At 66.6% G+C, this 55,012-nt stretch carries 62 protein-coding genes, 1 tRNA gene and 3 pseudogenes (2 of these 66 cut by a window edge); 30 read left to right on the top strand and 36 right to left on the bottom strand.

The window, feature by feature from the left end; all coding sequences use genetic code 11:
• Together G8760_RS05115 and G8760_RS05110 are read right to left on the bottom strand one after the other, a co-directional pair.
• A protein-coding gene (locus G8760_RS05115) for a hypothetical protein (protein WP_166347445.1) crosses the window boundary here: on the bottom strand, window positions 1–167 show its 5' portion. 100 nt of this gene lie to the left of the window's left edge; only the first 167 of its 267 coding nucleotides appear in the window; its start codon is at window positions 165–167; the stop codon falls past the left edge of the window.
• Window positions 161–919: a nucleoside phosphorylase gene (locus G8760_RS05110; protein WP_166347443.1), complete on the bottom strand. Its 759-nt coding sequence runs from the start codon at window positions 917–919 to the stop codon at window positions 161–163. Before G8760_RS05110 ends, G8760_RS05115 begins: the two co-directional genes overlap by 7 nt.
• Before the next feature lie 107 nt (window positions 920–1,026).
• Between G8760_RS05110 and G8760_RS05105 the strand changes: the two genes are divergently transcribed.
• Genes G8760_RS05105 through G8760_RS05085 form a run of 5 tightly spaced genes read left to right on the top strand, consistent with a single transcriptional unit; the run spans window position 1,027 to window position 6,531 of the window.
• On the top strand, window positions 1,027–1,797 hold the full coding sequence (locus G8760_RS05105; protein ID WP_166347440.1) for a FadR/GntR family transcriptional regulator: 771 nt from the start codon (window positions 1,027–1,029) through the stop codon (window positions 1,795–1,797).
• A 48-nt stretch (window positions 1,798–1,845) separates the two neighbouring features.
• Window positions 1,846–2,883, top strand: a complete 1,038-nt coding sequence (locus G8760_RS05100; protein WP_166347437.1) for an ABC transporter substrate-binding protein — start codon at window positions 1,846–1,848, stop codon at window positions 2,881–2,883.
• Window positions 2,880–3,677 (top strand): ABC transporter ATP-binding protein, encoded by a 798-nt coding sequence (locus tag G8760_RS05095; RefSeq protein ID WP_166347434.1) that lies wholly within the window; start codon window positions 2,880–2,882, stop codon window positions 3,675–3,677. The genes G8760_RS05100 and G8760_RS05095 overlap by 4 nt, the downstream gene beginning before the upstream one ends.
• Window positions 3,678–3,701: 24 nt before the next feature.
• Window positions 3,702–5,279, top strand: coding sequence for an ABC transporter permease (locus G8760_RS05090; RefSeq protein ID WP_166347431.1), 1,578 nt, complete (start codon window positions 3,702–3,704; stop codon window positions 5,277–5,279).
• Between the two features lie 46 nt (window positions 5,280–5,325).
• A complete protein-coding gene (locus G8760_RS05085) occupies window positions 5,326–6,531 on the top strand; it encodes an amidohydrolase (protein ID WP_166347428.1) in 1,206 nt (401 codons plus the stop codon).
• Window positions 6,532–6,643: 112 nt separating this feature from the next.
• Here the strand turns inward: G8760_RS05085 and G8760_RS05080 are convergent, their stop codons facing one another.
• Complete coding sequence (locus G8760_RS05080) at window positions 6,644–8,062, bottom strand: aminotransferase-like domain-containing protein (RefSeq protein WP_166347425.1); 1,419 nt, start codon at window positions 8,060–8,062, stop codon at window positions 6,644–6,646.
• Here G8760_RS05080 and G8760_RS05075 point away from each other — a divergent pair.
• The gene (locus G8760_RS05075; protein WP_166347422.1) at window positions 8,061–9,017 is read left to right on the top strand and encodes a DMT family transporter; all 957 of its coding nucleotides are present in this window, start codon (window positions 8,061–8,063) and stop codon (window positions 9,015–9,017) included. The genes G8760_RS05080 and G8760_RS05075 overlap by 2 nt on opposite strands.
• A gap of 44 nt (window positions 9,018–9,061) precedes the next feature.
• Here G8760_RS05075 and G8760_RS05070 read toward each other — a convergent pair whose 3' ends face one another.
• Complete coding sequence (locus tag G8760_RS05070; protein ID WP_207782027.1) at window positions 9,062–9,982, bottom strand: zinc-binding dehydrogenase; 921 nt, start codon at window positions 9,980–9,982, stop codon at window positions 9,062–9,064.
• Between the two features lie 136 nt (window positions 9,983–10,118).
• Here G8760_RS05070 and G8760_RS05065 point away from each other — a divergent pair, with 136 nt between their 5' ends.
• The 5 genes and pseudogenes from G8760_RS05065 (at window position 10,119) to G8760_RS05050 (ending at window position 16,667) form a co-directional block, all read left to right on the top strand.
• On the top strand, window positions 10,119–11,546 hold the full coding sequence (locus G8760_RS05065; RefSeq protein WP_166347419.1) for a DUF3375 domain-containing protein: 1,428 nt from the start codon (window positions 10,119–10,121) through the stop codon (window positions 11,544–11,546).
• Window positions 11,543–11,773 (top strand): annotated as a pseudogene (locus tag G8760_RS30760) (DUF4194 domain-containing protein); the annotation flags it as partial. The gene G8760_RS05065 and the pseudogene G8760_RS30760, both read left to right, overlap by 4 nt.
• Window positions 11,774–11,873: 100 nt before the next feature.
• Complete coding sequence (locus G8760_RS30180; RefSeq protein WP_246222437.1) at window positions 11,874–12,134, top strand: DUF4194 domain-containing protein; 261 nt, start codon at window positions 11,874–11,876, stop codon at window positions 12,132–12,134.
• On the top strand, window positions 12,127–15,522 hold the full coding sequence (locus G8760_RS05055; RefSeq protein ID WP_166347416.1) for an ATP-binding protein: 3,396 nt from the start codon (window positions 12,127–12,129) through the stop codon (window positions 15,520–15,522). The genes G8760_RS30180 and G8760_RS05055 overlap by 8 nt, the downstream gene beginning before the upstream one ends.
• Window positions 15,519–16,667, top strand: a complete 1,149-nt coding sequence (locus tag G8760_RS05050) for a Wadjet anti-phage system protein JetD domain-containing protein (protein ID WP_166347413.1) — start codon at window positions 15,519–15,521, stop codon at window positions 16,665–16,667. Before G8760_RS05055 ends, G8760_RS05050 begins: the two co-directional genes overlap by 4 nt.
• A 178-nt stretch (window positions 16,668–16,845) precedes the next feature.
• On the opposite strand, the gene G8760_RS05045 is transcribed toward G8760_RS05050, so the two are convergent.
• Together G8760_RS05045 and G8760_RS05040 are read right to left on the bottom strand one after the other, a co-directional pair.
• Entirely contained in the window at window positions 16,846–17,349 is a 504-nt protein-coding gene (locus G8760_RS05045) for a VanZ family protein (RefSeq protein ID WP_166347411.1), read from the bottom strand.
• Between the two features lie 140 nt (window positions 17,350–17,489).
• Window positions 17,490–18,068 carry a dihydrofolate reductase family protein gene (locus G8760_RS05040; protein ID WP_166347408.1) on the bottom strand — a complete coding sequence of 193 codons (579 nt, stop codon included), beginning with the start codon at window positions 18,066–18,068 and terminating at the stop codon, window positions 17,490–17,492.
• Window positions 18,069–18,198: 130 nt separating this feature from the next.
• Between G8760_RS05040 and G8760_RS05035 the strand changes: the two genes are divergently transcribed.
• Entirely contained in the window at window positions 18,199–18,777 is a 579-nt protein-coding gene (locus tag G8760_RS05035) for a hypothetical protein (RefSeq protein WP_166347405.1), read from the top strand.
• 2 nt (window positions 18,778–18,779) lie between these two features.
• On the opposite strand, the gene G8760_RS05030 is transcribed toward G8760_RS05035, so the two are convergent.
• From G8760_RS05030 to G8760_RS05015, 4 genes are all read right to left on the bottom strand, one after another.
• The gene (locus G8760_RS05030; RefSeq protein WP_166347402.1) at window positions 18,780–19,802 is read right to left on the bottom strand and encodes a MerR family transcriptional regulator; all 1,023 of its coding nucleotides are present in this window, start codon (window positions 19,800–19,802) and stop codon (window positions 18,780–18,782) included.
• On the bottom strand, window positions 19,789–20,457 hold the full coding sequence (locus G8760_RS05025) for a HEAT repeat domain-containing protein (protein ID WP_166347399.1): 669 nt from the start codon (window positions 20,455–20,457) through the stop codon (window positions 19,789–19,791). Before G8760_RS05025 ends, G8760_RS05030 begins: the two co-directional genes overlap by 14 nt.
• A gap of 162 nt (window positions 20,458–20,619) precedes the next feature.
• Entirely contained in the window at window positions 20,620–21,555 is a 936-nt protein-coding gene (locus G8760_RS05020) for a serine hydrolase (RefSeq protein ID WP_166348154.1), read from the bottom strand.
• A 44-nt stretch (window positions 21,556–21,599) separates the two neighbouring features.
• Window positions 21,600–21,836, bottom strand: a complete 237-nt coding sequence (locus tag G8760_RS05015; protein ID WP_166347396.1) for a hypothetical protein — start codon at window positions 21,834–21,836, stop codon at window positions 21,600–21,602.
• A gap of 133 nt (window positions 21,837–21,969) precedes the next feature.
• Here G8760_RS05015 and G8760_RS05010 point away from each other — a divergent pair, with 133 nt between their 5' ends.
• Window positions 21,970–22,467, top strand: a complete 498-nt coding sequence (locus G8760_RS05010; protein WP_166347393.1) for a hypothetical protein — start codon at window positions 21,970–21,972, stop codon at window positions 22,465–22,467.
• A gap of 72 nt (window positions 22,468–22,539) precedes the next feature.
• On the opposite strand, the gene G8760_RS05005 is transcribed toward G8760_RS05010, so the two are convergent.
• The 3 genes from G8760_RS05005 to G8760_RS04995 form a co-directional block, all read right to left on the bottom strand.
• Window positions 22,540–22,980, bottom strand: a complete 441-nt coding sequence (locus tag G8760_RS05005) for a hypothetical protein (RefSeq protein WP_166347390.1) — start codon at window positions 22,978–22,980, stop codon at window positions 22,540–22,542.
• Between the two features lie 17 nt (window positions 22,981–22,997).
• Window positions 22,998–23,873 (bottom strand): AraC family transcriptional regulator, encoded by an 876-nt coding sequence (locus tag G8760_RS05000; protein ID WP_166347387.1) that lies wholly within the window; start codon window positions 23,871–23,873, stop codon window positions 22,998–23,000.
• A gap of 120 nt (window positions 23,874–23,993) precedes the next feature.
• Window positions 23,994–25,115 carry a TRM11 family SAM-dependent methyltransferase gene (locus G8760_RS04995; protein ID WP_207782024.1) on the bottom strand — a complete coding sequence of 374 codons (1,122 nt, stop codon included), beginning with the start codon at window positions 25,113–25,115 and terminating at the stop codon, window positions 23,994–23,996.
• A 160-nt stretch (window positions 25,116–25,275) separates the two neighbouring features.
• On the opposite strand from G8760_RS04995, the gene G8760_RS04990 reads away from it, so the two are divergent.
• Window positions 25,276–25,986 (top strand): helix-turn-helix domain-containing protein, encoded by a 711-nt coding sequence (locus G8760_RS04990; RefSeq protein ID WP_166347384.1) that lies wholly within the window; start codon window positions 25,276–25,278, stop codon window positions 25,984–25,986.
• 144 nt (window positions 25,987–26,130) lie between these two features.
• Here G8760_RS04990 and G8760_RS04985 read toward each other — a convergent pair whose 3' ends face one another.
• The gene (locus G8760_RS04985; protein ID WP_166347381.1) at window positions 26,131–26,289 is read right to left on the bottom strand and encodes a hypothetical protein; all 159 of its coding nucleotides are present in this window, start codon (window positions 26,287–26,289) and stop codon (window positions 26,131–26,133) included.
• A gap of 300 nt (window positions 26,290–26,589) precedes the next feature.
• On the opposite strand from G8760_RS04985, the gene G8760_RS04980 reads away from it, so the two are divergent.
• Both G8760_RS04980 and G8760_RS04975 read left to right on the top strand, forming a co-directional pair.
• Window positions 26,590–27,231: a DUF5994 family protein gene (locus G8760_RS04980; protein ID WP_166347378.1), complete on the top strand. Its 642-nt coding sequence runs from the start codon at window positions 26,590–26,592 to the stop codon at window positions 27,229–27,231.
• 19 nt (window positions 27,232–27,250) lie between these two features.
• Entirely contained in the window at window positions 27,251–28,339 is a 1,089-nt protein-coding gene (locus G8760_RS04975) for a fatty acid desaturase family protein (protein WP_166347375.1), read from the top strand.
• A 106-nt stretch (window positions 28,340–28,445) separates the two neighbouring features.
• Here the strand turns inward: G8760_RS04975 and G8760_RS04970 are convergent, their stop codons facing one another.
• From G8760_RS04970 to G8760_RS04960, 3 genes are all read right to left on the bottom strand, one after another.
• On the bottom strand, window positions 28,446–28,757 hold the full coding sequence (locus G8760_RS04970) for a helix-turn-helix transcriptional regulator (protein ID WP_166347372.1): 312 nt from the start codon (window positions 28,755–28,757) through the stop codon (window positions 28,446–28,448).
• 124 nt (window positions 28,758–28,881) lie between these two features.
• Window positions 28,882–29,487: a DUF2867 domain-containing protein gene (locus G8760_RS04965; RefSeq protein ID WP_166347369.1), complete on the bottom strand. Its 606-nt coding sequence runs from the start codon at window positions 29,485–29,487 to the stop codon at window positions 28,882–28,884.
• 13 nt (window positions 29,488–29,500) lie between these two features.
• Window positions 29,501–29,788, bottom strand: coding sequence for an antibiotic biosynthesis monooxygenase (locus tag G8760_RS04960; RefSeq protein WP_166347366.1), 288 nt, complete (start codon window positions 29,786–29,788; stop codon window positions 29,501–29,503).
• Window positions 29,789–29,888: 100 nt separating this feature from the next.
• On the opposite strand from G8760_RS04960, the gene G8760_RS04955 reads away from it, so the two are divergent.
• Window positions 29,889–30,494: a TetR/AcrR family transcriptional regulator gene (locus tag G8760_RS04955; protein ID WP_166347363.1), complete on the top strand. Its 606-nt coding sequence runs from the start codon at window positions 29,889–29,891 to the stop codon at window positions 30,492–30,494.
• On the opposite strand, the gene G8760_RS04950 is transcribed toward G8760_RS04955, so the two are convergent.
• On the bottom strand, window positions 30,423–31,403 hold the full coding sequence (locus G8760_RS04950) for a class I SAM-dependent methyltransferase (protein ID WP_166347360.1): 981 nt from the start codon (window positions 31,401–31,403) through the stop codon (window positions 30,423–30,425). The two genes, G8760_RS04955 and G8760_RS04950, sit on opposite strands and share 72 nt — an antisense overlap.
• A 222-nt stretch (window positions 31,404–31,625) precedes the next feature.
• Between G8760_RS04950 and G8760_RS04945 the strand changes: the two genes are divergently transcribed.
• Together G8760_RS04945 and G8760_RS04940 are read left to right on the top strand one after the other, a co-directional pair.
• Window positions 31,626–31,763 (top strand): hypothetical protein, encoded by a 138-nt coding sequence (locus G8760_RS04945; RefSeq protein WP_166347357.1) that lies wholly within the window; start codon window positions 31,626–31,628, stop codon window positions 31,761–31,763.
• A gap of 90 nt (window positions 31,764–31,853) precedes the next feature.
• Window positions 31,854–32,624: a GNAT family N-acetyltransferase gene (locus G8760_RS04940; RefSeq protein WP_166347354.1), complete on the top strand. Its 771-nt coding sequence runs from the start codon at window positions 31,854–31,856 to the stop codon at window positions 32,622–32,624.
• 85 nt (window positions 32,625–32,709) lie between these two features.
• Here G8760_RS04940 and G8760_RS04935 read toward each other — a convergent pair whose 3' ends face one another.
• The 5 genes and pseudogenes from G8760_RS04935 to G8760_RS30755 form a co-directional block, all read right to left on the bottom strand.
• Entirely contained in the window at window positions 32,710–34,116 is a 1,407-nt protein-coding gene (locus tag G8760_RS04935; protein WP_166347351.1) for a type II toxin-antitoxin system HipA family toxin, read from the bottom strand.
• On the bottom strand, window positions 34,100–34,456 hold the full coding sequence (locus tag G8760_RS04930; protein ID WP_166347347.1) for a helix-turn-helix transcriptional regulator: 357 nt from the start codon (window positions 34,454–34,456) through the stop codon (window positions 34,100–34,102). The genes G8760_RS04935 and G8760_RS04930 overlap by 17 nt, the downstream gene beginning before the upstream one ends.
• Window positions 34,457–34,505: 49 nt before the next feature.
• Window positions 34,506–35,399: a class I SAM-dependent methyltransferase gene (locus G8760_RS04925; protein WP_207782022.1), complete on the bottom strand. Its 894-nt coding sequence runs from the start codon at window positions 35,397–35,399 to the stop codon at window positions 34,506–34,508.
• Window positions 35,396–35,905 carry an FAD-dependent oxidoreductase gene (locus tag G8760_RS29755; RefSeq protein ID WP_246222435.1) on the bottom strand — a complete coding sequence of 170 codons (510 nt, stop codon included), beginning with the start codon at window positions 35,903–35,905 and terminating at the stop codon, window positions 35,396–35,398. The genes G8760_RS04925 and G8760_RS29755 overlap by 4 nt, the downstream gene beginning before the upstream one ends.
• Before the next feature lie 134 nt (window positions 35,906–36,039).
• Window positions 36,040–36,405: pseudogene (locus tag G8760_RS30755) on the bottom strand (FAD-dependent oxidoreductase); the annotation flags it as partial.
• Between the two features lie 86 nt (window positions 36,406–36,491).
• On the opposite strand from G8760_RS30755, the gene G8760_RS04915 reads away from it, so the two are divergent.
• Entirely contained in the window at window positions 36,492–37,085 is a 594-nt protein-coding gene (locus G8760_RS04915) for a helix-turn-helix domain-containing protein (protein WP_166347344.1), read from the top strand.
• Window positions 37,086–37,293: 208 nt separating this feature from the next.
• Window positions 37,294–37,740 (top strand): YdeI/OmpD-associated family protein, encoded by a 447-nt coding sequence (locus G8760_RS04910; protein WP_166347341.1) that lies wholly within the window; start codon window positions 37,294–37,296, stop codon window positions 37,738–37,740.
• 318 nt (window positions 37,741–38,058) lie between these two features.
• On the opposite strand, the pseudogene G8760_RS30750 reads toward G8760_RS04910, so the two are convergent.
• A pseudogene (locus tag G8760_RS30750) lies at window positions 38,059–38,196 on the bottom strand (helix-turn-helix transcriptional regulator); the annotation flags it as partial.
• Window positions 38,197–38,428: 232 nt separating this feature from the next.
• Between G8760_RS30750 and G8760_RS04900 the strand changes: the two are divergent.
• Both G8760_RS04900 and G8760_RS04895 read left to right on the top strand, forming a co-directional pair.
• Entirely contained in the window at window positions 38,429–39,232 is an 804-nt protein-coding gene (locus G8760_RS04900; RefSeq protein WP_166347338.1) for a type IV toxin-antitoxin system AbiEi family antitoxin domain-containing protein, read from the top strand.
• Window positions 39,229–40,176 (top strand): nucleotidyl transferase AbiEii/AbiGii toxin family protein, encoded by a 948-nt coding sequence (locus G8760_RS04895; RefSeq protein ID WP_166347335.1) that lies wholly within the window; start codon window positions 39,229–39,231, stop codon window positions 40,174–40,176. The genes G8760_RS04900 and G8760_RS04895 overlap by 4 nt, the downstream gene beginning before the upstream one ends.
• 299 nt (window positions 40,177–40,475) lie before the next feature.
• On the opposite strand, the gene G8760_RS04890 is transcribed toward G8760_RS04895, so the two are convergent.
• Window positions 40,476–40,844, bottom strand: a complete 369-nt coding sequence (locus G8760_RS04890) for a DUF4209 domain-containing protein (protein ID WP_166347331.1) — start codon at window positions 40,842–40,844, stop codon at window positions 40,476–40,478.
• A 195-nt stretch (window positions 40,845–41,039) separates the two neighbouring features.
• Between G8760_RS04890 and G8760_RS04885 the strand changes: the two genes are divergently transcribed.
• Window positions 41,040–42,185, top strand: a complete 1,146-nt coding sequence (locus G8760_RS04885) for a tyrosine-type recombinase/integrase (RefSeq protein WP_166347328.1) — start codon at window positions 41,040–41,042, stop codon at window positions 42,183–42,185.
• A gap of 73 nt (window positions 42,186–42,258) precedes the next feature.
• Here G8760_RS04885 and G8760_RS04880 read toward each other — a convergent pair.
• The 8 genes from G8760_RS04880 to galU form a co-directional block, all read right to left on the bottom strand.
• Window positions 42,259–42,331, bottom strand: a tRNA-Ala gene (locus tag G8760_RS04880).
• A gap of 103 nt (window positions 42,332–42,434) precedes the next feature.
• Complete coding sequence (gene sepX / locus G8760_RS04875; RefSeq protein WP_166347325.1) at window positions 42,435–43,364, bottom strand: divisome protein SepX/GlpR; 930 nt, start codon at window positions 43,362–43,364, stop codon at window positions 42,435–42,437.
• A 128-nt stretch (window positions 43,365–43,492) separates the two neighbouring features.
• A complete protein-coding gene (locus tag G8760_RS04870; protein ID WP_166347321.1) occupies window positions 43,493–44,110 on the bottom strand; it encodes a GNAT family N-acetyltransferase in 618 nt (205 codons plus the stop codon).
• Window positions 44,107–44,235 carry a hypothetical protein gene (locus G8760_RS30510; RefSeq protein WP_281355129.1) on the bottom strand — a complete coding sequence of 43 codons (129 nt, stop codon included), beginning with the start codon at window positions 44,233–44,235 and terminating at the stop codon, window positions 44,107–44,109. Before G8760_RS30510 ends, G8760_RS04870 begins: the two co-directional genes overlap by 4 nt.
• Window positions 44,232–44,717 (bottom strand): MogA/MoaB family molybdenum cofactor biosynthesis protein, encoded by a 486-nt coding sequence (locus G8760_RS04865; protein WP_166347318.1) that lies wholly within the window; start codon window positions 44,715–44,717, stop codon window positions 44,232–44,234. Before G8760_RS04865 ends, G8760_RS30510 begins: the two co-directional genes overlap by 4 nt.
• A complete protein-coding gene (gene moaC / locus G8760_RS04860; RefSeq protein ID WP_207782057.1) occupies window positions 44,717–45,166 on the bottom strand; it encodes a cyclic pyranopterin monophosphate synthase MoaC in 450 nt (149 codons plus the stop codon). Before moaC ends, G8760_RS04865 begins: the two co-directional genes overlap by 1 nt.
• A 50-nt stretch (window positions 45,167–45,216) precedes the next feature.
• A complete protein-coding gene (gene glp / locus G8760_RS04855) occupies window positions 45,217–46,443 on the bottom strand; it encodes a molybdotransferase-like divisome protein Glp (RefSeq protein WP_166344814.1) in 1,227 nt (408 codons plus the stop codon).
• Window positions 46,444–46,513: 70 nt separating this feature from the next.
• Window positions 46,514–47,449: a UTP--glucose-1-phosphate uridylyltransferase GalU gene (galU, locus tag G8760_RS04850; RefSeq protein WP_211198938.1), complete on the bottom strand. Its 936-nt coding sequence runs from the start codon at window positions 47,447–47,449 to the stop codon at window positions 46,514–46,516.
• Between the two features lie 73 nt (window positions 47,450–47,522).
• On the opposite strand from galU, the gene G8760_RS04845 reads away from it, so the two are divergent.
• On the top strand, window positions 47,523–48,113 hold the full coding sequence (locus G8760_RS04845; protein ID WP_211198937.1) for a 5-formyltetrahydrofolate cyclo-ligase: 591 nt from the start codon (window positions 47,523–47,525) through the stop codon (window positions 48,111–48,113).
• Window positions 48,114–48,155: 42 nt separating this feature from the next.
• Here G8760_RS04845 and G8760_RS04840 read toward each other — a convergent pair whose 3' ends face one another.
• Entirely contained in the window at window positions 48,156–50,783 is a 2,628-nt protein-coding gene (locus G8760_RS04840; RefSeq protein WP_207782019.1) for a penicillin acylase family protein, read from the bottom strand.
• Window positions 50,784–50,979: 196 nt separating this feature from the next.
• On the opposite strand from G8760_RS04840, the gene G8760_RS04835 reads away from it, so the two are divergent.
• The 5 genes from G8760_RS04835 to mscL all read left to right on the top strand — a co-directional run bounded on the left by G8760_RS04835 (window position 50,980) and on the right by mscL (window position 54,030).
• Entirely contained in the window at window positions 50,980–51,600 is a 621-nt protein-coding gene (locus G8760_RS04835) for a hypothetical protein (protein ID WP_207782018.1), read from the top strand.
• Window positions 51,597–52,214, top strand: a complete 618-nt coding sequence (locus G8760_RS29750; protein ID WP_207782017.1) for a hypothetical protein — start codon at window positions 51,597–51,599, stop codon at window positions 52,212–52,214. Before G8760_RS04835 ends, G8760_RS29750 begins: the two co-directional genes overlap by 4 nt.
• Before the next feature lie 132 nt (window positions 52,215–52,346).
• Complete coding sequence (locus tag G8760_RS30745) at window positions 52,347–52,721, top strand: FmdB family zinc ribbon protein (protein ID WP_166347312.1); 375 nt, start codon at window positions 52,347–52,349, stop codon at window positions 52,719–52,721.
• Window positions 52,722–52,805: 84 nt separating this feature from the next.
• On the top strand, window positions 52,806–53,432 hold the full coding sequence (locus tag G8760_RS04820; RefSeq protein ID WP_166347309.1) for an SAF domain-containing protein: 627 nt from the start codon (window positions 52,806–52,808) through the stop codon (window positions 53,430–53,432).
• 211 nt (window positions 53,433–53,643) lie between these two features.
• Window positions 53,644–54,030: a large conductance mechanosensitive channel protein MscL gene (gene mscL, locus G8760_RS04815; protein WP_166347305.1), complete on the top strand. Its 387-nt coding sequence runs from the start codon at window positions 53,644–53,646 to the stop codon at window positions 54,028–54,030.
• A gap of 93 nt (window positions 54,031–54,123) precedes the next feature.
• Here the strand turns inward: mscL and G8760_RS04810 are convergent, their stop codons facing one another.
• Both G8760_RS04810 and G8760_RS04805 read right to left on the bottom strand, forming a co-directional pair.
• Window positions 54,124–54,261 carry a hypothetical protein gene (locus G8760_RS04810; protein ID WP_166347302.1) on the bottom strand — a complete coding sequence of 46 codons (138 nt, stop codon included), beginning with the start codon at window positions 54,259–54,261 and terminating at the stop codon, window positions 54,124–54,126.
• 106 nt (window positions 54,262–54,367) lie between these two features.
• Window positions 54,368–55,012 carry the 3' portion of an epoxide hydrolase family protein gene (locus G8760_RS04805; protein WP_207782016.1) on the bottom strand. It continues 510 nt past the right edge of the window, so only the last 645 of its 1,155 coding nucleotides appear in the window; the start codon falls outside the window, past its right edge; the stop codon is at window positions 54,368–54,370.

Below are 55,012 nucleotides of genomic sequence, written 5' to 3'. Positions count from 1 at the left end.
AGCGCGGCGTTGAGCAGCGCCATAGGCCACACGGCGCGGGTCACCGTGTAAGCCAGCAGGAGCGCCGCAGCGCCCAGATTGGACACCCGAAAGCGCAATGGGCGCACCTGCATGATGGATATCAGGAGCAGGATCGACCCGGCCCACCCGACGGCTTCAGTCAGCATGAGGCGAGCCGCGCGGCGTGCTCGATGAGCAGCTCGACAGCTCCGACGCCGGTACGGTGAAGGGTCGACAACGAGGGTGGCCGGGCCGGGTCCACGTCCTCACCCCACATCATGACGACACCACCCGCGTTGGCACCCAGCGCCCGGGCGACGGTGAGTACGGCCGCCATCTCCATCTCCGAGCACAGGACACCAGCCGTGGCCCACATCTCCAGCCGCGACCGGAGCTCGGCTGCCATGGGCATACGGTCGGGCTCCACCTCGCCGTAATAGGAGTCCTTGGTGTGGACGACGCCGACGTGGTGTGTTGCCCCCAGGGCCGCGGCAGCGGATCGCAACGCATCGGTGACGTCAGGTGCGGCAACCGCCGGATACTCGACAGGCAGATACTGCCTGGTGGTGCCCTCGTCACGGATAGCACCGACGGCGAGCGCCAGGTCTCCGGTCCGGACGAACGGCTGGAGCGTCAGCGAGACGCCCAACCGTACGAATGTGTCCACTCCTACGGCTCGGAGTTCCTCCACGGCCAGGGCGGTCGACGGGCCGCCAACACCGGTCGAGGTGACCAACACTGGTTCTCCAGCTAAGTACCCCCGCCACGACTCGAACTCGCGGTTTTGAGCTACCAATTCGGCGTTCTTGAGGTGGGCGGCGATCATCTGGCTGTGCGCCGGATCGCTAGGCAGCAACGCATAGCGCGCCGCGTGTTCCTGAGCAAGGTGGATGTGATGCTGTCTGCCCGTTGCGGCCACTCGATCTCCTCTTGTCAGTCACAAATGACGTTCGTCTGTCACTATTGACAGATACCGTAGACGACTCGTACCTTCATGGCAACGGTCACGTCCCCGAGGTGGAATCAATGCGTGAAAGCGAATCTCTGATCAACGTCGTGCTTGGCGAGATGGCCAAACACCATGGTCCGGTCGGCGCGCGTACGATCTGGCGTGACCTGAGCAACAAAGGGTTCGCGCTCAGTGAGTCGACCGTCAGCCGGGCCCTCAGCGACCTGGACTCCCGGGAGCTCAGCCGGGTCGTCGGGAAGAAGGGCCGCGAGCTCACCACATCCGGGCGCCGACTGGCAGACTCGCTACGAGCAGACGCTCAGCGCAATGCCCAACTCCACAAGGCGCTCGACATCAACGGCCCGAGCGAGTTGCTCGATCTTCTCGCGGCACGCCGCGGACTGGAGCGGGAGACAGTGCGTGCCGCCGCGGAACGGGCTACCCCAGCGGAGCTGGCCCACCTGCGCACCTTAGGCGCCTCAGAGCCAGATTTGCGCACACCGGAGCTGTGGCATGAACGCATCGAATTCCACTCCTACATCGGCAGCATCACTCACAACCAACAGCTGCTGGCCTTGACCGAAGTCGCGTTCGACTCCCGTCACGAGCGCCTCGAACACCTACTTTTCCTCGTCGGGACCCACGCCGGCACGCTCGGAGCCTCCGATGTGGAGCACCACGCGATCGCCGACGCCATCAACGCCCGCGACGCATCCACCGCGGAGCGGCTCATGATCCGGCACATCGATCGGATGATGGCCGAAATCGCCGACTTCGCCGCGAACACCAGCACCGCCGTCATCAAAAAGCTCTTCCAGGACAACATCACCGCTCCCTCCGGCCGGTAGACACTGGCCCGCGCTGGGCCAAGGGGCACATCGAGAGATTGGAAGGACATGAGTGCTGAGACATTGACACGTCCCGTGTCACGCAGGCTGTTCCTTCGCCAGACGTCCGCCGCGGGCGTCCTGGCTGCTAGTGCCGCCACCGGCATCCCTCTTCTCTCGGCATGCGGATCGGGGGCAGAAGAAGGCGGCGATGAACGGCTGGACATCAAGCTGGCATGGATCCCGAACGTCGAGTACGCCGGGTTCTTCGTGGCGGCCGACCATGGCCTCTATACCGAATCCGGCGTAGAGCCCAACTTTCTCCCCGGCGGTCCTAACTCGTCCGTCATTCCGCTGATCTCGTCGAATCAAGCACTAATCGGTATCGAGGCGATCCCCGAGAACGTCGCCAACGCGATCGGCTCGGGCAGCAACCTCAAGATCGTCGGAGCGATGTTCCAGCGGAGTCCGGAATGCTGGGTCTCACTGGCATCCGACCCCATCCTGGAACCCACGGACATCGAGGGCAAGCGGCTCGGGATCACGTTGGCCGGCAAGAACACCGCCCTCGTCTTCATGCGTGAGAACGGCGTCGACCCCGCCAAGGTCGAGCTGGTCCCTATCCAGTTCGACCCCGCACCCCTCGTCGCCGGGGAGATCGACGCGCTGTGGGGCCTGGCCTCCAACCAGCCTGTCTCGCTCCAGCTGCGCGGCCACGAGACCGCCGTCATGCCCCTGGCCGACTTCGGGTTCAACCGAATGCAAAACGTGCTCTTCGTGACGGAGGAGACCCTCGCGGACGAGGCCAAGAGCGGCACCGTCAGGTCCTTCCTCAAGGCGTCCCAGGAGGGCTGGCAAGCCGCGCTCCGGGATCCCGCCGGCGCCGCCCGGATCACCGTCGAGGAATACGGGGCGGATCTCGGCTTGGACGTGGACGAACAGACCATGTCCCTCGAAGCGGTGCGGCCGTTCATCGAGCGCGACGCTGGTGACGACCACCCGCAATTCTGGATGAGCGACGAGCTGATTCAGGAGACCATCACCAGTCTCGATTTCATCGGGGTGCGGGCTGACGAGTCTATGTTCAGCAACGAGGTACTCGGATGAGCACGGCCGCCGCCCCGCTCACGGGTATCGACGGCGTCCGCCTGGAGTCGATCAGCAAGGCCTTCGTCACCGAGGGGCGACGCACGGTCGACGCCGTCTCCGACTTCTCACACGTCTCCAAGCGCGGCGAGTTCATGAGCATCGTCGGCCCATCCGGGTGTGGCAAGTCGACGGTCCTGCGCATTCTCGCCGATCTGGAGATCCCAACGAGCGGTAGCGCCGTGGTGCATGGCGCGTCCCCACGAGAACTGCGCCGCCGGCACGGCACCGGCGTGGCTTTCCAGGACTCGGCCTTGCTGCCGTGGCGCACAGTGGAAGGCAACGTCAGGCTGCCGCTGGAAGTCGCCGGCCACACTGACCGGAGCAAAGTCAGCCAGCTGATCGACCTCGTGGGCCTGGCCGGATTCGAACGTTCCCGCCCGGGGCAGCTCTCCGGCGGGATGAAGCAGCGGGCCGCCCTGGCACGCGCGCTGGTCGTCGAGCCGGAGTTACTTCTCCTCGACGAGCCCTTCGGCGCGCTGGACGATCTCACCCGGCACCGGCTCAACTTCGAGCTGCAGCGGATCTGGTCCGAGCGCGGGACCACGACCATCCTCGTCACTCACAGCATCCCGGAGGCCGTGCTGCTGTCCGACACGATCGTCGCCATGACCCCGCGGCCCGGACGCGTGCAGGACGTCATCACCGTCGACCTGCCCCGCCCCCGCACCCCAGCGGTGTTAAAGGACCCTCACTTCCATGCCCTGTGCGATCGGCTGAGTGAGGTGCTCTTCACCGGCAGTACGGAAGGCTGAGCCTTGAGACGGCGAAGTGGACTCATGAACAGGATCGTCCTACCCCTGGCATCGTTCGCGTTCCTGCTCAGCGCCTGGTGGTTCCTCTCGACCCTCGACCAATTCTCCGCCGTGCTGCCCTCACCGGTCACCGTGGCGACCACGATGCGTGATGACCTCGACCTCTACCCCAGCAATGCGGCCATAACCGTGTCCACCGCCGCACAAGGCTTTGTGTGGGGCAACGCCATCGCGATCGGACTCGTCGTCATGACGATGCCGTTCCGACGGCTGCAGGCACTCGTCGAACGCGTTGCCGTCGGGGCGGTGGCACTGCCCCTGATCGCGGTGGCGCCGGTCCTGGCGATCGCCTTCCAAGGCAACACACCTGGGGTGATTCTGGCCGCTCAGGCCGTCATCTTTCCCACCACCGTCGCCGCGATCCTGGGTCTTCGGTCGGTCGATCGAGCGTCTGTAGAGATCGCCCTTGCCGCCGGCGGTTCGCAGTGGACGGCGATCCGCAAGGTCCGTATCCCGGCGGCGATTCCACAACTCGTCGCCGGCCTTCAGATCGCCGCGCCCAGCGCCATCCTGGGTGCGATCATCGGCGAGTACATGGGCGGCACCCAGGGATTAGGCGTGGCGATGATCCAAGCTCAGGGAACCTTCGACGTTCCTCGTGTCTGGGGGCTGGCCATCGTCACGACCGTCATCGCCGCCGCCGCCTACGCCGGGATCCCGCTGCTGGCTCGGCTGCTGCTGCCGTGGTCGCGAGTGCCGCTCACCGTGCTGGGAGCACGTGCCGATCACACTGCGAACCGTGGCTGGCACCTGGTGCCGGTCCGGCTCGGCGCCGCCCTCGTCACTACCGCGGTTGGAGTGCTCGTCATGTGGTGGGTAGCGGTACAACTCATACCCGGTGGCGAGTACGTCGCCCGCGGGCCCGGCGACGTACTGCCGTACCTCACCTCCGAATCCACCCAGCTCATCACAGCCGCCGACGCCACCGAGGGCAGCGCCCTCGACCACCTGCTGTCGAACCTGGGCCGGACCATCTTCGACGCCAGTATCGGATTCGGAATCGGGCTGGTCGCGGCAGTGTTGGCCGCCGTTCTCGCGTTTCAGTGGGTCTTCATCGAACGGATCCTCATGCCGGTATCGATCGCGTTGCGCTCCGTGCCGATCGTCGCCGCCATGCCCCTGCTGGCGATCGTCTTCGGCCGTGGACTGCTGGCCATCACCGTTCTCGTCACCATCATGACGTTCTTCCCCACGCTGGTGAACCTGCTGCTCGCGATGCGGTCAGTACCCCAGAGCGCCACCGACGTATTCGCCGCCGCGGGTGCCGGACGGCTGATGAGACTGCGCAAGCTGTACCTGCCGTACAGCCTTCCAGCGCTGCTCGCCTCAGTGAAGATCGCCTTGCCGTTGTCGATCGGTGCCGCCATGGTGGCCGAATGGCTTGCCACCGGGCAGGGCCTGGGCGCTGCCATGACTGTTGCCGCCACAGTTTCGGACTACAACTTCGTCTGGGCTGGCGTCGTCGTCGTTCTCTTCACCTCGTTGATCGCCTACCACATAGCGGCCCAACTCGAACAGCAAGCCCTCAAACGATTGTCCTGACCCCGGGCCGGGCGCCTGTTTCGCCACCCAGCCAGATTGGACCACCATGACGAACGTCACCTTGCTCAACTGCCGGCCGAACGGCAGCGAAAGTCGCCACGACCTCCACATCGCCGACGGTCGCATCCACGCCGTGGTCGACAGCGACAACAACGCCCACCCCGGCGTCGACAACGGCCAGACGATCGACGTCGGCGGCCAGATCGTGCTACCCAGCTTCATCGACGGGCACTGCCACGCCGACAAGAGCCTGTGGGGAGAGCCGTGGTCTCGTCGTGACTCGGTCGAGGTATCGATGAATCAGATGTTCGAGGACACGCTCCGGCAATGGGAGGAGATCACCACGCCCGTGGCCATCAGAGCAGGTGCCTTCATGCGCCAATGTGTGGCGAACGGCTCGACCTTCATCCGCACCTTTGCCGACGTCGACCCCGCGATCGGACTGGACGGCCTGCACGGCACTATGGCAGCCAGGGAAGAACTCGCGGATGCCGCCGACATCCAGATCGTCGCCTTTCCTCAGCTTGGGTTACTACGCCGCCCCGGCAACGAAGATCTGCTCGAACAGGCTCTTCAGGCCGGAGCCGACGGCATCGGTGGGCTGGACCCGGCCGGCGTCGACGGTGACGCTGGCCGAGTACTGGACATCGTCTTCGGTCTCGCCGGCAAATACCAGGCCACGGTCGACTTCCACATGCACGAAGACGGCGAACTCGGGCTGTGGCTGATGAAACAGATCGCTCAGCGCACCATCGCATTCGGCATGCAGGGCCGGGTCACCCTGTGCGACGTCTTCAGCCTCGCCTACCTCGACGCCGACGCCACCCGGCGGGCCGGTGAAGTGCTCGCAGAGGCCGGGGTCGCGGTGGCTGTCGGCGTACACGGCCTCCTGCCCGTCCCGGACGTCCTGACGCTGCATGCCACTGGTGTCCGGATGTGTCTCGGCTCGGACTCTTCTCGCAGCCAGTGGTCGCCATGGGGCGACGGCGACATGCTTTCCCGCGCGACGTTTCTCGCCTACAAGTCCTATTTCCGGCGGGACGCAGACCTCGAGTTCACCCTCGATATGATCCACACGCTGGGACGGGAGACCTTCGGCCGCCCGGAGAACCGGCTACGTGTCGGCGACCCCGCCGACCTCGTCGTACTTCCCGGCGACGCCCTCGGCGAGATCGTTGTCTGTCCGCCTCGGGACCGTCTCGTCCTCAAGGCAGGGAACGTTGTTGCGCGGGAGGGTCGCGTCGTGGTCTGAGCCGCTACGGACCGTCGGCTGTTCCGGCACGATGAAGAGCGGGCCTACCCGGGCATATCCGTGACGACCTCGGTGGTCGAACGGCCCGGCTTCCACTGCCGCCGACTTGCCGTCACGGTTCCAGCCCCTGCCGTGAAAGCATCTGGCCAATGATCTGGACCCCCTCGGGAAAGGCGCCCGGGTTCGGGCCGGAGTAGTTCAGCCGCAGGTACGGGCCAGTAGGTTCGGCCGGGAACCACTCGTCGCCGGCCGCGATCACCACTCCGGCGGCTTCACAATCCCGGACCAGCGATGGCAGATCGGTCGTGTCCGGCAGCCGCACCCACAGATTCAGCCCACCTCGGGGTACGGCTTCTATGTGTGCGCTGGGAACGTGTTCCCGAACGGCGTCGGCCAGAAGGTCCCGACGGGCGGCGAGCTGTTGCCGGAGCTGCCGCAGGTGGGTCCGCCAGGCCGGTTGTGAGACCACCTCGAAGGCGGTGACCTGCAGCATCCCGCTCACGTACAACGATTGGGTCTGTGCGTCGGTGAGGATACGTTCGTGGGCCGGCCCACGGGCGACGATCCCCGCGACCCGGACCGCGGGAGACACACTCTTGGTCAACGACCGCACGTACACGACATGTCCGCCGTCGTCGCGGGCGGCCACCGGTACCGGCTCGGTGGTGATGCCGAAGTCATGCGCCCAGTCGTCCTCGATCAAGAACGATCCGTGTGTTCGTACGAGGTCGAGCACCCGGTCGACCACGTCGGGTGGCCACTGAGCACCGGTGGGATTGGCGAAGTTCGGTTGTGCGTAGAACGCTCGTGCTCCGGTCTGCTCGAAGGCGCGGGCCAGTTCGTCCGGATCGGGGCCGTGAGTATCGCTGGGGACCGGGACCACCTGGACACCCGCCTGGGCCGCCGCGAGAATCGCACCCCAGTAGCTCGGAGACTCCATCAACAATGGCTGGCCAGCACCAACAAGCGCGCGGAACGCGGTGCTCAGGCCACTCTGGCTGCCCGGAAGGACGATCGCATCGCTGGCGGCGGGCGGTGCGACACCAACCGGCGCGTACGCACCGAGCTCAGCCGCGAACCATGCCCGCAACTCGGGCAGACCCGCCGCCGGCGGCACGTTGACCGGCGCGTCGCTGCGGGCGGCGCGGCTGAATGCGGAGCGGACTAGCCGCTGGGGAAGCAAGTCCCGGTCCGGGTAACCCGAGTGCAGCGCGATGGCATCGGGTGGGGTGGTGCGCAACGCGCCGGACAGATGGGGAACGCGGCGGTGCGGAGAACCCAGCGCAGCCGTCTGCCATGCGTAGTTGTTCGGGCGGGCCACCCGGATCGCCCGGGTGAATGTTCCCACCCCGGGGCGGCTCTCCACGATGCCCTGCGAGACCAGGGTCCGCAGCGCCTTCTGCACGGTGACCGGGCTGGCCCGGTAGTGCGCGACCATGGCCCGGGTGGACGGCAGCCTCGCGCCGGGAGGTGCCGCGGCGATCCACTCACGTAGACCGGCGACGATCCTTGAACTGCTATCCTCGTTCATGAGAATAGAGAGTAGCGCTACTCGTACTGAGCCGCCGGTGCTATCCGCGTCTCGGGCGGGTCTATCGTGGGGTCTGCTCGGCGTGGCGGCGTTCTCCTTTACCGTGCCGTTCACCCGCTTCGCCGTCGACGACGGCGGGATGTCGGCACTGTTCGTCGCCTCCGGTCGAGCGGTCATCGCGGCGGTACTCGCGGGTGCGGCGCTGGCCATCACCCGGCAGCACCGCCCCAACCGGACGCAGTGGATCAGGCTGGCCGCTGTCACCGGTGGTGTGGTGATCGGCTTTCCCATGCTGACGTCGTTCGCGCTGACCACCGCCCCGGCCAGCCACGGCGCCGTCGTCATCGCCGTCCTGCCGGCGGCGACCGCCGTCATGGCCGTACTTCGCGGACACGAGCGGCCCCCGATCTCGTTCTGGATCATGGCGGGTGGCGGCGCGGCCTGTGCTGTCGTCTTCGCCGCGGCTCAGAACGGCGGACTCAGCGGCCTGCACTGGTCCGACCTGTTGCTGTTCGGCGCTGTCGTCGCGGCCGCGATCGGCTACGCCGAAGGTGGGCTGCTCGCCCGTGAGCTGGGTGCCTGGCAGACCGTGTCCTGGGCGCTCGTGCTCGGCGCGCCGTTGATGATCACCCTCACGGCCATCTCCATGACCCACCAACCCCCTACTGGAACCGTCACCGAATGGGCGGCGTTCGCGTATCTCGGCATGGTGAGTATGTTCCTCGGCTTCTTCGCCTGGTACCGCGGCCTCGCGATCGGTCCGATGGCGCAGGTCAGCCAGGTCCAGCTGACTCAACCGGTGATGAGTATCTGCTGGGCGGCGCTGTTCCTGCACGAACAGCTCACCTGGGCCACGGTTCTCGGCGGATTCGCGGTGATCGCCTGCGCCGGCATCGCCGTCCGGACGAGACTCGGGTCGCTACCCACCGCGGCGCGGGTAGACCAGCGCCGTTGAACACAACACCACCCACGCCGGCCCGCCGTGTGTGCGGCAGGACGTCAGGGGGTGGGCTGGTTGTCCACCACGTCGAGAACGGCCTTGCCGTTGACTCGCCGACCACGCAGCGCCTCGGCCGCATCGGCGAACCGTTTCAGCGACCCTCGCCAGCCGAGTTCCACCGGGAGCGCGCCAGATTCGACGAGGCGCACGAGGTCGGCCAGCTCGTCGCCGAAGAGGCCGTCGTTGATGAATGACGTCAGCGACTTCGGTGGACCGATCGTGGAGTACGGCGGGAACACGGCCGGCTCGCCCGATGTCCATCCGATGCTCTGAAGGCTGCCCCCTGGCGCCAGCAGCTGCCATGCCGCGACCAGCTGTGCGCCGCCCACACTGTCGAGCACCACGTCGACGGGTGCGTCGATATCGTCGAGGCCGACCACAACCTCGTCAGCCCCTAGCTCGGTCAACCCGGCACCACGCTCAGGCCGCCCGACCGAGGCGATCACGTACGCTCCGGCAATCGAGGCGAGACGTACGGCGAACCGACCGACACCACCCGACGCGCCGGTGATCAAGACCCGCCTGCCCAACACGGCGCCGCCTGCTCGCAGCGCCCGCAGCGCCGCGACACCGGCTACCGGCAGCGCCGCGGCCTGCGCAAGGTCAACCGAGGCCGGAACCTCGGCCAGCGAGCCCACGTCGACCACCACCTGCTCGGCGAACGCTCCCCTCGCCAACGCCACGACCTTGGTGCCCGGCGCTGGCCCGGACGGCCCGGACCGCAACACCACCCCGGCGAGGTCCGAACCAAGCACCGCGCCTGGCGGCACCCGCCCGGACCGGGCGTCGTTGAGGTCACCGTAGTTCAACGCGGCATGCCATACCTCGACCAACACGTCGTCGCCGTCCGCAACTGGCTCAGGGATCTCCGTGAGCCGGACGGATCCTGGCGCAGCCGGATCTACTACTAGAGCATGCATATCAGCTTTCCCCTTCTTCGATTGTTGATCACCAACAGCAGCGTTCAGCGAGCCATTCCCTGATCCGTCCCTACGGCTTGCGTGGCTGTCAGACGTGCTCGTTAGGCTGGCTTAACCGCGGACGGAGAAGGGCACCATGGACTACGAGGCAATCAACGTCCTACGCGAACGGCATCCGGCGTGGCGGCTGCTGCGCCGCGACCACGCACCGCTCGTGTTGGCCTTCCTGGGCCGGTACTTCGTGGACGAAAACAACGGTGCTACCTCCGCTAGTGCGTTGACCACGGCGCTCGAGGACGAACTGTTCACGCTCAACGCCACCGAGCCGGACACACCCCGATTCCCGAAACCGGCGGGCGACTATCTAGAGGATTGGGCAGCGGCGGGGGCGGGCTGGCTCCGCCGGTTCTACCCGCTGGGCTCGGATGAGATCCATTACGACGCCACACCCGCCTTCGAGAAGGCCTATTCCTGGGTGTTGGGCCTCCAGATCCGGCCATTCGTCGGCACCGAGTCCCGCCTGCAAACAATCGTCGAGTTGCTCCGCCAGATGGTGCATGGCACCGAAACCGATCCGGAAGCCAGGCTGGCCGAGCTTCGTCGGCGCCGGGACGAGATCGACCGCGAGATCGCACAGGTGGAGGCCGGCCAGATCGACGTCCTCGACGCCACCGCGCTTCGAGATCGCTACCAGCAGTTCGCGAGCACGGCGCGTGAGCTGCTGTCCGACTTCCGTGAGGTCGAGGAGAACTTCCGGTCGCTCGATCGCGCCGCCCGGGAACATATCGCCGCCTGGGAGGGTGGCAAGGGCGACCTACTCGCGGCGCTCGTGGGGAGCCGCTCGGACATCGACGGATCGGACCAGGGACGCAGCTTCCAGGCCTTCTACGACCTGCTGCTCTCGGAGGCACGGCAAGACGAGTTGTCCGAGCTCCTGCGGCGCATCGGGTCCCTCGACGAAGTCGAGGCGGATCGGCGGTTACGCACCATCCACCATGACTGGGCCGAGGCTGCGGAGCGAACCCAGCAAACGGTCCGGCAGATCTCGGAGCAATTGCGCCGGTTCCTCGACGACCAGGTCTGGCTGGAGAACCGCCGGGTCCTCGACCTGGTGCGAGCGGTCGAAGCCAACGCGTTGGCCGTGCGCAATTCTCCGCCGTCAGTTGGGCTCGAGGTCGATGAGCCGGGTGTGGCCATCGCGTTGCCCTTCGAGCGTCCGCTCTACGACGCCCGGCCTGCCACCCACGTCCAGAGCCTCCTCGATCCTGACGCCGAACAAGAGGTGGATACTTCGGCGCTGCTGGCTCAGTCGTTCATCGATCAGGGCAGGTTGGCCGACCAGATCCGCGCGACGATCCCTCGGCGGGGTTCGGCCTTGTTGAGCGACATCGTCGAGATGCACCCCATCGAGCAGGGCGCGGCCGAAATCGTTGGCTACCTCGCGCTCACCGATGACGACATCGACGTCGCCCTCGACGAGGATGACGAGACCGTCCTCGACTACACCGAGGGCGACAACCTCCGACGAGCACGCCTACCGAAGGTGACGGTCACCCGCCAATGAGGACACCCGAGGAGCACGCTGTCGCCACGGCGATCATCCGCCTCATGCGCGGAGTCGTCTACCGCGAGACCGACGAAGACACTTGGAGTTCGCTCGAGCGCCAAGGTGCTGCCATCCGCGACCACTTCTCCACCATCGGGGTCGATGTCGTCGTCAATGACACCGAGGGATTCGCCTACCTCCAGTCCCATGAAGAGGCCGACGGGGAGGAGCCCCTACCGCGGCTGGTACGGCGCCGCAGCCTGACCTACAACGTCAGCCTCCTCCTCGTGTTGCTGCGCAAAACGTCTGGTCGAGTTCGAGTCGGCAGGGGGAGAGACCAAACTTGTGGTCACCCGCGACCAGATCGTCGACATGCTTCGGCTCTTTCTCGCCGACACCACGAACGAGGCGCGGGTCATCGACCAAGTCGACACCACGATCCGCAAAGCCGTCGAACTCGACTTCCTCCGTCAGCTACGAGGCCAGACCGACCATTGGGAAGTACGCCGCATCCTCAAGGCCTACGTCGACGCGCAAACCCTGTCCGACTTCGCCGGCAAACTCGAGGAGTACGCCGGATCCATGGTCGGAGACGGCCATGGCTGACGGACTGTTCTCGTCGCTCGACCTCAAGAGCCCCGGTCGCGCCGGATATCGGCTGAGCCACCTGGAGGTCTTCAACTGGGGCACCTTCGACAAACGAGTCTGGCGGCTCACCCCGGGGGGCGACACAGCCCTGCTGACTGGCGACATCGGCAGCGGCAAGTCCACCCTGGTCGACGCCGTGACCACTCTGCTGCTGCCGTCTCACCGGATCGCCTACAACAAAGCGGCCGGCGCCGACGCCCGCGAGCGGACTCTCCGGAGTTATGTCGAGGGCCATTACAAGTCCGAGCGGATGGAGGTGACCGGGGCGTCACGGGCCGTCGGGCTACGTGACCATCGGGCATACTCGGTGATCCTCGGAACGTTCGTCAACGAAGGTTTCGACGAAACCGTCACCCTCGCACAGGTGTTCCACCAGAAGGAGAAGGTCGGTCAGCCGCACCGATTCTTCGTCACCTCAACCAAGGCCCTTTCGATCGAAGACGACTTCACCGACTTCGGGGCAGACCTCAACGATCTACGTCGCCGTCTCCGAGCCTCGGGAGCCGAGGTTCACAAAGACTTTCCTGCTTATGGGCGGACGGTCCGCCGCCTTCTCGGCATCAGGTCGGAGCAGGCGATGGAGTTGCTCCACCAGACGGTCTCCATGAAGTCCGTGGGCAATCTCAACGAGTTCGTCCGCAACCACATGCTCGAACCCGCGGACTCCGCCGACCGGATCAAAGCGATCGTCACGCACTTCGAGGATCTCACCAAGGCGCACGCCGCCGTGAAACGCGCTCGCGAGCAACTCGAAGCACTGAGCCCATTGGTCGCGACCAGCAAGAAGTACGACGAGACGCTGGCTCGCCGGACCGACACGGAGCACCAGCGAGACGCGGTACGGCTGTACTTCGCCGAACTCCGGATCCGGTTGCTGCGCGGGGAGATCGAGGCCACCGATACAGAGCTCAGCCGGCAAAGCCATGAGCTCCGACGCCTCGAGCAACAGCGCCGGACCTTGACGTCAGATCGCGAAGCCTTGATCGAAGCCCGAGCCCAGGCTGGCGGCGATCGAGTCGCCGAGCTGGAGCGCACCGCAGCGGCGGCGCGGGAACAGGCCGCCGAGCGCCGCGGACGCCGCGGCACTTTCGACACCCGGGTCGCAGCCGCCGGATTGGACCCCGTCACCGATGCCGAAGGGTTCGCCTCGCTGACCGCTCAGGTGCGGGAACGGCAGTCGCGGCTCGAAGCCGAGCATGACACCGTAGAAGCCCAACGGGCGACGCTGCTCGGGGACCGTGGCGATCTCCGGCGCCGGGGCGAGGAAACCCGTGCCGAGTTGACGAGCCTGGCATCTCGGAAGAGCAATCTCCCGAGCAGCCTGCTCACGATCAGGGAGAAGCTCTGCGACGAGCTCCAGCTCGACGAGTCTCAGCTTCCGTTCGCCGGAGAACTCCTTGACGTCACCGAAGAATTCTCGGAATGGCGCGGCGCGGCAGAACGGGTGCTCCGCGGATTCGCGATGTCCCTTCTCGTGCCCCAGCGCTACTACGCCGACGTCGCCCAATGGGTGAACCAGAACCGCCTGACCCATCGCCGTAGCGACGGCAGCATCGCAGGTAGCCGGCTGGTCTATGAGCGCGTCCCAGACCGCAGCGTCCCCCTGCAATCGGCGCCTGGTGACGCGCTGCGGCTCGCCGACACCATCGACGTTGCGGACGGTCCGTTCCATGACTACCTACGTAGTCAGCTCGTGCATCGGGCCGACTACCGTTGCGTCGACACCATTGAGGAGTTCCGACACGAGCGCCGGGCGGTCACCCGGGAAGGCCAGATCAGGTCCGGCGACCGACACGAGAAGGACGATCGCCGCCGTCTCGACGACGCCCGCGCCTGGGTACTCGGCTGGGCCAACGAGCGCAAGGTCGAGGCGCTGACCAGCCAACTCGTAGAACAGCAACAGGCACTGCTGCACCTTGACGACAAGCTGGAGCGGCTCAAGCAGGAGGGCCGAGCAGCTACCGACACCCTGGCGGCGCTGAGCGGGCTGAACGCATACAGCTCGTGGACGGAACTGGACTGGGCCGAAGCCGAACATCGCGCCAACGCCGCTGACAAAGAACGACAACGACTCGTCGCTGGTTCGTCCGCACTAGCCGAGATCGAGCGGCAACTCACGGACAACACCCACAGTGCGTCCGACGTCGACGACAAACTCCGATCCGTCAACCGCGAGATCGCGAAGCTGGAAGACCAGATCCAGCGTGACACCACGGCCGTGGAGGCCGAGGAGACGTTCGTTGCCGCCACGCCGCCGGAACAGGTCGAGGCCGCCCGGGCTTCATACGACCAGTTGAACGACCGGCTCGGCAGTGATGTCCCGGGCCGGGCCGTTGACTGTCAACCGGTCGCCAACCGGGTCACCGACGAGTTGGACGCATCGATCAAACGGATCAACGCCGAACTCAGCGGAGCGTCCCAACGTCTGCTCCAATACATGGGTGAGGTCCGGCGCCGTTGGCCCCAAGAGACCACGGAGTTCGACGTCAGCGTCGAATCGAGGACCGAGTTCGCGGCCTTCCATGACCGCGTGGCCAATGACGACCTGCCGCGCTTCGAGACGGAGTTCAAGCGTCAGCTCAACACCAACACCATCCGCGAGCTCGCGGGCTTCAACAGTTGGCTGCGCCGCCAGTCGGACGAGATCCACACCAGGGTCGACGTCATCAACGAGGCGCTGGGCGCGATCGACTACAACCCTGGGCGCTACGTCACGCTGGAAGCCGAACGCACCGTCAACCAGGAGGTGCAGCAGTTCCGGGCCGACCTCCGGGCAGCCACCGACGACGCGGTATCGCCGGATGACGACCACTACTCCGAGCAACGCTTCCTCGACGTCCAGCGCATCATCGAACGGTTCCAGGGCCGCGACGGGCACACCGATGCGGACAAGGCGTGGACCCGGCGGGTGACCGACGTCCGCAACTGGTTCACGTTCTCGGCGTCCGAACGAGACCGAGAAACCGACGAGGAATGGGAGCACTACCGGGATTCCGACGGGAAGTCTGGCGGCCAGAAGGAGAAGCTCGCCTACACCATCTTGGCCGCGTCGCTTGCCTACCAGTTCGGACTGGAGTGGGGCGCCGAACGCTCCCGTGACTTCCGGTTCGCCGTCATCGATGAGGCCTTCGGACGGGGATCGGACGTATCCACCCGGTACGCGCTGGACCTGTTCGCGAAACTCGGCCTACAGCTCCTGATCGTGACACCACTGCAGAAGGTGCACGTGATCGCCCCATACGTCCACGCGATCGGGTTCGTCGACAATCCGGAGGGAAACTACTCCCGGCTGCAGACCTTAACGATCGAGGAGTACCACAACCTTCAGGCAGGACGTTTGGCGTGAATCGCCCCTGGACCACACCTGCGGACATCCGCACCCGCGTTCAGCGGCGCTGGTCTGACGGCAGCGTCTTGCGGGCTTACGCCGCGGGTGAGGAGTTCCCGCGCATCGAGGTGCCGCTGCGCGGGCCGAAGCCGTCCGAGATCGGCGACGCCCTTGGCGCGGTTCAGGCATGGGTGGCCGATCTCGAGGCCGGGCGTCGCAACAACAGGTTCTCGCTCAACTACACGGCCGTGGGCGGGCGCCTGATCGGTCGAAACATGATCCCCAGCCGGGCCATCGTCTCGTCGTATCAGCAAACATGGTCGCTGCTTGGGGTCGCCGACGAGGTGCGGCGGTTCGAGGAAGTCCTCGCCCTCGTGGACGGATCGAAGGTTCGGGAGTGGGTGCTCGCCCACCCGCTCAAGGCAATCGCTCTGGCCGACGAGTGGCCCGGCTTGCTGAGCGCATACAAGTGGCTCGACTCGGCCCGCGGCTCCGGGGTCTACCTCCGTGAGATCAGTGCACCGGGGGTCGACACCAAGTTCGTGGAACGGCATCGGACGCTGCTTGCGTCGTTCCTCGGCATCCCCGGCAGCGCGAACGGATTTCTCGCCTCCCTGGGGTTACGCGCCAAACCAGAGTTCGTTCGGCTTCGGACAGCTCCCTCCCTGGGGCTATATCCGCCGCTGAGCGAGCTCTCCGCCCGGGTGGACGAACTCCCGGAACTGGACCTGAAGGTCGGCACGGCGGTCGTGATCGAGAACGAGGTCACCTACCTGACGATGCCGGTGCCAGCCGACGGGGTCGTGCTCTGGGGTAAGGGGTTCGACGTCCATCGAATCGGCGCCCTGCGCTGGCTGAGCAGTGCCGAGGTGTTCTACTGGGGCGATCTCGACACTCACGGCTTCGCGATCCTGAACCAGCTGCGAGCATGGCTCCCCCACGCTCGATCGTTCCTCATGGACCGCGAGACGCTCCTCGCCCATCGCGACCGCTGGGTCACCGAGCATTCCCCTACGGCAGCCCAACTTGAGCATCTCACCCCCGATGAGGCCGATCTCTATGCCGATCTCGTGAGCGACCGATACGGCGAACGGATCCGCCTTGAACAGGAGCGGATCGATTGGGTTTGGGCCAGCGACCACATGCCGGCGGGTGGTGCTTGATGCCAACCGAGGCCCGCCGCTCGTCAACCCGCCGCTACACCGGAGTGACCCGAATGCCGTTCCCCTCGCCGTCGCCGTCGATCACTCTTTTACCCGGATTTGGGCTCGTTGCCTGGGCCTGGGCCGCCGTCCACCGGCGGCTCACGACGCTCGGCCGTCACGCCGGGTCCGTCCCCTTTCAGGGCTCGAGTCGACTGACGCCGCTCGCGCGCAGCTGACGAGCTAGCCGTAGCGCTGCCCATCCCAACATCGCACCGATGAGCACACCGATGGTGTTGCTCAGCCAGTCGGTTGTATCGCACGAGCGACCGATGGCGGGTATGAGGGCTTGGACGAGTTCGACGGCAGCCGACAGGCCAGTGCCCAATAGAACGGTCAGCAGAAGGCGACGGGTGATGACGGCGAACAGCAAAGCCGGCGCGACGAACAGCACGACGTTGGCCATCAGTTCCACGCGGGACGGTGTGGGCAGAGCCCACTGGACCACACAGAATTCTTCCAGCTGGCGATCGACGGGAACGAGTGTGGTGATCGCGATCGGCAGCAGGGATGCACCGAGCAACCACCGGGCTGCCGTGGGCCGGTCAGTGAGCCATCTGCCCAGAACGGGGCCGGCAACCACCATCAGCGCCAACGCCACCGGAGACATCCACGGGTGCTCCAGCAGGAAGTTCGTGATCATCCGTCGAGGACGTTCCGCGTCGTCACGTTGGGGATGTTATCAACGCAGCTGATCTCCGGGGGTCGGTCAGCTGCGTAAATACGTCGGACACACCGCCGGGCAGCTCCGCGACGGTACCGGCAGGGCTCGCTTGACCTGGATCAGCGCCTGACGTCGTAGATCAGCTTGAGGATGCCGTTCGAGTAGCGCTCGGATTCCCTGAGCTTCAAGACCTGCTTGTCTCGGTCGGTCCGGCTAAAGATGCTCTTTCCGGCTCCGAGCAATACCGGGAAGACCAGCAGGTTGTACTGGTCGATCAAGCCGGCGTCCGACAGCCGCCGGGCCAGCTCCGCGCTCCCGTGGATGAAGATCGCACCACCGTCGCTGTCCTTGAGCGCGGCGACGTCCTCGGTTGAGCGGAGGATCGTCGTCGGGCCCCAGCCGTCGACGAGTGCGTCGTCGGGCAGCGTGGAGGACACCACGTACTTGGGCAGCTCCTTATAGGCGGCGTGGTCCTCCGACCCCGGCCACACCGGCGCGAAGACCTCGTAGCTGTGGCGACCGAACATCAGCGCCGATGTGTCGGCGAGTTCCTCGGCCTTGAGCGACCAAGCCTCGGGCACGAATTCGAGGTCCTTGAACACCCAGCCACCGCTGCGGTGTTCTTCGTCCGGCCCGCCGCCTGGGGAATCCACGACGCCGTCGAGTGACATAAACCCGGTGTAGACCAGATCACGCATAGTGCTGCTTCTCCTCGTCATCAAGCGAACTGGGAGCGCCCCGTGGTGGTGCGCAGGAGACCGAAGATAGACCGTAGCCGCGACAACAGTCTTGGACAGAAACGACAGCACCAGGACTAACATCTGAGGAATGGCAGTGTTGCTGGCGCCCGAGCTTCCCGACCGACAACACGGAGCGCGGCTTGGTGGCGCGGCCCCTGCGGTGATCGAGCACCATCCACTTCTCCTCACCCACCGTTATGTATTAACCCTCCCGGCCGACGTCGCGCCGTGGACCGGAGGGTCGGAGGTGAGTGTGTTTCTCAGAGACGGTTTCGATATCGGCGACGAGGATCTCGAATATCCGAACATGGCGATGCGGGCCCTGGTACACGAACCATCACCGCGCGGCGCCCATACGCAGCTCGGGTGGCCGGGTCTGCGCTCAGCCGCCCTCGCACCGCTGGCCGGCGGCAGTGCGCCGGGCCTGGTCCGGATCAGCGACGAGCCAGCGCTCATCCAGGGCGACCCTTCGTACGCCGATGCGGTACTCGCGGACGGGCACCAGTTCCTCTTTCAAATCGACGAAGAAGGCTGGCCCGGGGACGGCCCGCTCGAAGACGTCGTGGACGAATACCTATGGGGGTATGGATCGGTGTACTTCTACGGCACTCCAGACCCCTCCGCCGGCATAGTGCGGCAGATCGTCGCGGGCTTCATCGACTTCTAGCCTCAGCTTGAGGAAAGACGGCGAGTTGACGCTTCCTCGAGCTGCTCCACGAAGGCTGACGCGGTGAGCGCGACTGCCCGGTCATCGTCGTCGGCGAGGCCCCGCAGCACGGCTCGCGCCGCTGCCCCCGGTATCTCAACGAGTGCCTGGGCCAGCCGGATTCGCACCGCGGAGTCCGAAGCCGCTGCGGCCAGCGCGTCGACCAGTGCGGTCACGATGCGGTCCGCATACCCCGGGTTCTGCGACAGTCGCCCCATCACCTCCGCCGCTTCGACGTCGTTGGTCCCCTCGACCACCATGGCGACGAGTTCGGGGATGGCCGCCGCCACGCCACGTCCACCCAGGGCCAGCGCGGCGCGCCTGCGCACCACCGGGTCCGCGTCTTCGAGCGCGGCGGCGAGCACCCCGCTCGCTTCGTCACTGGATATCTCCGCCAGTGCCTGCACGGCCCGCCGTCGGATGTCAACGTCCTCCGAGTAGATCCCCGGCGCGACACCCGCCACTACGTCACCGCCCACTCGTGCGAGGGCCCACCGTAGGGCACCTGCGACATTCGCATCGGATTCAGCGAGGACAGCCTGCGCCAGCAACTCTCCGGAAGCCGGAGCATCCTCGGCCAGGACAGCCTGCTGCCGACGGGCGGCGCTGTGCGAGTTGAGCCCTCGGATGAGTTCGACGATCCGCATGACGTCCGCCCAGCCCGAGGGGACCGAGGCGTCGACCGCGCGTAGCCGCCCGAGAAGTTCCTGTTCCTGCCGCAGTCGGCCTTCAGCCCGCCGGATGAGATCGCCGACGAGCGACGACGGTGTGAATTCCGGATCCCGCAGGGCCTGTCCGATCTCCCGCAGCGACAGACCTAGCGAGCGTAATCCTTCCACCTGGAAGAGGCGGCGAATGTCCGCATCGGAGTACTCGCGGTAGCCGCCGCTGGTGCGGCCGGTTGGCCGCACCAGCCCCAAGGAGTCGTAGTGCCGGAGCATCCGGGCGCTCACTCCCGAACGACGTGCCACGTCACCGATCAGCACACTGACCCCTCGCCCGCTCCAGACCCGGCGCGAGGCATCTTTTCGCCTCTTCGACGGCGTCATCGAACCCGGCGTCCGGGTCGCGCAGCATCAGCTCTGTTGCACGAGCGTGCACTACCACCGTCGAGTCGTCGCTCGCCGTTGCCGCGGTAAGCGCTGGCAGGATCACGTCTCCGAGAGCGACGAGCGCACGGGTGAGACTCAACCACACATCCCGGTTGCCGCGGCCAAGCTGAGCAGCCAGTTCAGCGGTTAGTACCGACTTCTCTTCCGTGGGCACGAGGACGACGGCCGCCCGCCAGGCAGCTCGGGCAACCTCGTCGTCGGCATCGTGCAACAACGACCGCGTGATCGCCGGCCACGCACTCGTATCGCCGATCTTGGACAAGGTGTGCAACGCCTGGCTGCGCGCCTGAGCCCCCTCGGAACGAAGCTCCCGGACGAGTCTGGGCACCGTGACTTCCGCCGGGTAGCGGGTCAACGCCCAGGTGAGCATCTCGCGCACGAAGAAGTCCGGCTCGGTGGCGCACCGGGCTACCAATACTTCGACGGAGCCTGGCCTAGCCTGTGTACCCACTGCTAGCGCGGCCGCGAGCCGGGTCGACGGGTCGTCGGCGCTCAAGGCACCGAACAGCTTGGTGTCCGGTGGATTCATGGGTGTCGAGTAGATCTGGACCACCTCCCACCACCAGTGAAGACGTTATCACCGTGTCAAGGTCAAGTACGGACCTGAAGCGCCGGCGCAGACAACCGGGCGGCGCCCAGGTCAGCGACACGGTTCGGCTCGTCTCACCCCATACCCGGGCGGGTTGTTCTCTCATCCGCTCGTCTTGGTGGTGTGGTCGGTGAGGAGCGCGAACCCGTGGCGGTCGACCGATACTGATGTGGCGGACAGGATGACCACACCGGTGCTTGCGGTGCGGTCAAGCCCGAGCCAGGACCGGAAGCCACCGGTGCCACCGTTGTGCCAGGTGATGGTGCGACCCCCGACGTCGGTGGTGACCCAGCCGGCGCCGATCCGGGCGCCTCGGCCGAATGGCGCGACCGGATCGAGTGCTGCGGCACCGGGTGCCGACCCGGCGAGCAGGGTGGCCGTCAGCTTGGCCATGTCGTGTATGCAGGACCGGATGCCACCGGCTGGTCCCAGCGCCTCACCCGTCCAGGGCTGGCGCGGTGCACCCCGTTTGGTCCGGCCGGTGAGCGCGGTGGCTCGAAGCTCGTCGGTCGTCGCCGGCAGGTAGAAGCACCCGAGCCCGAGCGGATCGGCAAGGCGATCCCGAACCAGCTCGGCGAAGGTCATCCCCGCGGCGCCGGCGATCGCATGGCCGAGCAGCTCGAACCCGAAGTTGGAGTAGCGCGCCCGTGGTTTGCCCACCTCGACGCCCCGCGCCTGGGCGAGGAGCTGTTCCAGGGTCTCACCGTACGGGTTGGTGCCGTGTCGCCACAGAGCAACCGTCCGTCGTAACGGATGCGCCGACTTGGGGAGGCCCGGCAGCCCGGAGCGATGAGTGCTGATCGACTCCAACGGGACCGCGGCGGCGGGAACATCACCCAGCGGCAGCAATTCTCCGAGGGTCGGGTCGCGGCTTATCTCCCCTCGGGCCTTCGCGTCGGCGTAGAGCAGCCCGGTGATGCCCTTGGAGATCGAGCCGATCTCGAAGTCGGCGTCGAGGTCAGCCCCGCGGGCGGTCACGGTCGCCGACGACGACGTGACAGTCGCTGCGGCGAACACCGGATGCCGAGGCCCGAGCATCTCTCCGACCTTCTCCGCGAGTTGCTCGTCAGCTGCCACATCCGTCACGACCTTCCCCCTAACAGGCGACGACCACCATGCTTCTTGTGCACTGCCTGCTTGGAAACCCCCAGCGCCCCTGCGATCTCCACCCACGTCAGCCCCGCATTGCGAGCTCGGCGCACAAGCACCGCCTCTGCCCGCTCCATCTCGCCACGCATCCGCGTCACGGCCTCCAAACCCACCAAGGGATCGTCATCGGTGACGGCCACCGCCAGACCCGCCAACTGCTCAGCATCCATGCGTCAACCGTAATTGACGACGAAGTTAGCGTCAACCTCAATTGACCACTGGCGGTGGGGCGGTACCCCGTGGAGCATCGATAGATGCGACGCCGAGACACCGCGCGCTGTTCTCCGCGCCATAATTGCTGGCGTGGCCAACTCTCCCCGTAAGCGTGAACCATCGAACGACCTTGATGTGTTGCAGTCGCGGATCCAGCGATTGGAACTGCAACAGGAGCGTCTGATCGCCATAGCAGGTACCGGCGCGGTCATGGTGGCAGGTGCCACGCTGACGGTGGTAGGCCTCGCCGTGCCGTGGGCGGTATCGACCGACTCATACGAGTACCATTCCTCGGCCGAGATCGGCTGGGCTATGTTCACCGAGGGCGCGGCCGAAGTCGTCGTTGCCATCGTGCTCCTGATGACGGTGGGAGTGGCTGTCGCAGCTGCGATAAGCCAGTCGGCAGCGGCGAACCGCGCGGCGCAGACACTCGGAATCGTGGTAGCCGTGGCGACCGCTGCGTTGCTGGTGTTCGGCCTAGCGAACACTGACGTCAATAGACCCGCGGTCGGGTTATATACCACCCTGATCGGGCTCGTGGCGGTCGCCGTCGCTGCCACCGTGCGGCGCCGCCAGTTGTCATCGTGAACGACATGTGACTGCCGGATACCACGATCGGGCCCGATCCGGCCGGGGGCGCCACTGCCGGGGTACGCAGACCTATTCGTCGTTCGTCGGGGGCGTTGGCGGGAACTTCGCGATGTACGCCGCTGCTCGCGGCCATGGATCAGCCGCGTACATGCTGGCAGGCCGGTGATAGTGGTTCCGACAGAATGTCGCCAGGTCCTCAGTGACAACCAAACGTTCCCACGGCGTTTCGGGTTCGAACTCCGCGGTCACGGCCAGCAGCTCGGACTCCAACGTCCAGCCATCGTGATCGAACGCCCACGTGCCGTTGGTGGCGATGGTATGGCTGGAGTGCTTTTCGCCGACCTTTCGGAGTGCGACGATCTGGAATGTGGGCCGCTTGGCGGCGAACGCCCACGCCAAGATATGACACGCGCCAGCAGCGAAAAACGCTTGATCGCTGCGGCGCCAGGCGAGTTCCTGGTCGGCGCGTTCAGCAGGAGTACGACGGAAGGCGGCGGCCGGCGTGTACACGCTCGCCAAGCTACCCGTCAGGCTACGTCGAGACGACTAGTGGGTTTCACCGGGAGCCATAGCTCGGCCCGTACGCGGGAGCCGGAGGGGTCGTAGCTGGCTTGAACGATTTCTGGCCCCGGTATGAGCCGGTAGGGGTTCGAGGGGAACCACTGGGCGCCGGCTTGGAACCACATCGCCGCTACGGCCTGGGGAAACACCCCGGTTGAGCTCAGGACGAGCCAGGTGCCCGCCGCTACCTCGGTGCAGTGGTGGCCCGTCGGTGGGCTGCGGTGGGTCGCCGCGGCGATCCCATAGTTCATGCTGCTGCCTTCGGCACGGTCCTCGGCGATGTTGTCGCAGACGGCCAGCACACCGAGTGGTTCCTGATCGGACAAGTTCTCGATCGTGGCGTAGTCGGTGTCGCTGATCGACTCCTCGAACTCGACCATGGCGGGATTGGTGCCGTGGTGAATGATGGGAACACGGGCAGTGCGTCCGACGAGCTTGAAGGAGTCCTTGCGCACGATCCGGTAAGAGATCTCCGAGCTGCCTTCAACGTGGAGACGGAAGGTCAGGCGTGGCTGGGACAGCAGTGTGGCGCCTTCACGTCTGGCCTGTTCGGGCGTGAGCCCGTGAACGGTCTTGAAGGCGCGAGTGAAGGAGTCCGGAGACGTGTAGCCATAGCTCCGCGCGATGGTGTCGATCTTCTCGCGTCCTTCGAGGATTGCCGCGGCGGCGACGGTCATACGTCGTCGCCGGATGTATTCAGAAATCGGCATGCCGGCGAGAGTGGAGAAAATACGCCGGAAGTGGAATTCGGTGGTCAGCACCAGCCGCGCCAGGGCGGACACATCAATATGCCCATCGAGATGGTTCTCGATCTCGGCGATCGCGCGATTCCATTGATCCATCCTGCCCTCCCTTGATTCTCATGCTAGAGGGCTGCAGGACATGGCCTCTCGGATGCCAGCATGACCGCCAGGGTCGTTGGCAACAATCCTGGCGGCCCTGCGTGGACTAAACGCCTCTGGTCATCTCGGGCGGAGCTTGCGGGCGACGATCAGGTCGCGGTCGATCGCGTGGTCGACCCGATGCCGAAACCCTGCGTAGCAGTCATCACCCATGACGTGCAGGCCGCAGGTGGTCATGATCGCTACGAGGTCTTCGCGCGAGGTGTGAAGAGTGTTCCACGCCACGCCGATCGCGCCGCCCTCGCGTAACAACCTCGCCCAACCGGGTATCGCGGTCTCTAGCAACGCCGTCGGGTCCCGCGATAGCCGCGCCCGCGAACCGGCGGTGCCCTTGTGGATTCCGCCGTGCTGGACCCCATAGGGGGCGTCGGCGACGATGACGTCGAACGATCCCGCTGCGTGGACGTCGTCGCTGCGCACGGTGTCGGCGGTCACCACGTCGACCGTCTGCGACCGGCCGGCCTTGTAGGCCTCTTTGGTCTCGGCGAACTCCACGGAGAAACGCCGCCCGAGAGTCTTCCCCTCCCGGCGAAGGCGGGATTCGGCGACGGTGTGTTTCAGACGTTTGTCCTTGAGCCAACGACGGATGAACGCGGCGTAGGTCTCCGTATCGTTCTTGTCGATGTCGATCCCGTAGGCGTCCCAGCCGTACATGATCGCCTGATTCAAGGTGGTGCCGCGTCCACATAGCGGGTCGAGCACCCGCAACTGGCGGCTCAGAAAGGACTCGGCAGACCCCATCGCGGCAGCAGTGACGTTGAGAAGCAACTTGGTGAACTGCTCATTCGTCTTACCCCGGTATTTCAGGATCGTGAGCAGATCATCGTCATAACGATCCAGCCGGCGTCCCGTGACCGGCGCCAGCATCCCGTCATGGACCGAGAACAGCACATAAGCGGAGGACAGATTCATCAAACAGTTCACGTCACGAGCCGTGAGCCCCTCGCCGGCGAAACGGACACAAGGTGCCTCCGCCATAGCGTCGACGCGGATGTTGCTCACCGTGCCCGCGAGCAGACACTGATCGAACACTGAAAGCTCGCCGCGGAGCATCTCGACGGCGTTCTCCGTGTAGACCCGGTTAGCAGACGGTGCCAGCAGTACGGCGAACTCTCCACCGGAAACAAGTCCCGGTGCGGCTGTATCGGCATGGGCGTGCCATGTGCTGATCGTGCTGCCCACTGATCTCCTAGCTCCTTGGTGGCGTACGTCGTCGCACCGGACCGGGGTGCGGCCACCGTCGACTCCGGAGGATCGTTCCACAGTAGACATCTCAGCACCCGGCGGACCCGACAATCTGTGTTCGATTCGGTCGGATCGGCTAGGGGCGTATCCTGCACTCGTGGGACTGCGTTTCGAGACACGTGCGTCCGACTCGCCGTGGTGCGACATAGTGTGGACCTGCACGAGTGAGCAGGTCGCAGAGATGACCTCGGTCGCGGCGGTGCGCTGGGGGTTGGTGTTCTGGCAGCACGAAGGCCGGTCGTATGCCAGCGTGTCCGGCCCCGAGACGAGGACCGGCGCTGCACCGGTTCCGGAGGGCGCGACCTTCACGGGCATCGAATTCGCCGTAGGAACTTCGCTCCGGGCAATGCCCGCGACGGCGCTGGTAGACGGGGGCGTCGAACTCCCTGACACCACCCGCCGGACCTTCCGGCTGGATGGCGCGCGCTGGCCGACGCCGGGGCCCGACGATGCCGAGGCTCTGGTCGATCGTCTGGTCCGGTCCGGAATCATCGTCCGTGATCCACTCGTCGCCGACGTCGTGCGTGGCCATCGTCCGGCCGTCGCTAACCGCACGGTCGAGCGCCGGTTCCGAACGGCGACGGGGCTCACCCAGGGCGCCATCCGGCAGATCGAACGCGCCCGGACTGCGGCGGAACTCCTGGCCGCCGGTGCCCTCGTCGCCGATGTCGTCGCCACGCTCGACTACTTCGACGAGCCGCACCTGGCCCGCGCCCTGCGCACGTACGTCGGGCGCACCGCCGGGCAGCTCCGCGGCGGCACCGGTGGGGCCATCGCTCTTGACCTGGATCAGCGCCTGACGTCGTAGATCAGCTTGAGGATCCCATCGAGTAGCCGTCGGATTCCCTGAGCTTCAGTACCGGCTTGTCGGCACACGGCCGACCCTGGGTCCGCCATCTCGACGCGGTGCGGTCACATTCTCTCGACGGGCGGGATCAGCAGTCAGGTGCAACTACGCCCTACGAGCATTGCGCCGGATCCATCCGATGATCGCCGTAGCGACGAACAGGACAACGCCGATCACGCCGAGCCAGAGAATGCCTTCGATTGCGAACCCGACGATCGACAGAACCAGCCAGATGGCAAGCAGCACGATCACGAGAGTCAACATTCTCCAATTCTACGCTCCGCAATGCTGCATTCCGAAGGATCGACGCACGAACGTGCACGCGAACAGGCGAACGATGGGGCTCGACAGGAGTCCGTTCGACTCAGGGGCTGCCGGCAGCTCCCCACGCACAACGCATCGCGAACGCACCAGCCGCGGCTCACGCCCAGAGGGCCAACGATGCTCCTCACCACAATCCATACATGGTAAAAAATACTAGAAAAAATTTGCTAGTTTTCTAGTTCCTTTGTTACGGTTGAAGTTACTACTGGCGGACGCAACGTCCGCCGAATCGAGGACACCATGGGCACAGCAGGCCTACACCTGATCCACGGTCTCGCCCCCGCCGACATGGCCGACGATCCAGACCGGAGCCACCAACGGCGCCAGGAGATAGGTGTGATCAGGCGACCGCCCGACAGCAAGTCAGGCCATCCCTCGACGCTACGCGCCGCGTTCCGCCCAACAGTCACAGGTGACGTCAGGGCCGTCGACGGCGCATGGTGGCCCCGGTCAAGCGACCTCGCCACCGAGTTGCCAGCGCTGGTAGCCGCGCTCTCCCGACGTGGCTTCATCGTGGCCCGGGTCGCCTACCACCAGACCTCGTGGAACAACGGCGTGGGGAAGAAGCTGGCCACCGGCGGCACTACGGTCCAGTTGGGATGGTTTCGCACTATCGACCCGCACCTCGTCAGCCTCACTAGTCGTCACGGCAACTACCGCCTGGACCTGTTGGTAGTGCCCGCAGACAGCAGCCCGCTGCTCGCCGAGCGGGTATTCGCGACGATCCAGCACGACAACCATCACAACCGAGCCAGCGACATCCTGGCCGCCCACGCACCCGTGCAAGCCGAGCCACCCGTGGCTCCGGCTGCGGCACACGCGGACCGGGTGGCCAAGACCGCGTGGGAATCCGAGGGCGGCGCAACAGCCTGCCGATCCTGACCACCCAGGGGAGGCCCACATGAGCCCCACAGCAACCAACCTGGTAGACACGGAAAGTGGGCGCACTCCACGCAGCGTGCGGTACGTGAGTTCGTACACCGAACTATCCCGGGAGGTCCAGGCGGCCGGACTGCTGCGGCGGCGGTACGGCTACTACTGGACCAAGATCACGATCACGGTGGCGGCATTCGCGGGCATCTGGGTGGCGTTCGCCTTCCTCGGCAACTCCTGGTTCCAGCTGATCCTGGCCGCAGGATTAGCCGTTGTGCTCGCCCAGCTCAGCTTCCTGGGTCACGACAGCGCACACCGCCAGATCTTCACCTCCCACCACTGGAACGACTGGACCTCGCGGGTCCTATCCAACCTGTTCGCCGGGCTCAGCCACGGCTGGTGGATGAGGAAACACAGCCGGCATCACGCCAACCCCAACAAGGAAGGCTCCGACCCCGACATCGGACCCAGCGCGTTCGCCTTCACCCCTGCCATCGCCCGGAACCGGCGCGGACTGGCCGCGCGCCTGACCCGCTGGCAGGGCTACTTCTTCCCCCTCATCCTGTTCCTGGGACTCGCGCTCCACATCTCGAGCGTTCAAACGCTCATTCAACGGCGGCAGCTCAAGCACCGCTGGTGGGAAGTCGCATTCATCACCGGCCGCTTCGGTGGATACATCACCGTCCTCCTCCTCGTCCTGCCACCGGGTAAGGCGGCGGCCTTCTTCGGAGTCCAGATGGGCCTGTTCGGGCTGTTTCTTGGCGGTGCTTTCACGCCTAACCACGTCGGCATGCCCATCGTGCCACCCGACCTGAAGATCGACTTCCTCCGACGCCAAGTACTAATGTCACGCAACATCACTGGCGGCAGACTCACTAACTTCGCCATGGGTGGGCTCAACTACCAGATCGAGCACCACCTGTTCCCCAATATGCCCCGTCCCAACCTACGCCGGGCACAATCTCTCGTCCGAGAGCACTGCGCCAAACACGACGTCCGGTACACCGAAACCAGCTTCTTCGGCGCCTACCGCGCCATCATCCGCTACCTCAACACCGTCGAGCACGCCAACACCGACCCGTTCCGCTGCCCCCTCGCCGCCCAGTACCGCGCCTAACTTCTGACCGTAGGTGGGGCCTTGGCCCCGTCGCTCGACGCGGAGCTTGGGTGTCGCCCAGGCGAATCACCTGCATCGGCCCCTTGGACAACAGAGCGCCGACCGGTCACGTCGTGGCGGTTGCCGATCCGTCGGATGGGCTGCCCCGGTCGGCGAGGAGATCGAGCACCTCGCCAATGGTGAGTTCCCGGCCAATCGTGTCTCGCATCGGGAGGTGATCCTGGATGTGATACCGGTTGCGGCGCCCCTCACGCTCCTTGATCACATAGCCCGATGTCACCAAATCGGTGACGATCCCGTACGCATTACGCTCGGTGACATCCAGCGCGGCAGCGAGATCACGGAGCCGGGCGTCGGGGTGGCCGGCGATGAACAACAGGGCCCGAGCGTGGTTGGTGATGAAGCTCCATTGAGTCACCCCGCCATTATACTAGAAAAGAGATACAAGTATTAGTTTACTAGAATCATAGATCCCACATACTGGCCGCGCCCCCTGAGCCCACCCGCCACGACTCCACACCACGAGGCGCCACTCGGGCCACCTACCCTTCGGAGCCCGGGACGAGCGCGGCTCGGTCCCTCCAGGCGCGCTCCCACCTGCGCGTCATCGCCGGGTACACGATCAGGTAGCGAAACGGTTTGATCGCGGCCATGTAGAAACGTCCGAACAGGCCATTGGGTTTAACCAGGGCCGTCATATGCAGCTCGTACTCACCATCCCCGGTCGGCACCCAGCCCAGGTGCAGGAGGTCATGGACAGTCTTGTTGGCCAGCTCTTGGACACATTCATTCCGCAGCTGGTAGACGGGCGTGAACGGAATGTTGGGATCGTTCATGCCGGCCGGACCGTCGCGCAGGTCGGCAGGCAGCCGCTCACGCAGCGAACGGACCCTGCCGCCGACCGCCTGCTCGGCGTGGTCCCAGCCAAACCGGGCACCGAGCCGCCAGCGCACCGCGAACAGCAACCGGGTGAGCACGTCCACGCGCCCGGGTTTGTTGGATGCCATCAGCGCAGCGAGCATCGTCGGGAAGTCGTCGGGCCCAGCGCCAGGGGTCCGATATGCCCAGACATCCTCGATCCGAAAGTCCGGTGCGATCTCGTGGATCCGCCACGGCTGTTCCGTATGCGCCGAGTTCGGGAGCCTCATGCCGACCCGCTGCCTATGGCGACCGGACGAGGTGGACCTCACGAGGCTTGACCTCCAGGTCGCTGATCCCGTCGGGCGCCGCATCCATCTCCCCGGCAAGTGCTGCCGCCGCCTGGAAAGCCTCCTCGGACTCGAACGCGCCCGTGGTGACGACGGCGCCACCATCGGTGGTCACCCAGACCCCGACCGACTCGAAACCCGACTGCCGCCGGGCCGCGTCGGCAACCTTGTTGCAGCCGGCGACGAACTCGTCGAGATGTTGGGGCGCCGGGTAGTGAAAGGCGATAAAGCCGAACGACATGACACATCCTCCTGACGTTATACGGTTGCGTATAACAGGTAGCCTATACCTACCTCTTATACGGACCCGTACAAGGGCAAGAAAGCGAGGCTCGGCACGCATGGGCGCGTTGCGCACACCCCGGGAGAAATGGATCGAGCAGGGCTTGCAGGCGCTGGCGACCGGCGGCGTGGTCGCCGTACGGGTCGAGACGCTCGCCAAGGCGCTCGGCGTGACCAAGGGCGGGTTCTACGGGTACTTCGACGACCGCGACGCCCTGCTGGAGGCGATGCTGGATGCCTGGGAGCGGGAAAGCGTCGACGACGTCCTCGACCGCGTCGCACAGGAGACCGGCGACGCCAAGGAGAGGGTCCGGCTCGCCGGGATGCTCACCTTCCCCGCCGGCCGGCTGCTCCAGGTCGACCTGGCCGTACGCGACTGGGCTCGTCGCGACGTGCGGGCGGCCGAACGCCTACGCAGAGTCGACAACCGTCGGATGCAGCTCGCCCGCGACATGATCAGCACGTTCTGCTCCGACCCCGACGAGGTCGAAGCCCGCAGCCTCCTCGCCTTCTGCCTCGCCATTGGCCACCATTTCCTGGCCGCCGACCACCCGGACCGCAGCGACGCCGCCGTCCGTGCCCGCGCCGCCAACCTAATCCTCGACATCCAGCCCAGCGACGCCCCACCTCGAGGGGCAGCGCGCGAGAACGAGGGTCTGGGGTAGCTCATCCAGCTCGTGGGTGTGTATCTGGTTGAAGCCGGCTTGCTGGAACCAGTACTGGTAGTCGGCCGCGGCATGCGCGTCGCCGCCGTCGGTCCATACGAGCATCTGGAGCGCGAAGCTTGCCGCAGCCTCGTTGCGACCGCGCATGAAGCTGACCACCGCGCATGCTCCATCCGAAGCGAGGAGGGGCCGTACTCGATGGAAGAGGTCCTGGTTGGCCCGAGCGTCAAACATGTTGGTCACTCCGGAACACAGCACCAGATCGAAGGGGCCGGTGGCGAGGTCGGTGCGCAGGTCTGCGGCGAAGAGACTGACGCCGGCCGCGGTAAGCGTGCCGTCCCGCTGGGCGGCGTCCACGACCGGTGGGAGGTCCTGCAGAGTGACGGCGATGCCACGTCGGGCGAGCTCCAGGGCGTGTATCCCGTGCCCGCCACCCAGATCCAGTACGTTTCGGCAGCCTGGTACGGCTTCCAGGCACCGGTCGATGAGCGATCCGGTGATGCGCTGCGCGTTGCGAGCCAGCAGGTCCTGGCGGGGCGGCCGTGGAGTTCCCAGGCTGTCGAGGCTCGCCTGCCGGTCCCGCAAGCGCGGTCCGATCAACCCAGCCCACCGCCGGATCGTGGCACCGTGCCGGATGAGCACCTCGTCGTCTGGAGGCTTGGGCGCGGCCGTCCCGGGTGCATAGACCTGTCCATCGCATCGGACGACGTCCCAGGCTTCGAGTACCCCGAGGACCGCACGTACCGCTCCCACATCGAGGTCGTCGCCGGCTAACTGCTCGAGAGTAGCAGGCAGCCGGTCCAGTACGCCGGCGTCGGCTGCCGCCTCATAGGCGAGGACGAGTCGCCAGTCGGCGATGCCGTCGCCGGGCGCAAGGAAGGACGCATCGGTGGGGATCGCTGGTGGCATCGGAAGCCTTCAGTCTCGAGCGCGGTGATGACAGAGTGGTGTTATTGAGAACAGTTCTTATTGTTACTTGGACTCGACGTTTCGGCAACCGACCCGGGCCCCGGCGCACCGAAGAAGCAGCCGAGTATGCATGGCCGACCAAGGCTTCGACTGGAACCCGCCGACGCCGGTCACCTCGGACATATTCGGCCGCGAGGTGGAGGAAGCCGACGCTACAGATATGTGGACGACTACCTGGTGGCCGCCCTATACGGCTATCACCTACCTGGGTCGGGCGACCAAGAGCCGGACCCGGAGCTGACCGAAGAGGTTATCGATAGCGCGGAAAGCATGGAGGAGTCGCCGGCGCAATCGGTGTAGAGGCGGTGTCCGCGCACCTCGTCGTGGCGCAGGCTGCTGCGGTGTGAAAAACGCGTTGCCCGGCCGTGTCGTTGCTGGTGCACTTGGCACGTGGATCACAATGCGATGCTTGCGGTGTTCGACGAAGATATGCGCCGACACGCACGGGCCGACGGTCCCGATTCCCGGGTGGAACGAACCGACGGCGTCGTGCGCCAGGTCGGCCAGGGCTGGAACGGCGTCGTCTGGTCGGATCTCGACCACAGCACCGTGGACGCGGCCATCGCGGCGCAGGTGCGGTATTTCACCGCGCTGGGGCGCGCGTTCGAGTGGAAGATGTATGCCCACGACCAGCCCGCCGACCTCCCCGACCGGCTCCGCGCGGCCGGATTCGTGGCCGAGCCCGACGAGACGCTGATGGTCGCGGAGACTCGCGACCTGTCCACCAGCACCGAACTGCCCGACGGCGTCCACCTGCGCCCGGTCATCGACGCGGCCGGTGCGGAGCTCATGGCCCAAGTCCACGATCACGTGTTCGGCACCAACAGCTCGTGGATCGCCCGGCACGTGCTCCCGCAACTGGCCGAAGAGCCGGCGACGATGTGGGCGGCGGTTGTCATGGCCGCAGATGTGCCGGTGAGCGCGGCGCGGATGGAGATGCCGCCAGGCGCCGCGTTCGCCAGTCTCTGGGGTGGTGGCACAGTCAGCGACTGGCGCGGACGGGGCATCTACCGTGCACTGGTGGCGCTGCGGGCGCGGATCGCGGCCGAGCGCGGCTACCGCTACCTACAGGTGGACGCCTCCAGCCAGAGCCGCCCGATCCTGCAACGGCTCGGCTTCGTGCCGCTGACTACCACCACCCCGTACGTCTACACGCCGTAGGATCCGCGCTCGTCGTGCCCCAAGAGCCGCTACACCACTCGCGTCGACATAGACACGCTCCTCCGGGGCGCACACACGGGGCTCGTCAGCTCGTCAGCCCCGGACCTTCGCCCCGTCCGGCCGTTTTGGACGACGTCGAGTTGGTGCCGCGAGTTCGTCCTCGCGGCTGGCGGGACGGGCGGGTCGGATCTGGTCCGGCGAGGTCGGTGTCGTGCTTCTGAAGCGAGGCGCCTGTGGCGTGGGACGTCGAGCCATAGCCGTACGAGGTGGCGGGGTTCAGGATCTGACGTGCCCACAAGCGGTCCTTGTCGGCCCGGGTAAGCCTGCTGATATCCGCGGCCTCGTCCCAGTTGTCGTGGATGCTGTCGACGATCCGGGTGACGCGCTCTCGCGCCTCCGGCACGGCCAGGCCGTATACCGGTGCCGCACGCACCGCGGCCGCAAACGTACTCTCCCTCGTCCCATCCCGGTCGAAGGCCATTGCCTGGGTCTCGGTATCACCCGACCGGTTGCCCGGCGCGAGGTCGTAGGCAGGGGCAAGTCTCAGGTGCTCGCCGTCCCAGAACGCGGCGTGGTTGCGAGCGTGGTCGTCGGTGTTGCTGATCGCCATGTTGAACACGATGCGGTCGAAGAGATCACGTCCGACCTTCTCGGGCTGGCTCCCGTGCTCGCGAAGCACATCGAAGATGCCGGGGTAGGACACGTATCGTGCACTCACCTCGTCCTCCCGGGCCATCGTCAAACCGGAGACCACATGTCGGCGGCCACCATCAGACGGCCGGTCGAAACGACGCACCAGGAGCACATCGCGCCCCAGAGACCGGGTGACCCGAGACTCGGGCACGTCGATCCCGGCCCGTCGTGCCAGTTCGAGGGCGGTCGCTTCGGCGTTGACGACGGAGAACACCGAGTCCGAGGACGCAGATAGCTTCGCGATCCACTGGCCCCCGTCGCCGTCATCGACAAGCACCTTCGGTCGCGCACCACCAATGGTCGTTCCGTGAACCAACGCCTCCTCGGCGGCCGTCGACAGTGGGCGCCCCTCCTGCAATCGCCGCGCGGCCTCGTGGAGTTCATCCAGAGAGGCGGTGTCTCTCCGAGACTCGTACTGGGTGGGACGAGCCTGGAAGTCGTTCGCGCCGAGACGGTTGCTGCCGGACTCCAGCATGTATCCGATCTCGGAGAGGCTGTTCTCGTCCACGCCCATCCGCGACTCGATGACACGACGCCCCCAGGCGTCCGGGGAACCGTCGCGCAGGCAGCCGGGCATCGTCAAAAGACCAACCGGTTCGATCCAGCCCTCCTGAAGCGGCACCTCCGGGCCGTACAGGCTGATGGCGTCCGGGCGAGCCAGGTAGGAGCGGCCATAGCCGAACTCCATCCGGCCGCCCCGAACCCGAGCGAGCCCCGCCACCACGGGTTCGGTGTGACCGGGAAGCCAGGTCCACACGTAGACCTGCTCGGCGTGATCCCGCTCAGAAGTCGAGGTCATCAGTGTCGTCCCCGGCCTTCCTGCTGGTGGCTGCCTGCACGCGGGACGGGATCAAGGCGATGTGTTCCTCTCCCCGCCGCCGCATCCGGGCCAGCTCAGCCCGGTCCTCGACCCCGAATAGCGGCACCCCGACCAGAAAGGCGGCATTGAAGACCGTGCCAATCGCGGTGCCTGGAGCACCGGACTCGATAGCGAGCACGGTAGGCGACGAGACCCCAACGCGAGCAGCCAGCTCCGCCACCGTCCAGCCACGATCATGGCGGGCGATGCGGACCTGATTCCCGAGCACGCCAAGCGCGTCACTGGTCGCCGGCAACGGCGAAACGACCTTGCGCGCCATAGCTTCTCCTTCTCAAATAAACTTAATTCATCCTATCCCTGGAACAAGTTTATTTGAGATCACAAGGGGAGGGTCTGATAGATGTCGGCGGCCAAAAAAGGGCGGTGGCGCGGACGCTATCCGAACTGACCGAGAGAACGGCGAGAGCGTGGTGTCCGCCACCCGCCGATTCGGCGTGCACCGGATGATGGCGTGTCCACGGTCCCCTCGTCAGCATGTTCGGCAGGCCGCTCACCAGCAGCAGGCCGGATGGCGCGGCCCGGCGCAGAAGAAGTAGAAGAAGCGGAGGAAGGCGGGGGCGCCTCAGGTACGGCGGAGGCGGACGATGATGTCGTTCAGTTCCACCGGGGCGCCGCCCCGGCGCGACGGTGCGGGTGTTCTCGTAGCACGCCTCGACGTGCCAATCGGGGCCGGTGAACAGTTCGGTGATGCCGGCGGCCGTGGCGGTGGCGTGCTCCGGATGCCCGTCGCTGCCGTGGTGGCCTCCGTGGCCGCCGGTGTGCTGGCCGTGCAGGTGGCCGACGATCAGCAAGGTGCCGCCCGGAGAGACCCAGGATGAGATGTGGCGGTAGAAGGCGAGCTGCCCGGTGACGGGATGGGCGTAGCTGGTGACCACCAGCTCCCAGGTCCGGCCCGGCTCCCAGGTCGTCAGGTCCGCCTGGACCCATTCGATGTCTCTCGCCAGTCCCGCCGTTTCGGCCCGGTCGGCCGCCGCGGCGAGCGCGGTGCCGGCAACGTCGGCTCCTGTGACCTGCCAGCCCTGTTGAGCCAACCAGAGTGCTTCGTTCCCGGTCCCGCAGCCGGCGTCGAGTGCCGAGCCCACGCGCAGGTCCGCGGTCTCGGCGAGCAGGTATGGGTTGACCGGAAGCTCGCCGCCGCGGGTCGTGGCGCTCTCGGCGTTCCAGTGCCGCTCCCAGTAGGCCCGGTCGAACTCGTAGGTCATCGCTGCGCACCTCCCCGCGCGGCCTGGGCAGTCGTGGCGGAATGTGCCATCGCGCTCTTGGCCTTCTCGAAGACCAACTCGGTGTTGATCGTCATCGCCACCCGCGCGCCGTTCGCGGCGGACTCGCTGACCTGCATGCCCGCGTTGACCACATTCCCTGCCGCCCACACGCCCGGGACCGAGGTGTGCCCGGACTCGTCGGCAAGCACCGCCACCCCGATGGGGGTGGTCTGCAACTCCAGGCCCAGGTCGTCGAGCCCTTCGAGGCGAGCTCGGGTGAAGGCGGGGACCGCCAAGGCATCGAGCGGATGCCGGACACCATCGCCCAGACGCACTCCGGCTAGTCGGTCATCATCGACGTCGACGCCCTGGACCTGGCCGGGAACGACGTCGATGCCCAACGCCGCGAGTTGTTGGAGTTGCTCGTCGGGGAACTCCAGGCCATTAGGGAAGAAGCACATGTGCTCGGTCCATTGGCCGAACAGCATCGCCTGCTTCGCCGACATCGGCCCGGTCGCCAAAAGGCCGATCCGCTTCCCACGGATCTCCCAGCCGTGGCAGTAAGGGCAATGGACCACGTCGCCCCCCACCGCTGCGCCAACCCGGGAATGTCGGGCAGCTCGTCGCGTACACCGGTGGTGATCAGGACCTGCCCGGCACGCACCGAGGAGCCGTCGTCAAGGTCAAGCGCGAATCCTCCGTGCGCCAAGACCCGGGCCGCAGTCACTTTCGCCTGGACGATGCGGGCGTCGTACTCGCTGGCTTCGGCGCGGCCTTTGGCCAGGAGGTCCAGCGGATTGGTGCCCTCCAGGCCGAGCAGACCGTGCGCGGCGGCGGCCGGGGCGTTGCGCGGTTGTCCGGCATCGATCACGATCACCCGGCGACGAGCGCGGGCCAGCGTCAGGGCGGCGCTCAGACCAGCGGAACCGCCACCAACGACCGCGACCTCCGCGTTCTGATCGTCGTTCCACTGCTCGCCGTGCCGTTGGACGTTCCGCTCGTTCATCGCTCACTCCTCGTTGTCGATCCACTCCAGCATCACCCAGCAACAGACGGGATGCAATTTCTGTTGCCAAATGGAAAAATGGGCACATGAGCGACCCGATCGACGAGACCATGGAGGCCGTGGGCCCCCGCCTGAAGCACCTACGCCTCCGGCGCGACATCACCTTGACCCAGCTCGCCCAGGAGTCCGGGATATCCACCAGCACCCTGTCCAGGCTCGAGGCCGGGCTGCGGCGACCGACCTTGGAACAACTGCTGCCCCTCGCCCGCTACTACGGGGTCACCATCGACTCCCTGGTCGACGCCCCCCGCACCGCCAACCCCCGCGTGGACTTACGGCCGATGGCGTGCAGCGACGGGTCGATGATCATCCCACTGACCCGGCGCCCCGGCGGCATCCAGGCCTACAAGTTCGTACTCCCCACCGGGCGCGACGACACCATCCCGGACCTGCACTCCCACGAGGGGTTCGACTGGGCCTATGTCCTCAACGGCACGCTCCGGCTAGTCCTCGGCGACCAAGACCTGCTCCTGGAAGCCGGCGAGGCCGCCGAGTTCGACACCCGCACCCCACACTGGTTCGGCGCCACCAGCAAGGGTCCCGTCGAATACCTCAGCCTCATTGGCCGCCAAGGCCAACGTGCCCACATTCGGACGAGCCACGCTCACGACCACAGCTAGCACTACAGCAGCACCGGTCAAGGCGCGCTCACCCGCGAGGCCTGGTCGCAGGTAGCGTGGAGTTCGTCGCGGCATTCGTCGCCGGCGCCGCGCTCGCCGCCGGACCGGCCGGCGTGGCATTCTTGTGGGTGGCCGTGATCGCCGGCTTCACCTGGCTGCTGACCGCATCGCCGTGGATCTGTCGAGGCAGCACAAGCGGAGGTTACTCATGGCAACGTTTCGCACCACCCTGTGGGCCAGCGGCGGCAACAACGTGGGCATCGTCGTCCCCGAAGAGGTCGTCCTCAGCTTCGACCGCGGCAAACGTGTTCCGGTCGTCGTCACGATCGACGGCGACTACACCTACCGCAACACGATCAGCACGATGGGCGGCCAGTACCTGATCTCATTCAACTCCGAGACCCGCAAGGCCACCGGCCGCGGCGCCGGCGACGAGGTCGAGGTGACGCTCAAGGTCGACGATCAGCCCCGCACCGTCGAGGTCCCCGAGGCGCTCGCCTCGGCCCTGACGGACAACCCCCAGGCGGCCCAGACCTGGGCAAGCCTTTCCTACAGCAAACAGCGCCAGCACGCCGAATCCATCGCCGGCGCGAAGACCAACGAAACCAGGCAGCGCCGCCTTGCCAAGACCATCGACGCCCTCACCAAGGACTGACCCGATCCCATGACTGCCGCCTCCGCACGCGCACCGACCCCCTCGTAGACGACCAGCCGGCAACCCAGCGGCAATCGACCTGGCCGGCCTGCGCGCGGACACCGAAAGCGCATGGGTAATCGGCGACCTGTTTCGTACCGCCGCCGCACGGCGGTGGCACTGATCTGCCTGTGCCGAGCACTGTGGCGAGGACGCAACAGTGTCATTCGTGAAGGAAGTAGCCATGCCTGAGCACAGCCCCTCGGCCAGCCCACGGTCGGTGCCGCGTAGACGGGCCCCAGATCGCGGGCGATCTCGTCCCAGTACTTCCGCGACGAACGCTTCGACGTCTTCTCTGGCGTACAGCACCCGGCGACCACCCACCCGGAAGCTCCTTGGTCCCTTACCGATGTACCGCCAGTAGCGAACCGTCTCAGCCGGCACACGCAATAGCTCCGCGACCTCGGCAGTAGTCATGTACTCGTTCACGAGCGATCTCCCTCCAACCTGTCCGTACCTATAGGGAGCCACGACACCGCGCGCAACGACAGCGACCCAGTTCACTACCTGGCGCTATCACGTCGACATGACAATGAGCTACTGTCAACGACAGCACCTAAGTATCCATTTTTGCAACCTGCCCATATATCTTGACAGTACTGTCATCCCAGGTAGTCTAGATACTGTTCCAGTAACCTATGAGGTCAGCATGACAGTTCCTTCTCGGTCGCTCTCCAAGGGTATGGCCCGGATCGTCGCTGAGCTGGAGTTGCGGCAGCCGACGCTGGTAACCGTCGAGGAACTGACCGAGCTGGCTCAGGAAGTCGGGCTGAGAACACCAGCGAAGGTCCTCGCAGCACGACTACGGGCAACCGGCTGGCTCCTCCCAACCGCGCAGCGCGGCGTGTACGAGTTCGCCCCAGGCTCACACGCGGGGCCATACGGGCACGGTGACCCGTTCATCGACCTTCGCGCCAGCCTACGCGCGGGGCACCAGCTGATCACGGTGGCGCTGCAGAGCGCGTTATGGCTGCACGGGCTCGCCGAGAGGGTGCCCGACCGTCATGAAGTCGCCGTCCCCGCTGGTGCCACCGTCTCGGACGTGATCAGAGACCGGATGCGCGTTGTGCGGTTCTCCCCCCAGCTACCTCCCGTCGAAGTCGAGCGACTACCCGTCCATCAACCACCCACCATCCTGGTCCACCTCGCGACCAAACCCGGCGCCGTCCGCGGCTGGCATACCTTCGCCGAGGCACTGCCAGAACTGGTCAGCCGCAGTTCACCCGACGATCTGGATCACGAACTAGACCAACGCCCCAGCACAGCCCGGGCCCGGCTGGCCTACCTGCTCAGCGGCGTCGCACCCCACACCGCCGACCGACTCCAACCCACCCGGCCACCCACCGTCACGTGGTTCGGAGCTTCGCGCACCACCCGCCGCTTCGACAAACGCTTCAACATCGCCGACGACCTCCTCCCCTTCGACCCCCGCACCATCAGCGAGGCAGCATGAACGCTCTGACCGCGGGCTGGCTGGCCCGGCACACCCCACCCGGAGCCGGCGGACGCTACGCCGCCCTCATCGACATCGCCCAAGACCTACTCCTCGCACACCTGGCCGAACGAGGCATGTTCGACCACCTCGTGTTCAAGGGCGGCACGGCCCTTCGAAAGCTCTACGCCGGCAACGCCGGACGTTTCTCCACCGACCTCGACTTCTCCGTCCGCGACCCCGACGACGACCCGAACGCCGTCGCCGAACTCCTGCGAGCCGAGATCGACGGACAGCAGATCAACGGCTTCACCTACCACGTCACCGACCGCCGAGGCCGAGCACACGTCCACTACGACACACCATTCGGCAGCGTCGGCAACCTCACCACCAAACTCGACATCGGACCAGCCCCCTGGCTCCCTCCACACGAACGCGGCTGGATACCGCTGCCCATCCACCGGGCATACGCCCTGCCCGACAGCCTCCCGGTCATGGCCCTTGAAGAGAACATGGCCGAAAAGATCGCCCGACTCGCCCGCCGTACCCCGGCCCGTGATGTCTACGATCTGGTGTGGATCGCCACCACAAGCCCACACTCCAGCTTCGACCGCGATACCGTCCGCCGCCTGGCCATCCTCAAGACCTGGGTCGACCAGTACGGCCTGTCATCACCACCAACGACCTGGCCACAGGTCACCGGCGCCGTGGACTACGACCCTCCGCTCTGGAGGACCATCCGACACAGCACCGACTACGACGAAGACAGCATCGGCCTGCTCGCCATCCCTGCCCCGAGCCTGGACGAACTCAGCACCCAACTACGTAACCACTACGACTTTCTCGCCGAACCCGACGACACCGAACAACGCATCGTCACCAGCAACGCCAACGGCCGCAGACTCGTCCTGGCCTCACTCACCGAACTCCCCGGCGCCTGTTTCGCCAACCGCCCGATCTACTAATCACGTGGCGTCGAAGGTCGCGCGTCCTCTGATCAGGCACATCTGGCGGGCGAGTTCTGCCCCAGCGAAATCGGAAGACTGTCAATGCGCCGGGAGCGAGCCACCTCAACCTGGACTAACAAGCTGATCTCCATGCACTCGGGCACGAGAGCACGGTCACCCGCGCAAGTTGGTAGCCCGGAACTTGGCACGCACCCGCCGCAACATTCACGGAATAGGTCGGTCATCGACGAGTGGTGGAAGCCAGCCTCGATCGGGAACGCTGAGTAAGCACTCAGGTAGCGCGGTCGGTGCCACCGCTACTCCACTTTCCCGCCCGCCTCCGCATCGTCGGTAACGACGGGAGTCGCCTCGTCGTTGTCGGCCGCCGTTCCCTCAGGTGGAGGTGTTGATTCGGCATTGGCGCTTTGCATCATCTGAATGATTGGAAAGATGACGAGCCGTAGGCAGTACCACCACATGTATAGGGAGTTGTAGCTCCATGCCTCGCTATCGCCCATGAGGCCGTGCGCGATCTCGTTGCGCATGTTTGCGGCGCCCTGGACGACCAAGAGGGCCTTCATTTCCAGAACCAGGCCGGACCCGAACGCGTCGGCGGTCTCGTCCATGTCTAAGAGCGCGTTGAGGCTCTTCTCGCTCTCCACCCCGGTCTGCTCGTCGACGAACAACTGTCGCTACGCGACATCGGGACCATCCTCGGCGTCTCCCACCAACGCGCCCACCAGATCATCCACACCTGAACACACCCGCCCGCCCCATTGCGGCCAACACACGGCGGGCCCGCCCGTCCCCGCCGACCGGCTTGTGCGCGCCTGCGGGGCTCCCTTCACAGCGAGGAACACACCTATGCCCGAGAGGTGATGATGAGCAGACCACCACTGCCGGTCGGGACCGCCGGGGCGATCGGGTTCCACCGGATGAGCAACGGAGTGATCCGAGCCCGCGCCCTGTTCCGTGACTACGACGGCATCACCCGGCCCGTCACCCGCTACGGGCACTCCAAAGCCGCCGCCGAACGACGCCTCAAAATCGCCCTGCGCGACCGGCGCGGCTCCACCAGAGACGACAAGATCGCCGCCGCCACCCGGGTCCGAGACCTCTCCACCGCGTGGCTGGCCGAAACGAACGACGCCGAACTCTCCGACGGCACCAAAGACCTCGACCGCCGCACCCTCACCAAACATGTCCTGCCCGCCCTCGGTGGCCTGCAGATCAGCGAGTGCGACGTCCCCACCGTCGACCGGTTCCTCAAAGCCGTCCGGACACGCCAAGGACCCTCCGCAGCCAAGACCGCCAAATCCGTCACCTCACTGCTGCTCGGCATGGCCGTACGCCACGGGGCCCTCTCGCACAATCCGGTCACCGGCACCGCCGAGATCCCCCGCCGCGCCCGCAAACGCCCCCGAGCGCTCACCCACGACGAAGAAGCCCACCTACTCGCCACGTTCCGCGCCGACGCCCTCGCCGTAGCCGACGACATCGTTGATCTCACCGAGTTCATGCTCGGCACCGGCCTGCGCATCGGTGAAGCCCTGGGCGTGCGCGCCACCGTCGTCGACCTCGACGCCGGCGTCCTGGAAGTCAACGCCAAAGCCACCTACAAGAAAGGCCACGGCGCCGTCCTCGAAGAACGCCCCAAAACCGCCGCCGGCTGGCGCATCATCGCCCTACCCGACCACATCGCCGAACTATGCCGCCGACGCACCACCCACACCTGGACCCACAACGAGCACGGCCTGCTCTTCCCCACCCGCACCGGAGCCGTCCGCCTACCCACCAACGCCGACCGAGCCCTACGCAAAGCCCTCAACCGCACCGACGGCTACGACTGGGTCACCTCCCACACCTTCCGCAAAACCGTGGCCACCCGCCTCGACCAAGCCGGACTCACCGCCCGCGAGATCGCCGACCACCTCGGCCACGAAGAACCCAGCATGACCCAAAACGTCTACATGGGACGCGGCGTCGCCTCCACCAACGCCGCCACCGCGCTCAGCCCGACGAAGTGAATCATGGTCGTAAAGTGGTCTTGAAACTGGAAAGCGGCCGATCAGAAACCTCTGACCAGCCGCTTTGCGTGTGTGGAGCTGAGGGGATTCGAACCCCTGACCTTCTCATTGCGAACGAGACGCGCTACCAACTGCGCCACAGCCCCTAGTCACGACCTGGAGCAGATTACCATCCACCATGCCTCGTTGCCGAATCACGGATCCGGTGGCCCGACGAGTCTCGCCATGACCCGGGCGAGGCCGCGCCCGCTACTCGCCGACGGCGCGGCGGGTCTCCTCCGGGAGGTCGGTGGCGTCGTCGTCGTTGCTGGTGTCGCGGGTGTTCTCGGCCGCGACGGCTGGTGGACGGGCCGGCAGTTCAACCGACGCGGATGTTTCCAGCCGGCCGGAGGTCCAGGATCCCGGAGTGCTGAGGTCGATGGTGCGTGCGACCCGCGGCGCCTTCGGTTTGTTGACATACATCGGCAGAGGGACGTCGACGGGGTCCCAGGTGCCCTCACGGGGCTGTTCGGGGACCTCGGGTGCATCCAGTACGGCCACCCGTTTGCCGTCGTCGGTGCGGGCCGGCTCCGGTGCGGGCTGTTCGACGACGTGCGTAGTCACCCGGCGTCGGGCGTGCCGGATGAGCGCCGCCCGGCGTCGTCGCTGCTCGATGGCGGCTATCCGGGCCAGCATGACGAATCCGACCAGGCCACTACCGATCACGGCGGGAACCCAGGCCGGCGCTGGGCCGACGTAGACCAGCACGATGGCGACGACCGTGGCCACGGTTAGGGTGCCCAACATCCGGCGTCGCCGGCGAGCGGCCACCGCGAACGTCTCGTCGAGACGGCGCAGTTCGGAGCCCGGCTGGTGATCCGGCCCTCGCCGACCTGCGCGGGCGGCAGCGCCGACGGGGGCCGTTTTGGTCGGCGCCGGGTGTGCAGCGTCCCCTCCGGCCGCAGGGGCGGCGAGGCCGCTGCGGTCGCCCGAGACGATGATCCGGCTGTCAGCGCCGTCGGTGGCGACCCGATGTGGTGCGTGGACCGGGCCGGTGCGCCGGGTCAGCACCCGTACCCCGCTGGCGGCGTCGGTTTCGCGGGCCCGCTCGACCTCTTCGTTGCGGCGCACCCACCGGGGTACGAGGACAGCTAGCCACGCGGCGACGATCGCCGCGTAGATCAAGCCGCTGTACCCCATGGCATAAGACGGTACGGCGGGTCACGGCGCTGGTGGTGGAACTGATCCGGTGTGTCGCCGGTGCGGGTGTGACTCCTGTGACGATGATGAGGCCCACGCACGCCTCCAGAGGCCCACATCGGGTCGGATCACGCGGGGCGTTTCGACGCTTTCCAGCGGCGGAGCAACCCGCCCTCCGGTAGGTCTTCCGCGGTCAACGCGAACGTCCGGTGGTCTCGCCAGTCTCCGTCGATGTGCAGGAAACGAAGCCGCATACCTTCGTCCCGGAATCCCAGCTTCTCCACCACGCGGAGAGATGCCTCGTTCTCGGGCCGGATGTTCACCTCGATGCGATGCAGCCCGACCGTGGAGAAGCAGTGGTCGCTTGCCATCGCCACTGCCGTGGGCATGATGCCTCGCCCAGCCAGGGCACCGTCCACCCAGTATCCGATCGAGGCCGATCGCGCCGAACCCCAGACGATACTCGCCACCCGCAACAAGCCGGCCAGTCGATCTTGATAGGTGATAACCCAGGTGAGGGCCTCATGGGAACGGGCCTGGGCGGAGTACAACCGGACGAGTTGCCGGAACCGCATCTCGTGGGAGTTCTCCGGCGGCGGCACGGTGGCTTCCCAGGGCTGTAGCCAGTCTTTGTTCCGTTCCCGGACCTCATGCCAGGCCCGGCTGTCACGGAACCGCAGTGGGCGAAGACCAACGGGCGGGTCATGCAGCTCGACGGGCCACCTTAGGCCCAGCACCGTCGTCATTTGCGGCCTCCCGCCGCGGCCACCGGCCCGATCCCGGACGTCCGACCCGGCGCCAAGACAGCCATCCCAACCGGCGCCCGGCCGGCACCGGCGAGAAACGTGCCCGGAACGGTCGACTGCATCACGACGGGCTCCTCGGGTGGTCACCGCCGGCGATCTGGTCGACGGCGTGCGCGAGTACCGGCGCAAGCACGGCCAATCCGTCGCGGACACCGCCGGTGGACCCCGGCAGGTTCACCACCAGTGTGCGCCCGGCCCGCCCGGCCACGCCACGGGACAACACCGCCGCGGGAACCCCCTGGGTGGTTCCGTGGGCGCGGATCGCCTCGGCCAGCCCCGGCACCTCGGCGTCGAGTACCCGCTTGGTCATCTCGGGAGTGTGGTCGTTCGGGTTCAGCCCGGTGCCTCCAGTGGTGACGATGACGTCGTATCCGTCGTCGACGCCACGGCGCAGCGCACTCTCCACCGGAGCGCCGTCGGGGACAACCACCGGGCCGTCGACCTCGGCACCGAACCCGCGCAGCCCTTCGACCAAGACCGGACCGCTGCGGTCGTCGTAGATGCCGCTGGCCGCCCGGGTGGATACCGTCACCACCAACGCCTTCATCAGCTCAGCCGTTCCTGTCCCGCATTCCGCCGCCAGGTACCCGACCGGCCCCCGGTTTTCTCCTCGACCCGAACATCGGTGATCACCGCTGCCCGATCGATCGCTTTGACCATGTCGACGACGGTCAGGGCCGCTACCGACACCGCCGTCAGCGCCTCCATCTCCACACCCGTGCGGTCAGCGGTGCGCACCGTGGCTGAGATCTCGACGGCGTCGTCGGTGACGCTGACGTCCACGTCGACACCATGGACGGCCAACGGGTGGCACAGCGGCACCAGCTCCGGCGTCCGTTTGGCGCCTTGAATGCCGGCGATCCGGGCCACCCCCAGCGCGTCGCCCTTCGGCACGTCGCCGGCCCGCAACGCGGCCACCACCTCCGGGGAGACGAGCACGCGCCCGGAAGCCGTGGCCGTGCGGGTGGTGACGTCTTTGGCGGAGACGTCGACCATCCGAGCCGAGCCGTCGTCGGTGATGTGCGTGAGCCGCTCTGCCACGACGGTCAGTCCTTCCGGTGTTCCAGGCGCATCACGTCTACCACCTGGCCGGCCGCGACCTCGGTGACGTGTTCGGGGACCACAACGAGGGAATTGGCGTAGGCGAGATCGCCGATGCGGTGGGACTCTTGCCGGCCGAGGGGGGTTGCGAGGTAGGTGCCGTCCGATGCCGGCTGCAACCGGGCCCGGGCGAACTGCCGGCGCCCATCCGGGGAGCGCATCGTCTGCTGCAGAACGGCTTTGACGCTGGGCCGGTGCAGCCGGGTGGCGCCGAACATCTTGCGGATAGCCGGGCGGACGAACACCTCGAACGAGACGAATGCACTGACCGGATTGCCGGGCAGGGTGAAGATGGGGGTGGATTCCTCGCCGACGGTGCCGAATCCTTGCGGTTTGCCGGGCTGCATCGCGACCTGCTCGAACGCGACGGTGCCCAGTTGGGAGAGGACCTCTTTCACGACGTCATAGGCGCCCGCGCTCACCCCGCCGGTGGTGATGACCAGGTCGGCCCGGACGAGTTGGTCCTCGATCAGGCCCAGCAGGCGGTCGGGGTCGTCGGACACCGGTGGGATCCGGTAGGCGATCGCGCCGGCTTCCCGGGCAGCGGAGGTGAGGGTGAACGAGTTGGAGTCGGTGATCTGCCCCAGCGCCACGGGATGCCCAGGCTCGACGAGCTCACTTCCGGTGGAGATCACCACAACCCGCGGCTTGGGGCGCACGACGACCCGATCCCGTCCCACGGCCGCCAGCAGACCCACCTGCGCCGCGCCGAGGTAGGTACCGGCGCCGAGAACGACGTCGCCCTGGTTCACGTCCTCGCCGGCGCGCCGGATGTGGGCGCCGAGCTTGGCCGGCGACGAGATCCACACCCGGGCGGTACCGCCGTCGGTGTGTTCGACGGGCACTATGGCGTCGGCCCTGGCCGGCATCGGCGCACCCGTCATGATCCGCGCGCTCAGCCCAGGGCCGATGGCACTGACCTGGGTGTCGCCGGCGGCGATGTCGGCAACGACGGGCAACTCGACCGGCTCGTCCTCCGATGCGTCGGCGACGTCCTCCGCGCAGACCGCGTAACCGTCCATGGCGGAGTTGTCGAACTGTGGGAGCGGCCACGGCGCCACGACGTCCTCGGTCAGGACGCAGCCATGGGCGTCGAGCAGTTGGACGTCGAGCGCCGGAAGCGGCCGGATCGTCTCGAGGATGTCCGACAGGTGGTCAGCGACTCGTTTCACCTTGTGACCTCGGCAGATCGGGGGGTCGGTGGGGCACGGAAGGTGGGCGGGACCCCGCCAACATAGTTGGTCACCGGGTGTCCTCGGGTGGCAGGGCGGCCACGAACTCACGCAGCCAGGCTCGGAAGTCCGGCCCGAGGTCACTGCGCTCGCAGGCCAGCTGAACGGTGGTGCGCAAATAGTCTTGCCGATCGCCGGTGTCATAGCGGCGGCCACGGAACACGATGGCCCGCACCCCTCCGCCGGCTTCGGCCGGCATTCCCGCCAACGTCTTGAGCGCGTCGGTGATCTGGATCTCACCGCCCCGTCCTGGCGGCGTCTCCCGCAGGACGTCGAACACGGCCGGGTGCAGCACGTACCGGCCGATGATGGCGAGATTGCTAGGAGCGTCGGCCGGGTCGGGTTTCTCAACCAAGTCGGTGACCTCGACGACGTCGTCGGTGTCTCCCGGGCGCACCGCGGCGCACCCGTACAGGCTCACCTGCGACGGGTCGACCTCGATGAGTGCGACGACGCTGCCACCGTAGCGCTGCTGAACCTCGAGCATCGGCGCGAGGAGTGCGTCGCGCGGGTCGATGAGGTCGTCGCCGAGCATCACCGCGAACGGTTCGTCGCCGACGTGGCGCGCCCCGCACAACACGGCGTGGCCGAGGCCGCGGGGATCTCCCTGCCGGACGTAATGGATGTCGCCCAACACTTGCGACTGGCGGACGCGGTCGAGCCGCTGCTGGTCTCCCTTCTGCTCCAGCGCGGCTTCCAGCTCCCACGCGCGGTCGAAGTGGTTCTCCAGCGACTGCTTGTTGCGGCCGGTGACGAACAAGACGTCTTCGAGCCCGGCGGACACCGCCTCTTCGACGACGTACTGGATGGCCGGTTTGTCGACCACCGGGAGCATCTCCTTGGGGGTGGCCTTGGTGGCCGGCAGGAACCGGGTGCCCAACCCGGCAACGGTGATGACGACCTTGCGGACAGGTTTCTCGGCATCACTGTTCATGGCGGCGCTCATGTCGACACCTTACAAGGGCACCGGGCCGCGTCGGGGTCACCACACCCGCGGCCTGGAGCGGTAGCGTGGCAGCGTGCCAACCACGATCCGCGAAGCCAAGCGCGCACTACGCGAACGTCTGCGCGCCAACCGGTCCGCCTTGGACGCACACGCGCTGGCCGTCGCGGCTCGTGCGTTACGTGACTCGGTGCTCGAGTTGCCCGGTGTCGACTCCGCCGGCGCCGTCGCCGCCTACGTTTCGGTGGGCGACGAACCCGGCACCGGACCACTGATCGAGGAGCTGTCCGAACGCGGCATCGACATCCTCCTGCCCGTGCTGCAACCCGATTTCGACCTGGATTGGGCGCCGTACCGGGGTCCGTCGGCACTGGTCAAGGCCTCGCGGGGACTGCTGGAACCGGCCGGGCCAACCGCCGGCCCGGAGTCGGTGTTAGAGGTCGACGCCGTCATCTTGCCCGCGCTGGCCGTCGACCGCCGAGGCACCCGCCTGGGCCAGGGTGGCGGCTGCTATGACCGGGTGCTCGCCCGCCTCGGCGGCAGCAAACCGGCATACGTGCTGCTGCACGACGGAGAGCTGTTGGACATGCCGATACCCCGTGAACCACACGACGTCCCGGTCGACACCGTCGTGACTCCCTCCGGGGTCCATCGCATGCGCGGGTGAGGGCCCGGGCCCAGGAACCACGCCCGAGCGGCCCAGGCCGCGTCAGCGGATCTCGACGGGCTCACGCGGCACCAACGTCTGTACGTGTTGCTCGGCGGCACGCACCGCCGGTTCGCTCCACCGCATCGGCAACATCTGGCCGGTACGCCAGAGTTCGGTCTGGTCGCCATAGTGTCGATGATGTGGATGCCCGCTCACCCCGGTCAGGTCGATCCACTGGGAGTTGTCACGGTCGGCGAGATCAACCACCATCCGCATCGACGGCACCCAGGTGACGTCGTATCCGTCGGGGGCGAACCACGAGTTCGCCTGTACCGTTGCCGTTCCACCGCCCACGGCCACCGGCTTCCGGTTGACCAGCCACTCGACGAATCCGATACCGGAGGTGCCGAGTGTCTGGTCGGTGAGCGTGAGGGTGTGCGATCGGCCCCACTCCCACCTCTCGGGGTCCTTACCCTGCAGCTGGGTCAGCTCGTCCCGGGCGTCCTGCGCCGCCTGCAAGAGGATGTCGTCGCGGGTCTCGGTAGCGGCGGTGTCCACGTCGTTCCAGTACGGATCGTCCGGGTTCTCGACCAGGTCGCGTAGCACCTCGACCCACCTGCCGCCCCCACTGGGCCATTGGTCTTCGGGTAACTCATCGTGGAAGGTCAAAGCCAGCACGTGCCGCCAGACCGCGTTGAAGTACGCCGCCGGGCCCGACTCCGGTTCCTGGCGATAATCCCAGCCCCGCAGCATCCGCAGACCATCCCCGTAGTAGCCCTCGGGTGCGTCGAGTTCGGTGAGGTACGGGACGAGCATCTCGGCGGCCGCGCTGCGGGAGTCCATCTGCACCTCGACCATGGTGTCGACGTCGAGGTCACCCCTGGCCGCGGCCTCCTCCAGGAGATCGGAGATCCGGCCGGCCCGGTGCCCGGCGTCGAAGTCGGCGGTCAGGAAATACCGGTAGGCCGGGCTGGTGACCGGCTGGTTGGCCGTGACGATCATCCCGCTGTCCGGGTTCAGCACACTCGGCAGTTCGTCGAACGGGATGTAGCCCAGCCAGTCGTGGTCTCCGGTCCACCCGGGTACGGGGTAACGTCCGTCGCCGGTCGCTCGAACCGGGACCTTGCCAGGGGCCTGGTAGCCGATGTTGCCTTCGGTATCGGCGTACACGAGGTTCTGCGCGGGTACGTCGAACAAGGCGGCCGCGGCTTTGAACTCGTCCCACGTGCTGGCCTTGTTGAGCGCGAAGACCGCGTCGGCGGTAGACCCCGGATCGAGTGCGGTCCAGCGCAGCGCGACGCCGTAGTCCGTACCGTCGGGGCTGGTGTCAGTAGTACTTGGATCGGCCGGCGGCGCCTCATCGGACCATCCTGCCGAGTCGCGGGGTTCGTCGTCGTCAGCGTCGGAACCGACGGGCGCCTCGGACCCCACCCGACGCATCTCGTCGGAGTGGTCGGAAATGAGCGGGCCATGCCGGGTCGAGCGCACCGTGATATTCACGTCGTCACCGTCGGCCACTCTGATGGTCTCGTCCCGGACTTCCATCCGTTCCCAGCGCTCGCCGGTGCGATAGAGGTCGCCTTGCACTTCCTCCAGGTAGAGGTCGGTGACGTCGGCGCCCATGTTGGTGAACCCCCACGCGATGTCCGCGTTCTGGCCGATCACCACACCTGGGAGCCCGGAGAACGAGTAGCCGGTGACGTCGAACGGGCACTCGGGGCCGACGGTGCGGCAACGCAGACCGACCTGGTACCAGATCGACGGCATACTCGGCGCGAGGTGGGGGTCGTTGGCGAGGAGCGGCGCACCGGACGCGGTCAGCGAGCCGTCGACCACCCACGAGTTCGACCCGACACCGGTGCCGTGGCCCAGTACCGCGGGCCCGGAACGCAGCGCCGCGGCGGCCGAGCCGAGCGCGTCCTGGGCGTCGACGGCAACCGTCTCACCGTCGTCGTCGACCACCGTCAACGCGCCGGTGGTGGTGACGTGTTCGTCGTCGACGATGGGGGCGCCGACCTCGGGGCGGTACTCCGGATAGAGCTGCTCCACCCGGTCGATCGGCAGCGCGGTCGCCAGCAGAGCGCGGTCGACCTCGTCGGTGACGTTGCCGCGCAGGTCCCAGGCCATCGCCTTGAGCCAGCTGACCGAGTCGACCGGCGACCATCGCGCGGGGTTCGTATCGCCACCGATGACACCGAGCAGCGTGTAGGCGAAGCCGAGGTCGCCACCGGAGTTCTGGTCCAGCCAGGCGTTCACGCCATCGGCGTAGGCCTGCAGGTACCGCCGGGTTTCCGGCTCTAGCAGGGGCAGCTCCTTGCGCGCCACCTCACGCCAGCCGAGCGTCCGCACGAACGCGTCGGTCTCGACCTGGTCGGAACCGAATAGCTCGGAGAGCCGGCCGGAGGTGACGTGGCGGCGCACGTCCATCTCCCAGAACCGGTCCTGTGCGTGAACGTATCCCTGGGCGCGGAAGAGGTCCTCGGCGGTGTCGGCATAGATCTGCGGAATGCCGTATTCGTCGCGGACGACCTCGACCTCGCCGGTCAGCCGGGGAAGCTCGACGGTGCCCTCGTATTCGGGAAAGGGCCGGCGGATCGACCACACCGCCACGACGGTGACGGCCACCAGCGCGAGGATCAGAACCCCGGCGGTGGCCGACACGATGATGGTGATCCGGCGACGAGTCACCCGCACAGGTTAGGGGACGGCGCCGTCATACTCGATCCCCCCGCCCCATGATCATGAACACTTTGCCGTGCCATGGCACGGCAAAGTGTTCATGATCATGGGGCGGGGCTGGTGGCGGGAAAGGCTGAGGGCTTGCTTTTGTTAACGAAAGGCTTAAACCTTGCGCCCTGGTCGGCAAGGCTCTAGCGTTGACGACGTGGTGTACGTCCTCACGGTCGATCAGCGAGGCAGCCGCCGAGGCCGCGATCTGGTCGACGACGCCTTGACGCTGCTTCGGCAACGCAAGCCCGCACCGCTCCTCCATTTCGAACGAACCGCCGGCGACGAATTCCAAGGGGTCCTCGCCACCCCCGAGCACACGCTCGACACCGCCTTGACGTTGGCCCGCCAAGGCACCTGGAGTGTCGGCATCGGCACGGGAGCCGTCGACGAACCGCTCCCCACCAGCACCCGGTCCGCTCGCGGTCCCGCGTTCATCCACGCCCGACATGCCCTCGACACCGCCAAACTACGCCCCCACGGTGTCGCCGTCGGCGGAGTGAGCAGCCCGTCCACCCGTGACGCCGACGCCCTGATGGCCCTGCTCGCAGCGCTCATCTCCCGACGCACCGACGCCGGCTGGGATGCGGTGGACCTCGTCGAGGCCGGCCATACGATCACCGAGGCGGCCGACCAGCTGGGCATCAGCCGACAGGCCGTGGGCCAACGCCTGGCCGTCGCGTTGTGGCAGCAAGAACGCGACGTGCGCCCACTCGCCATCCGGTTGCTGGAAGAATCCGACCAGACCCCGCCGTCAGCACCGGAAGGTGACCGATGACCACCACCGTCATCGCACTCCTCGTCGCCACCACGGTTGTGGGTACGTGCCTCTGGTACGTCGTCGACCGCCACCGCGACGAGATTTCCGTCACCGGAGCCGTCCTCGCTGCCATAGTGCCGGCCCTACTACTGGGCGCCACCGCCCTGCTGGGTCTGGACGAGCTCGGCCCGAGCGACAACCAACAGCGCCTCATCGTCGCCATCGGCGTCACCGCGGCCGTACCCGGCGGCGGACTCCTGGCCACGGCCGCCCTCCGGCTGGCAGACCGGCGGGTCCACCCACCGCGGCCGAACCCGTCACCGGGGCCGCCGCCCCCGCCTCCCCCGCCTCCTTCCGGAACGGGAGCCTCGGCACCTCGACTCCAAACGGTCTCCGACCCGGACACGCTACGTGGGGGCGCCGCCATCGGCGCGTTGGAACGTGTCGCCGTCACCATCACGTTGCTAGCCGGCTGGCCCGAAGGGCTCGCCCTGATTCTCGCGGTCAAAGGCTTCGGCCGGTATCCGGAGCTCCGCAAGCCAGCAGCCCCGGAACGATTCATCATCGGCACCTTCGCGAGCATCCTGTGGGGGGTCGCCACGGCTGGTGTCGTGATCGCCTGTCGCACATGATCATTTCAAGCCCACGTGGACAAAACAGCCTTCGAAAGCGCATTATTAGCAGTCGGGGTCTACGAGTGCTAGCCGAGCGGTTCGGCATGATCTCAGCGGACCACCTGAGTTGACGCCCGGGAGGACCAGGAAGTGCCCACGTACCAGTACACCTGCACCGACTGCGGAGAGCCGCTGGAGGTCGTACAGAGCTTCACCGATGACGCCTTGACCGAGTGCCCGAAGTGCGAGGGCAGGCTGCGCAAGGTGTTCTCCGCGGTTGGGGTCGTGTTCAAGGGCTCCGGGTTTTACCGCACCGACAGCCGCGACTCGTCGAACGGCTCGTCGAAGAGTCCGGCCAAGAGCACCGCGTCCAGCGACTCATCGACCAGCAGCGACGGATCGAGCAGCGACAGCTCCGCGAGCTCCAGCTCCACGTCTGACTCGAGTTCGTCAGGTTCGGCTAGCAGCACCAACGGGTCCAGTTCCTCGAGCAAGACACCCGCGCCGTCGACCACGTCGAGCTGACCACCGCAGGTCCGCAAAGATTCCTCGAGTTTGCCCTGTGGATAACGCCTTGCCGTGCGGCGGCAGCGCTTACTGTCACGTGTCATGGACAACGGGCGTATACATCTCACCCGGTGGGTCCGAGCGGTCGGATGGCATCGCCGACTGCTCGCCGCCGGCTTAGCCGCGGCCGCCGCCGCGCTGGCCATCCACGTGATATCCCCCACACCCCCGGCAGGTGTCGACGTTCTGGTAGCCGCCCGTGACCTCAGCGGTGGTGAACCGATCCACGCCGACGACATCACCACCGTCGCCCTTCCGCCAGACACCCTCCCCGGCGGTCTGGTCGGCGCATCCGACGTGATCGACCGCGTTCTCGCCGGTCCGGTCCGGGCCGGTGAACCCATCACCGACCGCCGGCTCCTCGGCCCGGCCTTACTCGACGGATGGGGGAGCGATCTCGTAGCGGCGCCCGTTCGGGTCACCGACGCTGGCGCCGCGACGCTCATCCGGACCGGCGACCGGATCGACCTGCTCGCCGCCGGTGGCGAAGCACTGACCGGGGCCCACGTCGTCGCCTCGGACGTGCCCGTACTGACGGTCTTGACCACCGACGGGGGCGCACTAGCCGAGGGGGCGCTGCTCGTCGTTGGCGCTACCGCCGATCAGGCGGCCGATCTGGCCCAGGCCGCGGTCACCGCACGGCTCTCGTTCACCATCGGCCCGGGCTGAGGCCACCGGCCAGGGAGCCGTGGGATAGCCGCCCCGAGGTCGCTGCGGAGCCGCCCACACCCGAACCCACGGGGTTTCAACGAGCGCGTGGACCACAACACGGCTAACCTGTCGCCGACACCACGTCCTGAGGCCGCGTGCGGGTCTGGTCGCCTCCATCCCTGGGGCCGCCCGGCGCCCACCCGGCCCGAGTTGCACGGAGGAACACACCATGCTCAAGGGCTTCCGCGACTTCATCAGCCGCGGCAACGTCGTCGACCTGGCGGTCGCGGTGGTCATCGGCGCAGCCTTCACAGTCGTCATCAACTCGGTGGTCGACGGCCTGATCAATCCGCTCGTGGCGGCCATCTTCGGTGAGCCGGACCTCACCCAGGTGGCCACGTTCGAGATCAACAACGCGCAGTTCTCGATCGGATTGATCCTCGACGCTCTGTTCAACTTCCTGATCGTCGCCGCCGCCATCTACTTCGTCGTCGTCGTACCGATCAACAAGCTCCGCGCGCTCAAGGCGCAGCAGGAAGCCGAAGAGGCCGAAGAGGTCGCCGAAGAGGTGGCGCTGCTGCGGGAGATCCGCGACGAACTGCGCGCCCGCCGCTAAGCCCCCCTCCCGGTGATCATTGGCTTTTGACTACCGAATTCGGTGGTCAAAAGCCAATGATCACCGGGAGGGAGGAGAGAAGGGGCGGTCGTCCTACCAGTGTGGTGGGCGTTCGTCGAGCAGCCGTTGGTCGTTCGACGTGTCGTCGTCGCCCCAGCCGCCGGGCGACTCGTCCTCTGTGACATCGGGGAGGACGTCGAAATCGTCTTCCCATCCACTCGGTGTACTCACCGTTCCCCACTCCTGTAGCCGTCAACCTTCACCACCAGCGTAGGACCGGATCGGCTCCACCGGCCGCCGGGTGTGAAGATCGTTCAACCTGTCCTCCGTCGACTGGTCACCGCACCAGATCGAAGAAGGTCCGAACGTCGTCGACCAGCAACTCCGGCACCTGGTGGGCGGAGTAGTGACCGCCGCGGTCATAAGTGCTCCACTGGACGACGTTGGTGTGGTCGCGGTCGGCGAAGCGGCGGATCGACGTGAAGTCGTCGGCGAACCCGGCCAGGCCCAGCGGTCGCGTGGTGGGTTCGGTCGGGTGTTCGGCGTGGGCATCCTCGTAGTAGAACCGCGCCGCCGACGCACCCGTGTTGGTCAACCAGTACAGCATGACGTTGGTCAGGATGAAGTCGTCGCTGACCGCGTCGGCGCCGAACAACTGCGCACTCCAGGCCAGCTGCCCCGCCGGCGAATCGGCGAGGGCGTGCGCCAGGTTCTGCGGCTTGGTGGATTGCAGCTGGTTGAACGCTCCCATCTCCTCCCAGAACCACTTCAGGCGCTCCATCGCGGCCATCTCGTCGTTGGTCATCCCCTCGAACTCGGACGGATCTCCGGTGGGGAACGAGAAGACCTGGGTCACGTGGACGCCGGCGACCTTCTCCCCGGCCACGCGACCCAACTCCGGGGCGATCAACGATCCGGCGTCATTGCCGTGGGCTCCGTAGCGCTCGTAGCCGAGACGGTGCATCAGCTCCGCCCACGCCGC

Origin of the sequence: Phytoactinopolyspora limicola (assembly GCF_011320225.1) — a bacterium.
GTDB lineage: Bacteria > Actinomycetota > Actinomycetes > Jiangellales > Jiangellaceae > Phytoactinopolyspora > Phytoactinopolyspora limicola.
This window is presented reverse-complemented; position numbering and strand designations above follow the sequence as displayed.

Bases quoted from the DNA above. Each gene is read 5' to 3' on its own strand.
- G8760_RS05055 (WP_166347416.1), top strand. From the start codon at position 12,127: ATGGCTGACGGACTGTTCTCGTCGCTCGACCTCAAGAGCCCCGGTCGC.
- G8760_RS05015 (WP_166347396.1), bottom strand. From the start codon at position 21,836: ATGGATGCTGAGCAGTTGGCGGGTCTGGCGGTGGCCGTCACCGATGAC.
- G8760_RS05000 (WP_166347387.1), bottom strand. From the start codon at position 23,873: ATGGATCAATGGAATCGCGCGATCGCCGAGATCGAGAACCATCTCGAT.
- G8760_RS04910 (WP_166347341.1), top strand. From the start codon at position 37,294: ATGGCAACGTTTCGCACCACCCTGTGGGCCAGCGGCGGCAACAACGTG.
- G8760_RS05045 (WP_166347411.1), bottom strand. From the start codon at position 17,349: ATGATCACGAACTTCCTGCTGGAGCACCCGTGGATGTCTCCGGTGGCG.
- moaC (WP_207782057.1), bottom strand. From the start codon at position 45,166: ATGGTCGACGTCTCCGCCAAAGACGTCACCACCCGCACGGCCACGGCT.
- G8760_RS05100 (WP_166347437.1), top strand. From the start codon at position 1,846: ATGAGTGCTGAGACATTGACACGTCCCGTGTCACGCAGGCTGTTCCTT.
- G8760_RS04930 (WP_166347347.1), bottom strand. From the start codon at position 34,456: ATGGCGCGCAAGGTCGTTTCGCCGTTGCCGGCGACCAGTGACGCGCTT.
- G8760_RS05065 (WP_166347419.1), top strand. From the start codon at position 10,119: ATGGACTACGAGGCAATCAACGTCCTACGCGAACGGCATCCGGCGTGG.
- G8760_RS04985 (WP_166347381.1), bottom strand. From the start codon at position 26,289: ATGTTGACTCTCGTGATCGTGCTGCTTGCCATCTGGCTGGTTCTGTCG.
- mscL (WP_166347305.1), top strand. From the start codon at position 53,644: ATGCTCAAGGGCTTCCGCGACTTCATCAGCCGCGGCAACGTCGTCGAC.
- G8760_RS04960 (WP_166347366.1), bottom strand. From the start codon at position 29,788: ATGTCGTTCGGCTTTATCGCCTTTCACTACCCGGCGCCCCAACATCTC.
- G8760_RS04900 (WP_166347338.1), top strand. From the start codon at position 38,429: ATGACAGTTCCTTCTCGGTCGCTCTCCAAGGGTATGGCCCGGATCGTC.
- G8760_RS05090 (WP_166347431.1), top strand. From the start codon at position 3,702: ATGAACAGGATCGTCCTACCCCTGGCATCGTTCGCGTTCCTGCTCAGC.
- G8760_RS05020 (WP_166348154.1), bottom strand. From the start codon at position 21,555: ATGCTCGGGCCTCGGCATCCGGTGTTCGCCGCAGCGACTGTCACGTCG.
- G8760_RS05095 (WP_166347434.1), top strand. From the start codon at position 2,880: ATGAGCACGGCCGCCGCCCCGCTCACGGGTATCGACGGCGTCCGCCTG.
- G8760_RS04870 (WP_166347321.1), bottom strand. From the start codon at position 44,110: ATGACGACGGTGCTGGGCCTAAGGTGGCCCGTCGAGCTGCATGACCCG.
- G8760_RS04895 (WP_166347335.1), top strand. From the start codon at position 39,229: ATGAACGCTCTGACCGCGGGCTGGCTGGCCCGGCACACCCCACCCGGA.
- G8760_RS04865 (WP_166347318.1), bottom strand. From the start codon at position 44,717: ATGAAGGCGTTGGTGGTGACGGTATCCACCCGGGCGGCCAGCGGCATC.
- G8760_RS04915 (WP_166347344.1), top strand. From the start codon at position 36,492: ATGAGCGACCCGATCGACGAGACCATGGAGGCCGTGGGCCCCCGCCTG.
- G8760_RS29750 (WP_207782017.1), top strand. From the start codon at position 51,597: ATGACCACCACCGTCATCGCACTCCTCGTCGCCACCACGGTTGTGGGT.
- G8760_RS05080 (WP_166347425.1), bottom strand. From the start codon at position 8,062: ATGAACGAGGATAGCAGTTCAAGGATCGTCGCCGGTCTACGTGAGTGG.
- G8760_RS05040 (WP_166347408.1), bottom strand. From the start codon at position 18,068: ATGCGTGATCTGGTCTACACCGGGTTTATGTCACTCGACGGCGTCGTG.
- G8760_RS04975 (WP_166347375.1), top strand. From the start codon at position 27,251: ATGAGCCCCACAGCAACCAACCTGGTAGACACGGAAAGTGGGCGCACT.
- G8760_RS04965 (WP_166347369.1), bottom strand. From the start codon at position 29,487: ATGAGGCTCCCGAACTCGGCGCATACGGAACAGCCGTGGCGGATCCAC.
- G8760_RS04885 (WP_166347328.1), top strand. From the start codon at position 41,040: ATGAGCAGACCACCACTGCCGGTCGGGACCGCCGGGGCGATCGGGTTC.
- G8760_RS05075 (WP_166347422.1), top strand. From the start codon at position 8,061: ATGAGAATAGAGAGTAGCGCTACTCGTACTGAGCCGCCGGTGCTATCC.
- G8760_RS04925 (WP_207782022.1), bottom strand. From the start codon at position 35,399: ATGACCTACGAGTTCGACCGGGCCTACTGGGAGCGGCACTGGAACGCC.
- G8760_RS04820 (WP_166347309.1), top strand. From the start codon at position 52,806: ATGGACAACGGGCGTATACATCTCACCCGGTGGGTCCGAGCGGTCGGA.
- G8760_RS05105 (WP_166347440.1), top strand. From the start codon at position 1,027: ATGCGTGAAAGCGAATCTCTGATCAACGTCGTGCTTGGCGAGATGGCC.
- G8760_RS05035 (WP_166347405.1), top strand. From the start codon at position 18,199: ATGGCAGTGTTGCTGGCGCCCGAGCTTCCCGACCGACAACACGGAGCG.
- G8760_RS04955 (WP_166347363.1), top strand. From the start codon at position 29,889: ATGGGCGCGTTGCGCACACCCCGGGAGAAATGGATCGAGCAGGGCTTG.
- G8760_RS29755 (WP_246222435.1), bottom strand. From the start codon at position 35,905: ATGTCGGCGAAGCAGGCGATGCTGTTCGGCCAATGGACCGAGCACATG.
- G8760_RS05070 (WP_207782027.1), bottom strand. From the start codon at position 9,982: ATGCATGCTCTAGTAGTAGATCCGGCTGCGCCAGGATCCGTCCGGCTC.
- galU (WP_211198938.1), bottom strand. From the start codon at position 47,449: ATGAGCGCCGCCATGAACAGTGATGCCGAGAAACCTGTCCGCAAGGTC.
- G8760_RS04935 (WP_166347351.1), bottom strand. From the start codon at position 34,116: ATGACCTCGACTTCTGAGCGGGATCACGCCGAGCAGGTCTACGTGTGG.
- G8760_RS05025 (WP_166347399.1), bottom strand. From the start codon at position 20,457: ATGAATCCACCGGACACCAAGCTGTTCGGTGCCTTGAGCGCCGACGAC.
- G8760_RS04950 (WP_166347360.1), bottom strand. From the start codon at position 31,403: ATGCCACCAGCGATCCCCACCGATGCGTCCTTCCTTGCGCCCGGCGAC.
- G8760_RS05085 (WP_166347428.1), top strand. From the start codon at position 5,326: ATGACGAACGTCACCTTGCTCAACTGCCGGCCGAACGGCAGCGAAAGT.
- sepX (WP_166347325.1), bottom strand. From the start codon at position 43,364: ATGGGGTACAGCGGCTTGATCTACGCGGCGATCGTCGCCGCGTGGCTA.
- G8760_RS04980 (WP_166347378.1), top strand. From the start codon at position 26,590: ATGGGCACAGCAGGCCTACACCTGATCCACGGTCTCGCCCCCGCCGAC.